At 70.4% G+C, this 56674-nt stretch carries 47 protein-coding genes and 1 pseudogene (2 of these 48 only partly in view); 20 read left to right on the forward strand and 28 right to left on the reverse strand.

All coding sequences use genetic code 11. The features are described 5' to 3' along the window. The 6 genes from G6O68_RS14630 to pckA form a co-directional block, all read left to right on the forward strand. Positions 1-101, forward strand: partial view of a Gldg family protein gene (locus tag G6O68_RS14630; RefSeq protein WP_165249245.1) — the 3' end only. 1744 nt of this gene lie to the left of the window's left edge; 101 of the gene's 1845 nt are visible here — the last part of the coding sequence; its start codon lies beyond the left edge, outside the window; its stop codon occupies positions 99-101. Between the two features lie 22 nt (positions 102-123). Then, the gene (locus G6O68_RS14635; protein WP_165249023.1) at positions 124-2448 is read left to right on the forward strand and encodes a DUF4340 domain-containing protein; all 2325 of its coding nucleotides are present in this window, start codon (positions 124-126) and stop codon (positions 2446-2448) included. Positions 2449-2534: 86 nt separating this feature from the next. After that, positions 2535-3176: a peptide deformylase gene (gene def, locus G6O68_RS14640; protein ID WP_165249025.1), complete on the forward strand. Its 642-nt coding sequence runs from the start codon at positions 2535-2537 to the stop codon at positions 3174-3176. A gap of 44 nt (positions 3177-3220) precedes the next feature. After that, the gene (gene fmt / locus G6O68_RS14645) at positions 3221-4183 is read left to right on the forward strand and encodes a methionyl-tRNA formyltransferase (RefSeq protein ID WP_165249027.1); all 963 of its coding nucleotides are present in this window, start codon (positions 3221-3223) and stop codon (positions 4181-4183) included. Further along, positions 4180-4878 (forward strand): metallophosphoesterase family protein, encoded by a 699-nt coding sequence (locus tag G6O68_RS14650; protein WP_206108096.1) that lies wholly within the window; start codon positions 4180-4182, stop codon positions 4876-4878. The genes fmt and G6O68_RS14650 overlap by 4 nt, the downstream gene beginning before the upstream one ends. A gap of 423 nt (positions 4879-5301) precedes the next feature. After that, positions 5302-6873 carry a phosphoenolpyruvate carboxykinase (ATP) gene (pckA, locus tag G6O68_RS14655; RefSeq protein ID WP_165249029.1) on the forward strand — a complete coding sequence of 524 codons (1572 nt, stop codon included), beginning with the start codon at positions 5302-5304 and terminating at the stop codon, positions 6871-6873. 17 nt (positions 6874-6890) lie between these two features. Here pckA and hpnR read toward each other — a convergent pair whose 3' ends face one another. Further along, entirely contained in the window at positions 6891-8444 is a 1554-nt protein-coding gene (gene hpnR, locus G6O68_RS14660) for a hopanoid C-3 methylase HpnR (RefSeq protein WP_165249031.1), read from the reverse strand. Between the two features lie 304 nt (positions 8445-8748). Between hpnR and miaB the strand changes: the two genes are divergently transcribed. The 4 genes from miaB to G6O68_RS14680 are packed head-to-tail and all read left to right on the forward strand — an operon-like array spanning position 8749 to position 14938. Next, complete coding sequence (gene miaB, locus G6O68_RS14665; protein ID WP_165249033.1) at positions 8749-10179, forward strand: tRNA (N6-isopentenyl adenosine(37)-C2)-methylthiotransferase MiaB; 1431 nt, start codon at positions 8749-8751, stop codon at positions 10177-10179. Positions 10180-10190: 11 nt separating this feature from the next. Further along, positions 10191-10916, forward strand: a complete 726-nt coding sequence (locus tag G6O68_RS14670; protein ID WP_165249035.1) for an SMI1/KNR4 family protein — start codon at positions 10191-10193, stop codon at positions 10914-10916. A 25-nt stretch (positions 10917-10941) separates the two neighbouring features. Beyond that, entirely contained in the window at positions 10942-14088 is a 3147-nt protein-coding gene (gene glnE, locus G6O68_RS14675) for a bifunctional [glutamate--ammonia ligase]-adenylyl-L-tyrosine phosphorylase/[glutamate--ammonia-ligase] adenylyltransferase (protein ID WP_165249037.1), read from the forward strand. A 31-nt stretch (positions 14089-14119) separates the two neighbouring features. Then, a complete protein-coding gene (locus G6O68_RS14680) occupies positions 14120-14938 on the forward strand; it encodes a hypothetical protein (protein WP_165249039.1) in 819 nt (272 codons plus the stop codon). A gap of 15 nt (positions 14939-14953) precedes the next feature. Here the strand turns inward: G6O68_RS14680 and G6O68_RS14685 are convergent, their stop codons facing one another. Together G6O68_RS14685 and G6O68_RS14690 are read right to left on the reverse strand one after the other, a co-directional pair. Next, positions 14954-15607 carry a 3-keto-disaccharide hydrolase gene (locus G6O68_RS14685; protein ID WP_165249041.1) on the reverse strand — a complete coding sequence of 218 codons (654 nt, stop codon included), beginning with the start codon at positions 15605-15607 and terminating at the stop codon, positions 14954-14956. A gap of 132 nt (positions 15608-15739) precedes the next feature. Continuing rightward, positions 15740-17314 (reverse strand): NAD(P)/FAD-dependent oxidoreductase, encoded by a 1575-nt coding sequence (locus G6O68_RS14690; protein ID WP_240911194.1) that lies wholly within the window; start codon positions 17312-17314, stop codon positions 15740-15742. Positions 17315-17642: 328 nt separating this feature from the next. On the opposite strand from G6O68_RS14690, the gene G6O68_RS14695 reads away from it, so the two are divergent. Together G6O68_RS14695 and G6O68_RS14700 are read left to right on the forward strand one after the other, a co-directional pair. Beyond that, positions 17643-17936, forward strand: coding sequence for a hypothetical protein (locus G6O68_RS14695; RefSeq protein WP_165249043.1), 294 nt, complete (start codon positions 17643-17645; stop codon positions 17934-17936). 190 nt (positions 17937-18126) lie between these two features. Continuing rightward, positions 18127-18843, forward strand: coding sequence for a PEP-CTERM sorting domain-containing protein (locus G6O68_RS14700; protein ID WP_165249045.1), 717 nt, complete (start codon positions 18127-18129; stop codon positions 18841-18843). 134 nt (positions 18844-18977) lie between these two features. Here G6O68_RS14700 and G6O68_RS14705 read toward each other — a convergent pair whose 3' ends face one another. From G6O68_RS14705 to G6O68_RS14725, 5 genes are all read right to left on the reverse strand, one after another. After that, the gene (locus G6O68_RS14705; protein WP_165249047.1) at positions 18978-21413 is read right to left on the reverse strand and encodes a DUF3536 domain-containing protein; all 2436 of its coding nucleotides are present in this window, start codon (positions 21411-21413) and stop codon (positions 18978-18980) included. A gap of 112 nt (positions 21414-21525) precedes the next feature. Further along, a complete protein-coding gene (gene ygfZ / locus G6O68_RS14710) occupies positions 21526-22545 on the reverse strand; it encodes a CAF17-like 4Fe-4S cluster assembly/insertion protein YgfZ (protein WP_261345598.1) in 1020 nt (339 codons plus the stop codon). A 95-nt stretch (positions 22546-22640) separates the two neighbouring features. Further along, entirely contained in the window at positions 22641-23852 is a 1212-nt protein-coding gene (locus tag G6O68_RS14715) for a hypothetical protein (RefSeq protein ID WP_165249051.1), read from the reverse strand. Positions 23853-23976: 124 nt separating this feature from the next. After that, positions 23977-24855 (reverse strand): SDR family oxidoreductase, encoded by an 879-nt coding sequence (locus G6O68_RS14720; protein ID WP_240911196.1) that lies wholly within the window; start codon positions 24853-24855, stop codon positions 23977-23979. A gap of 12 nt (positions 24856-24867) precedes the next feature. After that, positions 24868-25233: a cupin domain-containing protein gene (locus tag G6O68_RS14725; protein ID WP_165249053.1), complete on the reverse strand. Its 366-nt coding sequence runs from the start codon at positions 25231-25233 to the stop codon at positions 24868-24870. A 166-nt stretch (positions 25234-25399) separates the two neighbouring features. Here G6O68_RS14725 and G6O68_RS14730 point away from each other — a divergent pair, with 166 nt between their 5' ends. After that, complete coding sequence (locus tag G6O68_RS14730) at positions 25400-25897, forward strand: TspO/MBR family protein (RefSeq protein ID WP_165249055.1); 498 nt, start codon at positions 25400-25402, stop codon at positions 25895-25897. Between the two features lie 112 nt (positions 25898-26009). Next, positions 26010-27176 carry a Gfo/Idh/MocA family protein gene (locus G6O68_RS14735; protein WP_165249057.1) on the forward strand — a complete coding sequence of 389 codons (1167 nt, stop codon included), beginning with the start codon at positions 26010-26012 and terminating at the stop codon, positions 27174-27176. Between the two features lie 8 nt (positions 27177-27184). Here the strand turns inward: G6O68_RS14735 and G6O68_RS32395 are convergent, their stop codons facing one another. The 10 genes and pseudogenes from G6O68_RS32395 to nuoB form a co-directional block, all read right to left on the reverse strand. Beyond that, a complete protein-coding gene (locus G6O68_RS32395; RefSeq protein WP_206108098.1) occupies positions 27185-27589 on the reverse strand; it encodes a HEPN domain-containing protein in 405 nt (134 codons plus the stop codon). A 12-nt stretch (positions 27590-27601) separates the two neighbouring features. Next, a complete protein-coding gene (locus G6O68_RS14745; protein ID WP_240911212.1) occupies positions 27602-29302 on the reverse strand; it encodes an NADH-quinone oxidoreductase subunit N in 1701 nt (566 codons plus the stop codon). A 60-nt stretch (positions 29303-29362) separates the two neighbouring features. Next, positions 29363-29692, reverse strand: a complete 330-nt coding sequence (gene nuoK, locus G6O68_RS14750; RefSeq protein WP_165249061.1) for an NADH-quinone oxidoreductase subunit NuoK — start codon at positions 29690-29692, stop codon at positions 29363-29365. Between the two features lie 25 nt (positions 29693-29717). Continuing rightward, a complete protein-coding gene (locus tag G6O68_RS14755) occupies positions 29718-30377 on the reverse strand; it encodes an NADH-quinone oxidoreductase subunit J family protein (RefSeq protein WP_240911214.1) in 660 nt (219 codons plus the stop codon). 32 nt (positions 30378-30409) lie between these two features. Next, a complete protein-coding gene (gene nuoH, locus G6O68_RS14760; RefSeq protein ID WP_390625376.1) occupies positions 30410-31609 on the reverse strand; it encodes an NADH-quinone oxidoreductase subunit NuoH in 1200 nt (399 codons plus the stop codon). A 108-nt stretch (positions 31610-31717) separates the two neighbouring features. Then, complete coding sequence (locus tag G6O68_RS14765; protein WP_165249065.1) at positions 31718-32077, reverse strand: NADH-quinone oxidoreductase subunit A; 360 nt, start codon at positions 32075-32077, stop codon at positions 31718-31720. A gap of 31 nt (positions 32078-32108) precedes the next feature. Then, the gene (locus tag G6O68_RS14770) at positions 32109-32378 is read right to left on the reverse strand and encodes a hypothetical protein (RefSeq protein WP_165249067.1); all 270 of its coding nucleotides are present in this window, start codon (positions 32376-32378) and stop codon (positions 32109-32111) included. A 936-nt stretch (positions 32379-33314) separates the two neighbouring features. Further along, positions 33315-33980, reverse strand: a complete 666-nt coding sequence (locus G6O68_RS14775; protein ID WP_165249069.1) for a 4Fe-4S binding protein — start codon at positions 33978-33980, stop codon at positions 33315-33317. A gap of 12 nt (positions 33981-33992) precedes the next feature. Further along, entirely contained in the window at positions 33993-35075 is a 1083-nt protein-coding gene (locus G6O68_RS33585; RefSeq protein WP_390625377.1) for an NADH-quinone oxidoreductase subunit D, read from the reverse strand. Positions 35076-35318: 243 nt separating this feature from the next. Continuing rightward, positions 35319-36692 (reverse strand): annotated as a pseudogene (gene nuoB, locus G6O68_RS33590) (NADH-quinone oxidoreductase subunit NuoB); the annotation flags it as partial. Positions 36693-36922: 230 nt separating this feature from the next. Between nuoB and G6O68_RS14785 the strand changes: the two are divergent. The 3 genes from G6O68_RS14785 to G6O68_RS14795 all read left to right on the forward strand — a co-directional run bounded on the left by G6O68_RS14785 (position 36923) and on the right by G6O68_RS14795 (position 42286). After that, a complete protein-coding gene (locus tag G6O68_RS14785) occupies positions 36923-38836 on the forward strand; it encodes an ABC-F family ATP-binding cassette domain-containing protein (protein WP_165249073.1) in 1914 nt (637 codons plus the stop codon). A 33-nt stretch (positions 38837-38869) separates the two neighbouring features. After that, positions 38870-39733, forward strand: coding sequence for a metallophosphoesterase (locus G6O68_RS14790; RefSeq protein ID WP_165249075.1), 864 nt, complete (start codon positions 38870-38872; stop codon positions 39731-39733). Between the two features lie 114 nt (positions 39734-39847). Beyond that, positions 39848-42286, forward strand: a complete 2439-nt coding sequence (locus G6O68_RS14795; protein ID WP_165249077.1) for an alpha/beta hydrolase — start codon at positions 39848-39850, stop codon at positions 42284-42286. Positions 42287-42299: 13 nt separating this feature from the next. Here the strand turns inward: G6O68_RS14795 and G6O68_RS14800 are convergent, their stop codons facing one another. The 4 genes from G6O68_RS14800 to G6O68_RS14815 all read right to left on the reverse strand — a co-directional run bounded on the left by G6O68_RS14800 (position 42300) and on the right by G6O68_RS14815 (position 44814). Next, complete coding sequence (locus G6O68_RS14800; protein ID WP_165249079.1) at positions 42300-42962, reverse strand: SdpI family protein; 663 nt, start codon at positions 42960-42962, stop codon at positions 42300-42302. After that, positions 42959-43240 (reverse strand): autorepressor SdpR family transcription factor, encoded by a 282-nt coding sequence (locus G6O68_RS14805; protein ID WP_165249081.1) that lies wholly within the window; start codon positions 43238-43240, stop codon positions 42959-42961. The genes G6O68_RS14800 and G6O68_RS14805 overlap by 4 nt, the downstream gene beginning before the upstream one ends. A 102-nt stretch (positions 43241-43342) precedes the next feature. After that, positions 43343-43936, reverse strand: a complete 594-nt coding sequence (locus tag G6O68_RS14810) for an LOG family protein (protein WP_165249083.1) — start codon at positions 43934-43936, stop codon at positions 43343-43345. A gap of 29 nt (positions 43937-43965) precedes the next feature. Then, on the reverse strand, positions 43966-44814 hold the full coding sequence (locus G6O68_RS14815) for a hypothetical protein (RefSeq protein WP_165249085.1): 849 nt from the start codon (positions 44812-44814) through the stop codon (positions 43966-43968). A 203-nt stretch (positions 44815-45017) separates the two neighbouring features. Here G6O68_RS14815 and G6O68_RS14820 point away from each other — a divergent pair, with 203 nt between their 5' ends. Next, positions 45018-46013, forward strand: coding sequence for an NADPH:quinone reductase (locus G6O68_RS14820; RefSeq protein WP_165249087.1), 996 nt, complete (start codon positions 45018-45020; stop codon positions 46011-46013). An 81-nt stretch (positions 46014-46094) separates the two neighbouring features. After that, positions 46095-47045 (forward strand): glucosamine-6-phosphate isomerase, encoded by a 951-nt coding sequence (locus tag G6O68_RS14825; protein ID WP_165249089.1) that lies wholly within the window; start codon positions 46095-46097, stop codon positions 47043-47045. Between the two features lie 49 nt (positions 47046-47094). Here G6O68_RS14825 and G6O68_RS14830 read toward each other — a convergent pair whose 3' ends face one another. The 6 genes from G6O68_RS14830 to G6O68_RS14855 form a co-directional block, all read right to left on the reverse strand. Further along, positions 47095-48954, reverse strand: a complete 1860-nt coding sequence (locus G6O68_RS14830; RefSeq protein WP_240911217.1) for a redoxin domain-containing protein — start codon at positions 48952-48954, stop codon at positions 47095-47097. 104 nt (positions 48955-49058) lie between these two features. After that, the gene (locus tag G6O68_RS14835) at positions 49059-50777 is read right to left on the reverse strand and encodes an OprO/OprP family phosphate-selective porin (RefSeq protein ID WP_165249091.1); all 1719 of its coding nucleotides are present in this window, start codon (positions 50775-50777) and stop codon (positions 49059-49061) included. A gap of 627 nt (positions 50778-51404) precedes the next feature. Continuing rightward, the gene (locus G6O68_RS14840; protein WP_240911219.1) at positions 51405-52253 is read right to left on the reverse strand and encodes a ZIP family metal transporter; all 849 of its coding nucleotides are present in this window, start codon (positions 52251-52253) and stop codon (positions 51405-51407) included. Between the two features lie 150 nt (positions 52254-52403). Beyond that, positions 52404-52601: a small basic protein gene (locus G6O68_RS14845; RefSeq protein WP_165249093.1), complete on the reverse strand. Its 198-nt coding sequence runs from the start codon at positions 52599-52601 to the stop codon at positions 52404-52406. A 56-nt stretch (positions 52602-52657) separates the two neighbouring features. Beyond that, on the reverse strand, positions 52658-54604 hold the full coding sequence (locus tag G6O68_RS14850) for a chloride channel protein (RefSeq protein ID WP_165249259.1): 1947 nt from the start codon (positions 54602-54604) through the stop codon (positions 52658-52660). A 42-nt stretch (positions 54605-54646) separates the two neighbouring features. Further along, positions 54647-56053 carry an APC family permease gene (locus G6O68_RS14855; RefSeq protein ID WP_165249095.1) on the reverse strand — a complete coding sequence of 469 codons (1407 nt, stop codon included), beginning with the start codon at positions 56051-56053 and terminating at the stop codon, positions 54647-54649. Between the two features lie 142 nt (positions 56054-56195). On the opposite strand from G6O68_RS14855, the gene G6O68_RS14860 reads away from it, so the two are divergent. Continuing rightward, positions 56196-56674: the 5' portion of a cysteine hydrolase family protein gene (locus G6O68_RS14860; RefSeq protein ID WP_165249097.1), read on the forward strand. The gene runs 187 nt beyond the window's last position; 479 of the gene's 666 nt are visible here — the first part of the coding sequence; the start codon lies at positions 56196-56198; its stop codon lies off the right edge, out of view.

Here is a 56674-nt window from a genome sequence, read left to right on the forward strand (position 1 = left end):
ACCCCGGGCTGCGATGGCGGCTGACCCTCGTGCCGACGGTCGTCTCGATGGCCGGCGTCGCCGCGATCGGCCTCCTCGTCTACTACGTCCGCCAGGAATGAGCACGGCCGCGACCCGCCGACCATGAAAAACTCACGATCCACCTACGTCCTGATCGGCCTGTTCCTCGGGGGCCTGCTCACGCTCTGGGGACTGGAGCGGGCCGGCGTGCTCACCGAGTCCGAGCGCGCCCGGCGGCGCGACCGGGTGCTCCCCGATCTCGTCGACCTGAAAGAAGCCGAGGTCCGCCGGCTGGAGATCGACGGCGGCCCCGAGCGGCTCGTCTTCGAGCGCCTCGGCCCGCGATCCTGGGCGATTCGCAAGCCCTATGAGGTCGACGCCGCCCCCCAGGAGGTCGACCGCCTGATCTCCGCACTCAAGGGGCTGCGGAAATCCCCCGAAGCCGGAGCGGTGGAGGGGGCGGCCGCGGATTACGGCCTGGCCCCGCCCGCCTTCGTCGTCCGGCTCTGGACCGAGGACGGGCCCGCCGCCGCGCCCGCCGCCACGCTGGAAGTGGGCCGGTCGATCCAGGAGGAGCGGTTCGTGCGCGCGGGCCCGGACGCGGCCGTCGAGGTGGTCTCCCGTCGGGCCCTGGCCGCCCTGGACCGACCCGCGGTCGAGTGGCGCGAGACGGTGCTCGTCCCTCCCTCGCTCGCCCCGATCGCCTCGATCGCAGTCCGACGCCCCGGCCTGGACGCGACCGCCGAGCGCGCCGAGCGCGGCGCCTGGCGGCTGACCTCCCCCATCCGCTTCCCCGCCGACGCGGCCCGGATCGAGCAACTCCTCGCCGTCGCGGGGGCGATCCGGGTCGACCCCCGATCCGGCGGGTTCGTCGCCGAAGGGGTTCGGGACTTCGCCCCTTACGGCCTGGCCGAGCCCGCCGCCGCCCTGGAGCTGAGGCCGCTCGCGATCGGCGTCGAGCCGGTGACGCTGGAACTGGGGGGCTCGCCCCCCGACCATCCCGATCGCGTCTACGTCCGCAAGGCCGGCGGCGACGCCGTGGTCACGGTGGACCGCAGGATCCTGGACGAGATACCGGCCGAGTTGAACGCCCTGCGAAGCCGTCGGATCGCCGGCCTCGTCCCGTCCGCCGTTCGGAGGATCGAGGTCGAATCGCCGGTCGGGCGTTTTGACCTCCGATGGGAGGAAGCGGCCTGGATGCTGGCCGCCCCAGTCGCCGCCCGGGCCGATCAGGCGCAGGTCCTCGCGCTGCTGAGGAAGATCGAGGAGTTGCAGGCGAGCGAGTTCCTGGACCCGGCGATCGTCCCCGACCCGGGGATCGACCCGCCCCTGGCCCGCATCCGGATCTGGCAGGACGCCGGCACCGGCGGGGCCGCCGCCGGGGTCGGGCCGGTGCTCGACCTGCGCCTCGGCCGCCACGACGTCCTGCGGAAGGTCGTCTTCGCCCGGGCGGAGGGGGACACGGCCATCCTCGCGATCCCCGACGTCTTCCTGTCGGCCCTCCCCGCCACCTCCTTCGCGTTCCGCGACCTGGAACTGCCGGCCGTCCAGCCGACCAGCGTCGCCCGGCTCACCGTCGTCCGACCGGGCCGGACGACCGTGCTGGAGCCGGGCGACCCGTCCGGCGCTCCGAACCGATGGCGGATGGTGGAACCGGCGAAGGCCGACGCCGACGCTCGCGCGGTGACCGCGGCCCTGGCTCGCCTCGCCGACCTGCGCGCCGGCTCGTTCGTCGCCGACGCCCGAGGCGACCTCGCCCGGTTCGGCCTCGACTCTCCGCTGCTCGAAGTCCGCTGGGAAGTCCGCCCCTCGGGCTCGGGCGAAGCCCCCGCCCCGGGCGCCCAGAGCCTCCGCATCGGCTCGGCCGTGCCGAACGACCCCCAGAAGTATCACGGGACGCTGACCGACTTCCCCGCCGTCTTCACGATCGACGCCGCGAGCCTGGTCCCGTTCACCGCCGAGTTCCGCGACACCCGCGTCCTCTCGTTCAAGCCCGACGCCGTGCGCAGGCTGACGCTTCGCACCGAGACCCGGTCGCTCGCCTACACGCGGCGACGCCATGCCCTCGGGACCCCGGCCGACTGGTCCGCCGAGCCGGGCACGCCTTCTCAGGGGGTCGACTTCTCGCGCTTCGACGACCTCGTCGAGGCCCTTTCCGAACTCCGGGCCGAGCGATTCATCCAGTACGAGGGGCCGTTCCCGCCGGAGGTCGGCCTCGGCACTCCCCGGCTCGACGTCCGGGTGAGCCTCGACGGCGACGCCCCCCCCGCCCGGCTCCGTCTCGGCGCGGCGCTCGGCGAGGCCTACGTCTGCGGGGCGACGGGCGAGGGGGACTCGGGCCCCGTCTTCATCCTCCGGGCTCCGGCCTGGGAGGCCCTGATCCAGAGCGCCGAGGGGGGCCTCCCTCCCCTGCCGGCCGATCCGTTCGCGCCGGCCCTCGGGCCCTGATCGCGGGAGTCCTGATGCTCCCGACGGGGCCCGTCGACTATAATATTCGCGTCCCCGTTCCATCCGCCCGCGCCGGAGCCCGTGTCGTGCTGCACATCGTGAAATACCCGCATCCCGCCCTCCGATATGCGTCCCGCCCGATCGAGACGATCGACGACGGGCTCCGCGCCGTCGTCCGCGAGATGTTCAGCCTGATGTACGAGGCGCGAGGCGTCGGCCTGGCGGCGAACCAGGTGGGCCTCCCCTTTCGCTTCTTCGTCATCAACGTGACGGCGGACGCCGAGCAGAAGGGCCAGGAGCTGGTCTTCATCAACCCGGAGATCGTCAAGCGACATTCCTGGGACGACGACGAGGAAGGCTGCCTGAGCCTCCCCGGCCTCTACGCCAAGGTCCGACGGCCCAAGAAAGTGCGTGTCCGGGCCTTCAACCTGGAAGGCGAGCAGGTCGAGGTCGAGTCCGACGAGCTGTTCGGCCGGGCCCTCCAGCACGAGATCGACCACCTGGACGGCAAGCTGTTCATCGACCACCTCGGCCCGCTCGGCCGTCACGGCGTGAAGGGCAAGCTCCGCGAGTTCGAGAACGAATTCCGGCAGGCCCAGGCCGCCGGGACCTATCCGGCCGAGGACGCGATCCGCAAGGCCCTCGACGCGGCCCCGGCCCCCGCTCCGACTCCGACCACCGACGCGATCCCCTCCCCCGCCGCCGCGACCGCCCCGGCCGACGCCTGATCCCGAGAAGCGGAGCGGAACACCCCGAGCGGAGGAGGCTCGCAATGGACTCGCCGATCTCGATCGTCATGCTGGGGACCGGGGATTTCGCCCTGCCCTCGTTCGAAGGCCTGGCCGACGCCGGCTTCCGCATCCTGACGCTCGTCACCCAGCCCGACCGGCCCCAGGGGAGGCGCCAGGAACTCATCCCCAGCCTCATCAAGCAGGCCGCCGAGCGCCGGGGCGTCCTTGTCTATCAGCCGGAACGCGTCAACGACGCCGAGGCGGTGGAGCACATCCGCGGCCTGGCGCCCGACTTCCTCATCACCGCCGCCTACGGCCAGATCCTCTCGGCCGAACTGCTGGGGGTCCCCCGCGTCGGGGCGCTCAACCTGCACGGCTCGGTCCTGCCGGCCTATCGGGGGGCCGCACCGGTCGCTCGGGCGATCCAGAACGGCGAGGTCGAATCCGGCGTCACCATCATCCAGATGACCCCCCGCGTCGACGCCGGCGGCATGATCGCCGTCGCGCGGACCCCCATCGACCCCGACGAGACGGCCGGCGAGCTGGAAGCCCGGCTCGCGAACCTCGGGGTCGCCTTGCTCATCGACGCCATCCGGGCCGTGGCGTCGGGCAAGGCCGAGATCCTCCCGCAGGACGCCGCCCTCGTCACCCGGGCGCCCAAGCTCCGCAAGGAAGACGGCGTGATCGACTGGACCCTGACGGCGCGACAGGTGCACAACCTCGTCCGGGCCATGCAGCCCTGGCCGATCGCCTCGACGACCTGGACGGCGCTCCCCTGGACCCCGAAGGGCCCGGTCCGGCTCATCATCCATCAGACCGCCCTGGCCGACGGGAGCGGCGAGCCGGGCACGGTGCTCGCCGCGTCGAAGGACGGCCTCGTCGTGGCGGCCGGGGAGGGTGCGGTCCGGCTCGTGGTCCTCCAGGCGCCCGGCAAGAAACCCCTGACCGCCGCGGAATTCCTCCGAGGCCACCACGTCCAGGTCGGCGACAAGATGGGCGGATGAACCGCAGCGAAGGGAGCCCCCGAGCCAAGATGCCCGAACGCACCATCGCCGTGGGAGACGTCCACGGCTGCTCCAAGGCCCTGAAGGCCCTGGTTGACGCCATCCGGCCGACCGGGGACGACCTGATCGTCACGCTGGGAGACTACGTCAACCGCGGTCCCGACTCCCGCGGCGTCCTCGACGCGCTGGCCGACCTGAAGGATCGCTGCCGCCTCGTCCCGATCCTCGGCAATCACGACGAGATGCTCCTCCGCGCGCACTCCGGCCTCCCCGCTCCCGCGACCGTCCCGGGCGGCCCGCCTGGCGATCGGCCCGACCGGGACTGGGGCCGCGAGCTGGAAAAGCTCAGCCCGGCGAATCTAGCCTTCCTCAGGACCTGCGTCGATTCGCACGAGGCGCCAGACCACTTCTTCGTCCACGCCGCCTACGACCCCGCCCAGCCGCTCGACCGCCAGCCGGCGTCGCTCCTGCGCTGGCACTCGCTGAAGTTCGGCGTGCCGCGGCGTCATTTCTCGGGGAAGACGGCCGTCGTCGGCCATTCGTCCCAGAAGAACGGCAAGATCCTCGACCTGGGCCATATCGTCTGCATCGACACCTACTGCCACGGCGGCGGCTGGCTCACCGCCCTCGACGTCGTCACCGGCCGGACCTGGCAGGCCGATCGCGAGGGCAGGCTCCGTCGCCCCCAACGCTGATCGTCACTCGACGCGCCTGCCCGATTTGCTTTTTTCGGTCCACGCGTTCCCCAACTCTCCGGGATGTCCCACCATAATCTGGGGAAATGCGCCCGCCCCTCAGGCCGCGCCCGGCGATTCGGGCGGCGGAATGCTCGCGAGACGACGACCGCCTCGCTTCGGGCGTGGCGAAGTGCGCCGAACGAAGCCGATCCCGGGCCCCTCCACCTGTCCACAAAGCCTATTCCAGAAGCAAGATGCATCCGACGGCTTCGTTTTCGGGTCCGGTCGAACGAACCCGATTCGGCCCGGCTCGCGTCGGGGAGGCTCGCCGAAGTTCCGGGGCCCGTCGGGTTGGTCCAATCACTCAGGGGGCTTATGATGAACCCAGCCAGGATCTCCAGGGCATCCAGACAGCTTCGTCGAAGCGGACGTGGAATCATCATGAGCGGCCATGAGAAGGAAGTCGTGAAGTCGCACGGGCTCGAGACGCTGGGCATCGCGCGGAAGGCGCCGACCCACTGGAACCCGCCGGCGCCGGCCCTGTACGAGCACGCCGTGCGTCGCGGGGAGGGGCTGATCGCCCATCTCGGCCCCTTCGTCGTCGACACGGGCCGCCACACCGGCCGGTCGCCCGGCGACAAGTTCACCGTCAAGGAGCCCGGCAGCCGCGACCGGATCTGGTGGGGCGAGCACAATCACCCGATCTCCGAGGAATCCTTCGACCGCGTCTGGGACCGTCTGCGGGCCTACCTGGCCGACAAGGAGCTGTTCGTCCAGGACTGCTACGGCGGCGCCGATCCTCGCTTTCGGCTCCCGGTCCGGGTCGTCACTCAGTACGCCTGGCACAGCCTCTTCATCCGGGACTTGCTCATCCGCGAGCACGACGAGGACGTCCTGCGCGAGTTCCTCCCCGAGTTCACGATCGTCGACGCCCCCGAGTTCCAGGCCGATCCCGCAACCGATGGCACCCGGTCCGGCACCTTCATCCTCATCAACCTCGCGAGGAAGCTCGTCCTGATCGGCGGCACCCGCTACGCCGGCGAGATCAAGAAGTCGGTCTTCTCGATCCTCAACTACCTCCTCCCCCTGCGTGGGGTGCTGGGGATGCACTGCTCGGCCAATTACGGCGCGGACCGCGACGACGCGGCGCTGTTCTTCGGCCTCTCGGGGACCGGCAAGACGACCCTCTCGACCTCGCCCGACCGGACCCTCATCGGCGACGACGAGCACGGCTGGAGCGAGGACGGAGTCTTCAACTTCGAGGGGGGCTGCTACGCCAAGGCCATCCGCATCCGCGAGGAGACCGAGCCCGAGATCTACGACACCACCCGGCGGTTCGGCACCTTGCTGGAAAACGTGGTCATCGACCCGGACACCCGGCGGCTCGACCTCGACAGCGCGGAACTCACCGAGAACACCCGGGCGGCGTACCCCATCACGCACATCCCCCACGCCGACCCGGCGGGCGTGGCGGGCCATCCCCGGCACATCTTCTTCCTGACCTACGACGCCTTCGGCGTGCTGCCGCCGATCGCCCGGCTGACCGCCGACCAGGCCATGTTCCACTTCCTCGCCGGTTACACCTCGAAGGTCGCCGGGACCGAAACGGGCGTGAACGAGCCCCAGGTGGTGTTCAGCCCCTGCTTCGGCGGGCCGTTCCTGCCGCTCCACCCCAGGGTCTACGCGAAGTTGCTGGGCGAGAAGATCCACCGCCACGAGGTCCGCTGCTGGTTGGTCAACACCGGGAACACCGGCGGGCCCTACGGCGTCGGCAGGCGGATCGCCATGCCGATCACCCGGTCGCTCGTCCATGCGGCGCTGGCGGGCGAGCTGAACGAGATCGCGACCGAGCCCGACGAGGCGTTCCGCCTCGGCCGGCTGACCTCATGCCCCGGCCTGGCCCCGGACGTGCTCGACCCCCGGGCCTCGTGGCCCGACCCGGAGGCGTATGACCGGAAGGCCGCCGAGCTGGCGGCCCGCTTCGCGGAGAACCACGACAGGTTCCAGGCCTGACCCTGGACCGGCTCCGGTCAGGCCGAGGGCTTGCCGCCGATCCGGGTCTCCTCGACGAACGCCTCGGTTTGGGCGTCGATCGAGCGGCCCCGTCGGCCCGGCGACGGGTGGATGTACAGGGTATGCGGGTCCACCACGTCCTGATGTGCGGGGGGGGGCGTCATCGGGTAGCGGACCGGCTGGCGATGGTCGGCGAGCTGCAGCTCGGGGTTGAAGACGCTGTTGAACTTCCAGAGCATCTTGAGCGTGTTGGTCTGCCCCCGCCGCAGGTTGTCGGCCAGGATCCCGCCGAGCGCCACGAAGGCCTTCCAGCCCAGGTGCTTGCGGTTGAGGACCTGCTGGGTCTTGACCAGCTCGGCGTAGAAATCCTCGATCGGCAGCTTGGTCGGCAGCACCGCGTGCTGGATGTCGAACAGCCGGTAGTCGTGGGTGGTGAGCTTGCGCGACTCGGTGACCCAGCTCTCGGTGCCGGGATAGGGGGTGTTCACGCTGATGTTGACGATCTCGGGGATCTCCAGGCACCACTGCCGGATGACCTCGAACTGCTTCCGGTCCCACGACGGGTCGGCGATCAGGTTGATCGCGACCATGATCCCCAGTGACCGCGCGAACTCCAGGGCCTCGAAGCTCTTGGAGAGCGTCACCCGCTTGCGAAAGCGCTTCAGGCCCTCCTCGTCGATCGCCTCGACGCCCAGGAACATGTACTGGAGGCCCAGCGTCTTCCAGAACTTGAAGACATCCTTGTTGCGCAGGAGGACGTCGCCCCGGGTCTCCAGGTAGTACTGCTTGCGGATCCCCCGGCGGGCGATCCCCTCGCCGATCGCCATGCCGTGCTCGGCCTGGATGAAGGCCACGTCGTCGACGATGAAGACGCCCGGCTCGCGGATCGAGGCCAGCTCGTCGACCGACGCCTCGGCCGACTTCACCCGGTAGCTCCGGCCGTAGAACGTCCAGGCGCTGCAGAACGAGCAGTCCCAGGGGCAGCCCCGGCTGAACTCGATCGAGGCGCAGGGGTCCAGGACCCCGATGAAGTACTTGCGGCGGTGACGCAGCAGGTCGCGCGCGGGGGTCAGGTCGTTCAGGTCGTGGACGAACGCCGCCCGGGGGCCGTGTCCCGAAGGCGCGACGACGCCGGGGATGTCCAGGAGGCTCGTCGGGTCGCGGTCGGCGGCGGCTTCGATCAGGCGGGCGACGGCGGCCTCCCCCTCCCCCTTCAGCACGCAGTCGATGGCCCCCTCGGCGTGCCGCAGGACGTCCTCGGCGACGAACGAGGCGCTATGGCCGCCGGCGAAGAGGAAGGCGTCCGGGAGCCGCTGCCGCGTCGCCTTCGCCAGGTCGATCACCTCGGGGATGTTCGCCAGGTAGTTGAGCGAGTAGGCGACGGCGTCGGGCCGCCAGGAGTCGATCGCCCGGAGATAGGCTGCGTGGTCCTCGACCTGGAGGTCGATCAGGCGGACGTCGTGGCCGGCCCGTCGCAGCTCCGCCGCGATCGTCTCGATCCCCAGCGGCTCCAGCCGCAGGAAGACCTTCGTGTACATCAGCGAGCTGGGGTGGACGGCCAGGATCTTCATGAGCGCTCCGCGCGGCCCCCGGGAATGGTGAAATCTTGCCAAAAGGTTTATATCAAGCGGGCCGGCCCGACGCCAGGGCGGCTCCCCTCGGGCCGGCCCGGCCGCGAGCGCGCCAAACCCCGCCGCCCGCCCGACCGGCAAGGTCATCCGCACTCCGACGCCCCTCGTCGCATCGAGAGCCGTTCCCATTATCGCCCGGGAATGATAAAATCCACCCTTCGACGAGAGGCCGGCCCCGGCCCCGACGTGTCCCCGTTCCTCGCGTGACAGGCCGCGCCGCCCGCCGCCTGGGAGTGTCCGAGCGATGGCCGACCAGCCGACCTCGCAGCCGAAGAAGCTCTACATCGAGACCGTCGGCTGCCAGATGAACGTCCTCGACAGCGAGCTCGTCGTCGCCCGCCTGCGCGACGACGGCTACGAGCTGACCGACGACATCGACCAGGCCGACGCCATCCTCTACAACACCTGCTCGGTCCGCCAGCACGCCGAGGACAAGATCTACAGCGCCCTGGGCCGGATCAAGCACCTCAAGAAGAAGAAGCCCGAGCTGGCCGTCGGGGTGCTCGGCTGCATGGCCCAGAAGGACCAGGGCCAGATCCTCAAGCGCGCCCCCCACGTCGACGTGGTGATCGGCCCCGGACAGCTCGGCCGCGTCCCCGAGCTGATCGCCAAGGCGAAGGCCGAGGCGACGCCCCAGATGGCCGTCAGCCTGGCCCGCAACGCGGGCAGCCGCGAGCACGTCACGTCCAGCTTCGACAGCTACGACGCCGACCGCGAGCCCGCCGTCCGCCCCAGTACGTTCCAGGCGTATCTCCGGGTCATGATGGGGTGCGACAAGTTCTGCACCTACTGCATCGTCCCCTCGGTCCGGGGGCCGGAGCAGAGTCGCCCGCCGTCGGGGATCGTCGCCGAGGCCCGGCTGCTCGCCATGCAGGGGGTCAAGGAGATCACCCTCGTCGGCCAGACCGTCAACAGCTACAAGCACAAGGAGGCCGACGGCCGGATCACCCGGCTCTCGGACCTTCTCGCCCGGCTCCACGACGTCGACGGCGTCGAGCGGATCAAGTTCATCACGAGCTTCCCCAACGACATGACCGACGACCTGCTCCAGGCCGTCCGCGACCTGCCCAAGGTCTCGCGCTACATCCACGTCCCCGCCCAGAGCGGCTGCGACCTCGTCCTCAAGCGGATGAAGCGGATGTACACGGCCGCCTTCTACGAGGAGATGCTGGCCCGGCTCCGCGAGACCATCCCCGGCTCGTCGGTCTCCAGCGACTTCATCGTCGGCTTCTGCGGCGAGACCGACGAGTCGTTCGAGAAGACCGTCGGCCTGCTGGAGCGCTCCCGGTTCAAGAACAGCTTCATCTTCAAGTACAGCCCCCGCACCGGCACCAAGGCCGACGACCTCTACCCCGACGACGTGCCCGAGGAGGTCAAGCGGCGCCGCAACCACGTCCTCCTGGACCTCCAGACGAGGATCAGCCTGGAAGACAACCGGGCCTTCATCGGCCGCGAGGAGACGGTGCTCGTCGAGGGCCGCAGCCGCTCCACCACCCGCAAGGAGGGCTGGGAGGGCCCCGACCAGCTCACCGGCCGGACGCACTGCGACCGCATCGTCGTGTTCGACGGTCCCGACGAGCTTTCCGGCCGGCTGACGCGGGTCCGGATCGAGAACGCCAGCGCCGTGACGCTGTTCGGCCGCGTCGCCGAAGGCCAAGTCGCGGGCCCGGTTTGAAGGGGGCTCCGATGCCGAGCCAGCTCCAGGAGCTGGTGAACTGCTGGATGGCCTGGGGCGGCGTGGACGCTGCGCTCGGGCCCGACGCGACGGCGCTGGCGGCCGGGTTCGACGACGACGCGGTGCGACCGGGCGCCTCGCCGGGAGCCCTCGCGGGCTGGGAGAACCGCCACGGCTTCCGGCTCCCCGCCGGCCTCCGCGCCTGGCTGCTGCTCTCGGACGGGCTCCATCGCCGGGCCCCGCTGATCCACCCCATCTCGGCCATCGGGCCGATGATCCTGTTCGCCCCGATGGACGAGCTGCACATCCAGCCCGAGAGCTGGTTCGAGCTGGGCAACCCGAACGTGGAGACGGTCTGCATCGACCTGGCCTACCGCTGGCCCGGGGGCGGCTGTCCGATCTTCGCCTCGGGCGACGAGGCGGCCGGCACCAAGCCCCGCATCATCGCCCGGAGCTTCGAGGAGTGGTTCCTGAAGCTCCTGGCCGAGGGGGGCCGCGAGTACTGGCTCGACCCCGATTTCGCCGCGTTCGGGAACCCCTGGGAGGCCCACCGCCGGTTCACCCCGCCCCCGGAGCTGCCGGGCCCCCTCCGCCCGTTCACCGCCGCGGTCGGGCCGCTCGTCTGGGCGGGGGTCGACGAGCGCGAGATCGCCGCGAGGACCGGCTTGACCCACGACGACGTCGAGGCCATCATCCGGCACCTCCAGCACGTTCCGCCCAACCTGGCGTCCCCGTGACGCCCCGGCCCCGGGGGGCGTCGTCGTGAATCTCGAATGGTTCGTCCGGCAGCTCGAATTCCCGACCCTGACCCGCAAGTGGCTCAACGGCCTGGGCGTGCGCGACCTGGACCGCGGCGAGCGCGACGTCGAGGACCTCGCCCGTCACGCCGGGCCCGAGGGCCGGCAGCTCCTCGCCCGGATCGCCGGCCAGTTCGACTCGATCCTGCCGCGAAGCTCCGACCCGGGCATGGCCCTGACGAACTTCGAACGCTACGTCGCCGCCCTGCCCGACCCCTCGCTCGGACTGGCGCGGCTGGCGGCGCGCCCCCGGACGACCGAGATCCTGCTGCAGGTCTTCAGCACCAGCCAGCACCTCAGCGAGCTGCTGATCCGCAGCCCCGACCTGATCGACTGGCTCCAGGCGGGGGCCGAGCGCCGCGACCGCCGGACCCTGATCGCCGACCTCTGGAACATCCTGACCTCGGGCGAGCCCCAGGAGGACCCCCGGATCGCCCTCCGCCGGTTCCGGCTCCGCGAGACGCTGCGGATCGGCTACAACGACATCGTCCGCGGCTTCCCGCTGGAAGTCACCACCGCCGACCTGTCGCACCTGGCCGACGCCTGCATCGAAGCGGCGACCCGGGTGGCCCGGATCGGCATGGTGCGCCGCTACGGCGAGCCCACGGGCTCTCACGGCCGGCCCGCCCGGTTCTCGGTCCTCGGCCTGGGGAAGCTCGGCGGCGTCGAGCTGAACTACAGCTCGGACATCGACCTCATCTTCCTCTACGACGAGGACGGCGCGACCGCCGGCCTCCGCTCGGTCACGAACGCCGAGTTCTTCGCGAGGATGAGCGCGGAGGTGGTGCGGCTCCTCTCCGACCACACGGCGCTCGGGATGGCCTACCGGGTCGACATGCGGCTCCGGCCCGAGGGGGACCAGGGAGTCCTCGCCCGCTCGTTCGACGCCACGATGGGCTATTACGTCACCCGCGGCCGCACCTGGGAGCGGCAGGCCCTGATCAAGTGTCGGACGGTCGCCGGCGACGCGGAGCTGGGCGCCGCCTTCATCGAGGCCGTCACGCCGTTCGTCTACCGGCGCTACCTGAGCGCGTCGGAGATCTCGGAGATCAAGTCGCTGAAGCGTCGGATCGAGCAGCGCACGGTCTCCGCAGGCCGCGCCGAGTTCGAGGTCAAGACGGGCCACGGCGGCATCCGCGACGTGGAGTTCGTCGTCCAGTTCCTCCAGCTCCTGCACGGCGGCGAGTACCCTGTCGTCCGCAGCACGAACACCCTGGAGGCCGTCGACCGGCTGGAGCAGGTGGGCTCGCTGACGGCCGAGGAGCGGAGCGTGATGGACGACACCTACCGCTTCCTCCGCCAGGTCGAGCACCGGCTCCAGATGCTCTTCGACCGCCAGACCCACGAGATGCCCCGGCAGCTGGAAGAGGTCCGGACGCTGGCGATCCGCATGGGCTACGCCCCGCTCAGCGTCCTGGAGGATCGCGAAGGTCCGGCCCGCCGCTTCCTCGTCGACTACCGGAGCAAGACCGAGCTGAATCGGCGGATCCTCAACCACATCCTCCACGACGCCTTCCTCGTGGGCGACGGCGACGGCGACCGCGCCGAGGCCGACCCGATCGTCGACCTCGTGCTCGACCCGCACTCCACCGAGGAGCACGCGTCGGAGGTGCTCGCCCGCTACCCGTTCCGCGACCGGGCGGCCGCCTACAACAACCTCATGGCGCTGGCGAGGGAGGACTTCGCGTTCCTCTCGCACGCCCGCTGCCGCCACTTCCTGGCCTCAATCGCCCCCCGCCTGCTCCAGGCCGTGGGCCGCACCGCCGACCCGGACTTGACGCTGGCGAATCTGGAGAAGGTCTCGGCCTCGCTGGGGGCCAAGGCCATCCTGTGGGAGCTGTTCAACATCAACCCGCCGAGCCTGCGGCTCTACGTGGAACTTTGCGCCACCAGCCAGCTCGTCTCGCGGATCCTGACCAACAACCCGGGGATGATCGACGACCTGATGGACTCGCTGGTCGTCGACCGCCCCCTCCCCGGCGCGGCGATCAAGGCCGAGCTGGCCGAGCTGACCCGGGGGGCCGAGGACCTGGCCCCGATCCTCTGGAGCTTCCGCAACAAGGAGTGGGTCCGCATCGGCACCCGCGACGTCCTCTCGCGCGAGCCGATCCGCGAGGTCGCCCGCGAGTTGGCCGACGTGGCCGAGGCGATCGTCGGCCAGGTGGCGCGCGACCAGTGGTCGCGACGGGCCGAGCGGTTCGGATCCCCCACCCGGGCCGACGACGGCCGTCGCGACCGCTGGGCGATCCTCGCCCTGGGGAAGCTCGGCGGCCGGGCGCTCAATTATCACAGCGACCTCGACCTGGTCTTCCTCCACGAGAGCGACGGCTGCACGACCGGCGGGGTCGAGTCGACCTCCAACCAGCAGTTCGTCACCGACGTGGCGCAGCGGCTGCTCAAGGCGATGGGCCGCGACGCCGCCACCGGGGTCCTCTACCAGGTCGACACCCGCCTGCGGCCCCACGGCGCGGCCGGCCCCCTCGTCAACACGCTCCGGGCGTTCGCCGACTACTACGAGACGTCGGCCCAGTCGTGGGAGAAGCTCGCGCTGACGCGCGGGCGGGTCGTCTTCGCCACCGGCGGCTTCGGCCGCCACGTCAGCGACGCGATCCGGGCCGTCCTGACCAGGCCCGTCGACGCCGCGGCCCTCGGCGCCGAGGTCGTCGCCATGCGGCGGCGGCTCGAGGACTCGCGGGGCCGCAAGGACCTGAAACGCGGAGTCGGCGGCCTGGCCGACGTCGAGTTCGCCGTCCACTACCAGACGCTCATCCACGCCGCGCGCCACCCCGACGTCCTTCGGCCCAACACCTGGGAGGCCCTCGACGCCCTGGCCGTCGTCGGCGTCCTCAGCCCGGCCCTGCACGACGAGCTGCGGGACATCTACAACTTCCTGTTCAGCGTCGACGCCCGCCTCCGCCTGATCCACGACCGGGCCGGCGCGGAACTGCCCGAGGATCCCGACGACCTGACCCGCCTGGCCCGTCGCCTGAAATACGACGCGGACGACCCGACGCTCGCCGTCTCCACGTTCCTGCTCGACTCCGCCCGCTACAGCACCCGCGCCCGCGCCATCTTCCAGCAGCTCGTCCCCGACGGCGACGCCGCGACCTGACGGGCGACGACGATGTACCCGGAGACCCGCCATGCCCTTCGGCCCGCTCTTGATGGGACTCGCGATCCTCGCCTCCGCCCCCCCGGAGGGCCGCCGCGCCGACCTGCGGGACGGGGCCAAACTGTTCATCCCGGCGGGCTTCCGGGAAGTCGACGGCAAGGTGAACATCCTCTTGCACCTTCACGGGACGCCGACCGTGACCGAGCCCGCGCTCGCCGCCCTGGACTGGAACGCGGTGCTCGTCTCGTTCAACCGGAGCGGCCTCTCCTCGGCCTACCGGGAGCCTTTCTCCGACCCCGCGCTCTTCCCGCGACTGCTCGACGAGGCGGCGCGGGCCGCGGCGACCGAGTCGGGAGCCCGTCCCGAGGTCGGCAAGGTCCTCCTCAGCAGCTTCAGCGCGGGGTTCGGCGGGGTCCGCGAGATCCTCAAGACGCCGGCCTCGTTCGACCGGATCGACGCGATCGTGATGGCCGACTCGATCTACTGCGGCTACGCCGGCGACCCGGCCGAGAAGCGGGTGGACCCGGACCTCATGGAAGGCTTCGAGCGGTTCGCGCGCGAGGCCGCCGAGGGCCGAAAACGCTTGCTCGTCAGCCATTCGGCCCAGGTCCCGCCGGGCTACGCCAGCACGACCGAGACGGCCGACTATCTCCTCAAGGCCGTGGCCGCGTCGCCCGAGCCGGCCGACGTCGATTGGGGAGACGGCTGGCGTCAGACCCGGAAGGCGACGCGGGGGAAGTTCGAGGTCCTCGGTTTCGCGGGCGATGGGCCCGAGGATCACATGCGGCACCTGCGCCGGATCGTGGACCTCTGGAAGCTCGTCCCCGACCCGTTCGCCGAGAAGGGCTGACCGATCCTCGGAGGTTCACTCGGCCTTCGCGGCCTTCAGCTCCTTGACCTCGACCGCCCGGAAGGCGATGGTCCCGCCGTGGTTCTGGAGGCAGACGTAGCCCTTCAGCGGCTTCTCCTTGAGCGGCTCGACCTGGCTCTGGTCGACGTCCTGGATCAACTCGCCGTTGAGGACGATCCGGATGCGCGGGCCTTCGCAGGTGACTTCCAGGGTGTTCCATTCGCCCGCGGGCTTGATGGCGTTCACCTTCGGGGCGATGTAGCGGTAGAGCGAGCCCGTGCTGTGCACCGACGCCGGCTTGCCCGCGTCGTCGAGGAGCTGAATCTCGTACGAGTAGAAGGAGGGGCGGGTCGAGCGGGAGGAGTCCGGGACGAACGCGGTGGTGCGGAATCCGACGCCGCTGTTGCAGCCGGGGGCCATCCGGAATTCGACGTGGAACGTGAAGTCGTCGAATTCCCGCTCCTTGTAGCGGAGGAACCCGAACCCCTTGCCGCGACAGACCAGGAGCCGGTCCTCGACAGTCCAGACGGGTCGTTTGGAGCCGTCGACCTCGGCTTCGGAGACCCCCTCGGCGACCCAGCCGTCGAGGCTCCGGCCGTCGAAGAGCGGGATCGCCGCGTCGTCGGCGGCGAAGGCGAGGAGGCCCAGGACGAGGAAGGCGGTCGGCATCGTCGTTCGCTCCGAGGGGGTGCCGTCGAAGGGCGCCGCCCGAGGCCTCGGGCGGCGTTTCGGGACGATCCTAGCACGGAGGCGAGGGGCGATGCGACCCGCCGGGCCGGCCCCGGGCGATTTCCGACCGGGTCAGGCCGAGCCCACGCGGCGGGGCACCGCGCGTCCGACGCCGGGGGTCTGCACGTCGTCGGACGGGCCGTCCTCGTGGTACTCGGCGTCGGTGTTGACCTTCCAGGTGTCGTACTTCCCCTGGCCGAGGATGTTCCGCGCGGCGAGCGTGGCGGTCATCATCGAGTGGTCCTGATTATTGTACTTGTGCATCCCGTTGCGGCCGGCCAGCTCCAGGTTGTCGAAGTTCGCCAGCCAGCCCCGGATGACCTCCAGGTGCTTGCGGTACTCGTCGTCGTAGACCGGGTAGGCCTTGGGCATGCGGACGACGCAGCCGTCGATCACCTCGCTCGCCGGCACCAGCCCCATCGCGTCGATCTCGCGGCGGCCGAGTTCGAGGAGGTCCGCGTCGGACATCGTCCAGAGCTCGTCGCCCTCGAAGCAGAAGTACTCCAGGCCGAGGCTCGACTTGGTGGGGTCGGGCACGAGGTCGGGCGACCAGTTCTTGAAGTTCTGGATCCGGCCGACGCGGACGTCCGGCTCGTGCACGTAGATCCAGGTGTCGGGGAACGTCTCGGCCCGGTCGACGATCAGGACGACCGAGAGGAAGTCGCGGTAGCCGAGCGACTCGGCGGCCTTGCGGACCTCGTCGGGGGCGGCCGGGTTCATGGAACGGATCAGCTCGCGGACGGGGAGCGTGGAGAGGAACTGGCGGCCCGTGTAGCGGTAGGTCTTCCCGGCCTCGTCGCGGGCGACGACCGAGGTCACGGACGAGCCGTCGTGGTCGATCCGGACGACGCGGCGGTCCATGTGGACCGCGCCGCCCATCTCGCGGATGCGGTCGCGGGCCGTCTCCCACATCTGGCCGGGGCCGAGGCGGGGGTAGTGGAACTCCTCGATGAGGGTCTTGATGACCTCCCCCTTCTTGGAGCCGAGCCCCCCCTTGAGCGCGCCGAAGACCGCCCGGACGAGGCTCAGCCCCTTGATCCGCTGGGCGGCCCAGTCGGCCGAGATGGCCGAGGTGGGCATCCCCCAGACCTTCTCGGTGTAGGACTTGAAGAAGGTCTCGAAAAGCACCCGGCCGAACCGGTTGACGACCCAGTCCTCGAAGCTCCGCTCCGGCTTGATCGGCCGGATGCGGGCCTTGATGTAGCTGAGGAGGATCCGGGCCGAGCGCGCCAGGCCGAGCTTCCAGAGCGCGTCGACCGGCTTGAGCGGGTAGTCGAAGAACTTGCGGTCGTAGTAGATCCGGCTGAGTCGGGGCCGCTTGATGAACTGGTCGCCCAGGATCTCCCGCCAGAGGTCGTTGACCTCCTGGCTCTTGGAGAAGAAGCGGTGGCCGCCGATGTCGAAGCGGTAACCCTTGTACTCGTCGGTCCGGCTGATGCCGCCGACGAGCCTGGGGTCGGCCTCGAGGACCGCGCAGGTGCGGCCGTTCCTGGCGAGTTCGTAGGCCCCGGTGAGCCCGGCGGGGCCGCCGCCGGCGATCACCGTCTCATAGGCTTCGATCACCGCCTCGGAGCCGGGTTCCTCGACGCGCGTCCAGCGGTGGGGGACGGCCCCCGTGCGCGTCGTCGGCGACTGTGGCGACTCCATGCCCATGAGCGGCTCCTCGTGACCTTCCTGATCCGATGGACCCCTCGGGCGGGGTCCGGAAACGCGGTCCATCGCGTCCTCGATCCGACGTCTCGGCGACGGGCGGGCCGAGTTTTGGCATAAATGCCGGGGGCGGTCAACGTCGATCAAAATCGTCGCGACCTGTCGCCCTTGACCGCTTTCGTCCGATCATGAAAATGGCCGAGCCGTTCGACGCCGCCCCCCCGGCCCGGCCGGGAAGGGCGCACGGCCGGCCCCCGTCGCGAGTCTCCTCCTTACGGACGGGGGCGCCGACTCCGACGGGTATCCGTTCCCCAGGAACACCCAAATGACTGCCGAACAGTTCGAGACGGTCCTCGACGAGATCCGCCGCCGACAGGGGACGCGTCATCCGCTCGTGCAGCTCGCCACGGCGGAGAGGACGATCCGCGGCCGCGTGGGCGATTTCGTCGTCGATCGGTCCTCGCGTCGCAACCCGCAGTCCCCCTACGGGATCGTCTCGATCGAGCCCCCCGGCCTGGTGCCGGGCCCGCTGCAGCTCGTCCAGGTCGCCGAGATCCTCCCGGACGGCGTCCGCGAACTCCCCGCCCGCCAGCCCGCACTGGCCGGCTCCGGCGTCTGACGCCCCATAAAGGTCGAAACCACGGGACCGGCGCCGGGCGGGAGGAACCGCCCCGACGCCGGTCTCGTCGTTTCGAAGGCCGTCGAGATGCCCTTGCCCGATGACCGGCGCGTCAATACAGTCCGGAATCGACCAGAGCCCGTCCGGTCGGAATCGGCGGGACGACGGACTTCAACGAGGTGATGCGACCATGATGCGGTCAAGGACGGCCCTCGCGACGTGGCTGACGGCGTTCGCGGCGATGAGCGCCGCGGGCGGATCGGCGAGGGCTTCGAAGCTGCTGACGTTCGACGACGTGTACGGCGTCGCGTCCGAAATGCCGATCTACAGCGGATACGGCGGGCTGGACTGGCAGAACGTCGAGGCCATGAACGTCGATTGGTGGCGAAACACCGGCAATCCCGCCAACGGGTACGTCCACGGCCTCACGTCGGGGTCCCAGGTCGCCTGGGTGCCGACGAACGGATCCGGCACGGCTACGGCCGTCCTCAGCAGCCCGACCCCATTCGCCTTCACGGGCGCCGCGTTGACCTCGGCGTGGATGGACGACCTGACGGTCCGGGTCGACGGCTATTTGAAGGACCGGCTCGTCGGCTCGCGGACGGTCGTCCTCAACACGGACGCCCCGACGCTCGCCGCCTTCCCGTTCGACGCGGTCGACGCGGTGCGGCTCACGGCCTCGGGCGGGACGCTTAATCCGGCGTATGGATCGTCGGACGAGCCCGGCTGGCTCCCCGCCCTCAACTTCGTGCTCGACGACGTCCGGCTCGACGTCGCGTCCGGGCCCGACGGGGCCCCGCCGACCGAGCCAACCGACCCGACCCCCGTGCCCGAGCCGTCGACGCTGGCCCTCGCCGGGCTGCTCGCCGCCGGCTGGTGGCTCCGGCCGCGACGTCGCGTCGCCTGAGCGAGACGGCGGACCGCTCGAACGCGACCGCCGCGGATTCCTCCGAATATCGAGAGAAGACTCCCCGACGCGTCCCGGGCTCCGGACTCCTGGGCCTGGGACGGGCGGGCGAAGGCCCACGCAAGATCGAGCGGTCAGGGCCGCCATCCCAGGACCGTCGGCGCCACTTCGAGGCGGCCGGCGAGCCGCTGGAACGTCTGCCGCAGGGCGTCGTCCAGTTCCTCGGCGTCGGTCAGGCCCATGAAGGCGTCGAGGAACTCGTTCTGGGCCTCCCAGAGGTCGGGCTTGATCCCCATGGCCGCGGCGGCGTCCAGCAGGCGTTCCCCGCAGCTCGCCGCGGCCGCCGCGTCGCCGTTGCGCAGCTCGCGCATCTGCCGCCTCAGCCCCTCGGAGAGGGCCTTGCCCAGCGCGTCGCGCTGGGGCGTGTAACCCCACGCCTTGCCCCGGTCGCAGAGGTGCTCGATCTCGACGAGCCGGGACTCGTCCCCCTCCACCATGGCCTCGATCTGCTCGTGGAGGTTGGCGTCGAGGAAGGTGAGCGCTGCGGCCCGCAAGGGCTTGGGGATCGGGTAGTTCAGGCGGCCGAGCCGGTTCAGGACCTCCTCGTCCTGGTTGGCGAGCCTCGCGAACGTGCGCCGGTAGTCCTCGAACCGATCGGCGAGGACGATCCCGATGATCCGCCGCTGCTCGTCGCGGAACAGGTCGTCGAGACGGTGGGTCGAGCCGTGGAAGTCGCGGTTCAGGATGGTCAGCACGTCGGCGAGCGAGCCGGAGCGGTAGGTCGCCAGCAGCTCGGCCCGGAAGGCCGCGAAGGCGTCGGCGTCGAGGTCGCGGCAGAGGACCGTGTGGAAATCCAGGCCGCCGAAGTGGACGACGACGAAGTGGCCCTCGGCCCTGCTCCAGGTGCGTCGCGAGCGGCCGACGAGCCGGCCGATCGCCAGGTGCCCGGCGCCTCGGGTGCGGATGACCACGTCGTCGGCCTCCACGGCGTAGGCCTGCGCGTCCGCGTCGCCCACGCCCTCGTCGCCGTTCCGGTAGATCAGGCTGATGGCGTGGTGGGCCAGCACGCGATCCAGGTCGACCCCGGCCGGCCGGATGCACTTCTCCCAGACCCCCTTGCCGTCGCCGTATTCGGGCAAGTTGCTCGGCGCCTTCTCCAGGGCCGCGACGAACTCCTCCTCCAGCTCGCGTCCGAAATGGCGGGCGAGCGTGATCGCCCGCGCGGCGTACTGGAGGCACTGCGTCGTCTCCAGGCCGCTGATCTCGTCGAAGAACCAGCCGCACGACGTGTACATCAGCATGGAGTCGAGCTGGATCTCCAGCAGGCGGAGGGCGTCCGTGGTCTGCTGCTCGTCCAGGTCCGGATGGCCGAACTCCTCCAGGAACGCGCGGATCGACTCGGGATCGTACCGGTCCAGGATCACCCGGATGTAGCCGTTCCGGGCCGCCCAGGGGTCGGGGAAGCAGGTCCGGCCGCGGGTCCCGAACAGGTGGTCGACGTGCCGCTTGAGGCCGTCGAGCGCGTCGCGGAGCGGCCCGCGCCACCTCTGATGCCAGTCGCCCCGGGTCTTGCAGCCGCAGTCGGACCGCCAGCGCTCGACGCCGTGGGCGCAGCTCCACGAGCTGTCCTGGTGGATGTCCACCTCCCACTCGGGCGGGTGCAGCTCCAGGAACTCGCCGTAATTGGTCACCCGGACCTCGGGGTCCTTGGCGATCCGTTCGAGGACGTAGGCCAGCGCCATGTCGCCGTGGGCGTGGTGGTGCCCGTAGGATTCGCCGTCGGTGGCGATGTGCATGAGCTGGGCGTGGCCGCGATGGTCGTCGAACCCGCCGAACAGCCGCGACAGGAACTTCTCGCCCCGGTCCAGGAGCCTCTCGAACGCGACCTGCTGGGAGATGATGCCGTCGTAGAAGAACAGGGCGATCGAACGCCCCGAAGGCAGGCGCTGGAGGTAGGCCCGCGAGGGGTCGATGCCCCCCTGCTCCCCGGTCCAGGACTTCTCGCCGAGCTTCCGCCAGCGCCTGGCCTGGCGGGGGGCCAGAACGGTGAACTTGATGCCGGTGGCGGCCAGGGCCTCCAGCGAGGCCAGGTCGACGGCCGTCTCGGCCAGCCACATCCCCTCGGGGTCTCGGCCGAACCTGTGACGGAAGTCCTCGACGCCCCAGGCCACCTGGGTCTCCTGATCCCTCGCGGTCGCCAGGGGAAGGATCATGTGGTTGTAGGCCTGGGCCAGGGCGTTGCCGTGGCCCCCGCGCCGCTCCCGGCTGACGCGGTCGGCCTCGACGATCTTGTCGAGCACGTCGGGCGCGGCGCCGGCCATCCAGTGCAGGAGCGTGGGGCCGAAGTTGAAGCTCATCCAGGCGTAGTTGTTCAGGATGTTGATGATCCGCCCGCGACCGTCCAGCAGCCGGGCGCGGGCGTTGGGGGCGTAGCTCTCGTGGGTGATCCGCTCGTTCCAGTCGTGGAACGGGGAGGCCGAATCCTGGACCTCCACCACGCCCAGCCACGGATTCTCGCGGGGGGGCTGGTAGAAATGGCCGTGGATGCAGATGTAACGCGGATGCGACATGATCGGGCTCGTTCGGGATGCGGACGCGCGACGCCGAGCGTGGACGGGGCGGCCCTGATGAGGATCGGGGATCGGATCGCTTGGGCCGTCGGGAGAGGGCGGCCGGAGGGGTTCAGGATCGGGGCGGGAGCATCGGCGGATCGGCGACCGACGCCGGGAACGTCGCGCCGTCCTCGGGGCGACGCCAGACCAGGGAAGTCCCGGGCTCGGCGTGGGCGACCCGGACGATCCCCAGGCCGACGGCCGCGCCCCAGCCCGGCGAGAACGCCGCCGAGCTTACCGTTCCGACCGCCTTGCCGTCGGCCTCGAGCGCCGCGCCCAGCGACGGAGTCGGATCGCCGGGGGCGAAGCGCAGCCCCTTGAGGATCTTGTTCACATGACCCAGCGCGTCGAGCCGGGCCACCGTCTCCTGCCCGAGGTAGCAGCCCTTGACGAAGCTGATCGCGCGGTCGTCGCGCGCGATCTCCTGGGGCAGGTTCTTCTCGGTGACCTCGCGGCCGAAGACCGGCGTCCCCGCCTCGATGCGGAGCGCCTCGAAATCCTCGGCCGTCAGCTCCGCGAGGTCGGCATTCTTCATCATTTCGATCAGGGCCGGGGCGTCGGCCGCCGGCGCGATCAGCGTGAAGCCCGGCCGCCCGGTCGGCGACTCGCGGATGCAGAGGACGTCCACGTCGCCCGCCCGCGTCGCGGTTGAGGCCGGGTCCCCGGCCTCGGGCGCCGAGCCTCCCGCGCGTTCCAGCCATTCGGCGGCGCGGGGGCCGGCGACGTGGTACTCGACGGTGGTCGCCGAGACGTCCTCCATCGTCACGTCGTCGAAGACGCCGTACTTCTGGAGGTGGGCCCGGGCCAGGTCCAGGCCGCCGGCGTCGGCGCGGAGGAGGAAGCCCTCGGAGCGGGCGACGATCGCGACGTAGGCCAGGGTCTTCCCCTGGAGGCTCGTCACGAAGGCCTCGCAGCCCCGACCTGTCGCCAGCCGCTTCACGTCGTTCGTCGTGACGTTGTGCAGGAATTTCGCCGCGTCGGGCCCGGAGACGTCCCACCGGACGCGCGCGGAGCGGTCGATCCACGCCGCAGCTTCGTCGACCGCCCGATACGGCTCGAGACTCGTGCTCATGAAATCCGTGGAACCCATCCAAGGCGTTAGGGGATCGACGGTCCTGGCCCGTGCCGATCGCGCGGGCTTCGACCTCGATTATAGCCCATCTCGGCCCGGGCGTCTCTCCCGGCTCAGGCCTCGTCGCGATCGGCGAGCTCGACCCGCACGCGGTCGGCGCGATCGACGAGTAGGCACGAGTCCGACCGGGACGCGAGCTTGATCGCCTCTTCCGGCCGCTCCAGGGGGACCATCGACAGGTCCTCGACGAGCTGGGCGTCGAGCCGGCTGAGCAGGTAGACGTCGGCCCAGGCGAGGACGTGGGCGAGCATCTTCCCCAGCAGGTGGTCCGGGTCGGCCTCGCACCCCTGCAGGACCTCGCGGGCCTCGGCGTCGCCGGCCGAGGCGAGCCGCTGGAGGGACGGGCCGAGAGGCCCGCCGGCCCGGGAGAGGGCGACGATCTTGCCCCCGCGACGGACCAGCCGCCCGGCGGTCGTCAGTCCCGCGACCAGCTCGTGCAGGCTCGTCGGCCCCTCCGCGCCGCCGACCCCCGCGACCACCAGTTCGGCCCGAGACTCCGGCCGGAACGTCCAGGTCCGGTCGAGCGCGGCCATGCCGGCGTCGCGGACCGCGTCGACCCGCCCGGCGAGGAACTCGACGGGCCCGCGCGAGCCGGGGACGAGGCCGATCTGGAAGTGGGCGCCGAGGAGCGTCCCCACCTCCACCCCCTCGTCGTCCGGCAGGTAGCGGGGCGAGCGGCCCGGCGGGGCGTCGCGATGCGACCGGCGGTAGACGTCGCGCGTCGCCTCGTCGCTCAGGTCGGGATAGACGACGCTCCAGGGGCCGTGAGGGCCGGTGAGCGGGTCCTGCCGGATCAGGCCGATCGGCAGGGCCACGTCGGCGTCGGTCAGGGTGCGGTTGAGGTAGACGCGGCTCCCCTTCTCCGTGGTGGCGAGGTAGGCGAGCTTCTCGCGGGTCGCGGGGTCGTGGGCCTCTCTCGCCCCGATCCGAGGGCCTGCGTCGAACGGCTCGACCCGGCCGGCGGGCTCCACGAGGCTGATCGCGTCGGCCTCCACCCCGGCCCCTTCCAGCACATCGGTCACGACGTCGAGGAGGAACCGAGGGTTCGCGACGTCGGGCCCCAGCGCGACGACCACGCGATCGCCCGGGACGACGATCTGACGCAGGGGGGGATATCCCGTCGGTCGTTCCAGGGCGTCGCGGAGGGCGGCCTCGGCCTCGTTCGCCGACATCCCCCCGGGGGCCGCGAAGGCGTCGACGAGGGCCTCGTCCGCCATCTCCCATTCCAGTCGTTCGCCGCCGAATTCAAGGACGTGTCGCGACACGCAAGCTCGCTTTCATACCCGTCGAAGGCCGTGGGTCACCGGTCCGCCCGTCCTGGGCGGCCTCCTGGAATCATAGGTAAGGCGTCGGAAGCCGGTCAAGCGGGCCCGGAGGCCCCGCGCCGGGTCAATCCGGAGGCCGAGCGAGGCCGGTCATCTCGACGCTCACGTTCCAGAGCCGCCGGGCGGCCGTCGCGTCGTGCGAGGCGCGGGAGGAGCGGGCGGGCTTGCTCGCGTAGAAGTACTCGCCGGTGACGTCCGCCACCTCGGGCGACGAGGCCAGGTGGATCGTCGTCGCCGCCCCCTGCTCGGGCGTGATCGCGAACAGGTTCGCGAACCCGCGCATGACTCGGCCCTTCCAGGTCGCGTCGCGGAAGATCGCCGTGTTCACATAGCCGGGATGCAGGGCATTGGTCGTGACGGCCCTCCCCTGGAGCCGACGCGCCAGCTCCTTCGTGAACAGGATGTTGGCGAGCTTCGACCGCTGGTAGGCACGCCAGCCGCTGTAGCGCTTGCGGCCTTCGAGGTCGTCGAAATCCAGCGACACGCCCCGATGCGCCCCCGACGCCACGTTGACGATCCGCGCCGAGGGGCCGGATTGCAAGAGCGGCAGCAGCAGATTCGTCAGCAGGAACGGGGCCAGGTGATTCACCGCGAAGGTCTGTTCGATCCCGTCGACGGTCTCTTGCCTCTCCAGGAATAGGCCCCCGGCGTTGTTGATCAGCACGTCGAGCCGCTCGGCGCGTCCGCGCACGTCTTCGGCCAGCTTCCGGACCTCCGCCTGGGAGGCGAAGTCCGCGCCCAGTGGCTCGACCTGGGCGGAGCCGACCTCGCCTCGGAGCCGTTGGGCCGCGTCGCCGGCCGTCTCCGCCGAGCGCCCGACCAGGAGCACCCGGGCGCCGGCGCGGGCCAGCTCGCGGGCCGCGACGTAGCCGATCCCGGACGTCGCGCCGGTGACCAGGCAGGTCCTGTCCTTCATCGAGGGGATGGGCGGGCTCGTCGGCATGGGGTCGTCGTTTCACTCCGGGTCGCGGCGGGCGGCGTCGAGCGTGAACGCGGGGAGGCAGACTGCGACGTACTCCGCGCCCTCGTCCTCGGGGGTGCTGTAGCGGACCCATTCGCCGGCGGCGACCCGCACGGCCTGGCCTTGGCGGACGTCGAGGACGCCGTCGCGGTGCTCGACCCGGAGCAGGCCGCGGAGGACCAGCGTGTACTCGTCGAACGTCGGCGTCTGGCCGGGCTCGACCCAGCCGCCGGGGCTCCGCATGTGGGCGACGCTCAGTCCGGCCTCGCCGGTGTTGACCCGGCCGACGTACTCGTCGATCAGCTTCGGCTTGGTGCCCGCGGCTTCCACGCGGCTGGGTCCGGGGATCAGGGTGGGCATGTCGCGGCTCCCTCCGGCGATCGGGGCGGTTTCGGTAGTCGAATGCTACTGGCCGGCCGATCGGACCGTCAAGCGCCGGCGGGCGGGCCTACTTGACGAGGCCGCAGGCCGGGCCGATGATCCGTCGTGCGGGCGTGGATCGCGTCGGGCCTGGACGGGGAGTCGAATGGTGGCGGGCAATCGGTCGGTGGCGGCCCAGGCGGCCGGTCTGGTGGGCTTCCTGCTCGTGACGGCGGCGGCGGCGGCGCTCGGGTCGATGGCGACGATCCCGAACGTCGATTCCTGGTACGCCGGGCTCCGCAAGCCTCCCTGGACTCCCCCCAACTGGCTCTTCGGCCCGGCCTGGACGCTCCTCTACACGCTCATGGCCGTCGCCGCCTGGCTGGTCTGGCGGCGTCGCGACGTCGACCCCCAGGCCCGACGGAACGCCCTCGGGTGCTGGGCCTTCCAGCTCGCGTTGAACGCCGCCTGGTCCTGGCTCTTCTTCGGCTTCCAGAAGCCCGGCCTGGCGTTCGTGGAGCTGGTCTCGCTCTGGTTGATGATCCTGGCGACCCTGGTCAGCTTCGCCGGGATCGACAGGAAGGCCGCCGCGCTGCTGGTCCCCTACCTCATGTGGGTCACCTACGCCTGGGCCCTGAACGGGGCGATCTACCGGCTGAATTGAGGAGCGTTCCGCGCCGGGGGATCGGAAATCGTCGAACTCCGCCGGGCCCGGGGTTACAATAAGGATCGAGACGCGGCGACCGACCAGGCATCCTCGACGGAGTTCCCGGCCCATGCCTCCGATCACCCTCAACCGACGCCGATTCCTCGGCTGCTCGGCGGCGAGCCTCGCCCTGGCGCCGGGGCCGGCGGGCCAGGCCGCGCCCGTCGTCGGCGAGGCGACGGGGCCGGTGCGCGTCGGGTTGGTCGGCGTCGGCAACCGGGGCACGACGCTGCTGCGGACCCTCCTGGAGCTGCCCGGGGTCTCGGTCACGGTCGTCTGCGACCCCGAGCCGCGACACCGCGCGCGGGGCGAGGGGATCGTCGAGAAGGCGACGGGGCGCCGGCCCGAGGCCGTCCCCGACCCTCGCCGGATCCTCGATAGATCCGACCTCGACGCGGTCGTCGTGGCCGTCCCCTGCGACCTGCACGAAACGATCTCGTGCCAGGCCCTCGCCGCGGGCAAGCACCTGTACGCCGAGAAGCCGATGGCGATCACCGTCGCCGGCTGCGACCGGCTGATCGCCGAATCCGCCCGGGCCCCGGGCGTCGTCGTCCACGTCGGCTTCCAGCGCCGGTCTAATCCGAGGTATCAGGAGGCCGTCGGCCTGATCCGAGGCGGCGGGCTCGGCCCCCTGATCGAGGCCCGCGCCTCCTGGACCAGCAGCAACGGGCCGCTGACCGGCCACGACGGCTGGCTCGGCGACCGCCGACGCTCGGGCGACTTCATGGTCGAGCAGGCGGTGCACATCTGGGACGTGCTGAACTGGATCCACGGCGGGCCGCCCGAACGGGCCGTCGGCTGGGGACGGCGAGGCCTCTTCTCGCGGGAACACCCCACGCGCGACGTGACTGACCACTACGGCGTGGAGCTGGCCTGGGCCGACGGCTTCCGCGCCTCGTTCGTGCAGAGCTACGTCGCCCCGGCCGACGAGAACTTCACCGGCTCGCACCTGCGCGTCCTGGGGCTGGACGGCGGCTTCGACTTCGGCTCGGGCGTGCTGACCTATCGCGACCGCGATCGAGCCCGACGATCCATCCAGCCGGGGACGCGGAACGACACCAGGCTGGCGCTCGAGGCCTTCGTCGCGGCGGTCCGATCCGAGTCGCCCCCCGTCCCGCCGGTCACGCTCCAGGACGCCCGCTCCGCCACGCTCACCGGTCTGCTCGTGCGCAAGGCCGTCGACGAGGGTCGCACCGCGACGCTCGACGAAATCACCGACGCCGCGACGCCCGGCTGATTCAGACTTCAGCCGATCAGTTCGAGCGTCCGCTTCACGAAGGAAGAGGCGTTCGCCAGCGCATCGCCCGGCGCGAGCTTCAGCCGCTGCGCCAGTTCGAAGCGGCGGAGGTGCTCGGAGTCCAGCTCGCCGGTCTTCACATAGAGGGCCTCGCACGCCAGGATCAGGCAGCGCAGGCCCATCTCGCGATAGCCCCGGGCGTAGACCAGGGCGCGGAGGCAGCAGAACATCGCCTCATAGCAGAGGAAGACGACGTCCGCCGGGTCCCCCTGCCGGCTCGCGTGGATGTTCGAGGCCCCTTCCAGGCGGTCGGCGGCCTTCGCGAGCAGCTCGCCGATCCGCGCCGGGGCCTCCGGATCCTCGACGAGGTAGGGGCTCTCCAGGCACTTCGCGAAGGTATTGATGATCGCCATGACCGCGGGATCTCATTCGGGACGGGAGGGGGTGGTCCAGGCGACGGGGCGGGGCCGCGCGGTCGCCCCGGCGGCGGGGGTGGCGTCCGTGACGGCCGTCGCGTCGAGCGTCGTCGCGGTGAGCATCGGCCGCGCGATCGCCCGCATGAGGTCCATGAGCGGGCTTGGGACGATCCCGCAAGCGGTGACGACGACGGTCGCGACCACGATTGGGACCGCGATCGCCGACTTCGCCCGCTGCAGCCCCCCCACCGACGGAGCCTCGCGGAGATACATGGCCTTCAGCACCCGGACGTAATAGAAGGCCGAGACCACCGAATTGAACAGCCCGAGGGCGACCAGCCAGGCCAGCACGATCCGCGTCCCCGAGGGGCCCTGCCGGAGCGCCTCCATGAAGATGGCGAGCTTGCCGAAGAACCCCGCGAACGGCGGCACCCCGATCAGCGAGAGCATGAGGACGACGATGCACACCGCCAGCGCGGGCGAGGTGCGGGCCAGGCCGTCGAGGTCGGCGATCGCATCGCCGTCCCGGTCGCGGGCCAGCCAGGCGGCGACCGCGAAGGCACCTACGTTGGCGAACGCGTAGACCACCAGGTAATAGAGTACGGCCCCGGCCGCCTCGGGCCCGGCCGTCGACACGCTCGCCGCGGCGACGCCCACCAGGATGTAGCCGGCGTGCGCGATCGAGGAATACGCCAGCATCCGCTTGTAGTTCCGCTGCGCGAGCGCGGCGAGGTTGCCGTACGTCATGGTCGCCGCCGCGAGGACGACGACCACGCCCAGCCAGCCCGGGCCCATCAGCTCGTTCGACGGGTTGGACCAGGGGCCGAGCGCGTGCAGGAAGACCTTGAGCATGACCACGAAGCTGGCGACCTTCGAGCCGGTGGCGATCCAGGCCGACACCGGCGCGGGCGCGCCTTCATACACGTCGGGCGCCCACATGTGGAACGGGACCGCCGCGACCTTGAAGCCGAATCCGACGAGCATCAGCAGCAGCGCCGCGCCGCCGACGAGGTTCCCCGCCAGTCCCTCGTGCCCGCCCCGGCCGAGCACCCGGCCGATCGCGTCGAAGTAGGTCGTGCCGGTCAGGCCGTAGACGAAGCTCAGGCCGTAGAGGAAGAGCGCCGAGGAGACCGAGCCGTAGATGAAGTACTTGAGCCCCGCCTCTGCCGACCGCGGTTTCGACTTCTCGAAGGCCGAGGCCAGGTACAGGCAGATGGTCATCGTCTCCAGAGCGATGAAGAGGGTCGCCAGCTCCTCCGAGGCCGCCAGCAGCATCATGCCGACCGTCGCCCAGAGCAGCAGCGCGAAGTACTCGCCCAGGTCGTCGGTGAACGCATAGGCGGTCGACGTCCAGACCACCAGGCCGAGCAGCGTCAGGAACAGGACGTTCAGCACGTCCGTCGGCAGCCCGCTCGCCAGCGTCCCGAAGAAGATCAGGCCGTCGGGCCGCGAGAAGTACGACGCGAACGACTCGCCGAGGAGCCGATCGAGCCGGGGGGCGTCCGACTGGGCCAGGGAGTCGATCCCGAAGAGCGCCACGGCCGAGGCCAGCGCGAGGCCCACGCCGATCAGCGTCAGCCGACCGACCGCCAGCCGCCGCGACTCGGCGTCGCGACGTCGATAGCGGGCGAGGTCGGCGGCGACGACGACCAGCCCCCAGGCCGAGAGCAGCACGGCCGGGGCGACGCGGAGGAAATCTCGCAAATCCATCGGTAGGGCGTTCACGGGCATCGGTCGATGGTCCAGGGGGGCGCGTCGATCCGGTCGGCTTCAGCCCGACATCGTCTCGTAGCGGTCGACGTCCACGGCGCGCCAGCGTCGGTAGCAGAGCAGGATCAGGCCGATCCCGACGGCCACCTCGGCCGCCGCGACCGTGATTACCAGGAGGGCCAGGATCACGCCCGGCAGCGGCCCGGCCCCGGGAGCCGGCGTCCCGTACCGCCAGAAGGCGACGAGGTTGACGTTCGCCGCGTTCAGCATGATCTCGATCGCCATCAGCACGGCGATCGCGTTGCGACGCAGCAGCACGCCGACCAGGCCGGTCGCGAAGGCCGCCGCCGCGAAGTAGAGGAACCAGCTCAGGGGGATGTCGTTCGCCATGTTCTTTCTCGGGCGTGCCACGCGTTCAGGATGCGGCCGTGCCGACCGGCTCCGCGGAATCGGCGGGGAGCGCCTCGACCGTCGGGGGAAGCTCCGCCGCGCCGACCTCGTCCCGGTGGGCCAGGGCGACCGCCCCGACGAGCGCGGCGGTGAGCAGCAGGCCGGCGAGTTCGAAGGCCATCGCGTACCGCGTCAGGAACTCCTCGCCGACGACCCGGCCCATGTCCTCCACCGCCCGCCGACGCTCGGCGGCCCACGCCGGCTCCCCCTCGCGCTCGACCAGCGACGGCCGCGCAGCCTCGCCCGCCCAGGGGCTCGCGCCCGAAGGCGACACGGCGTTGTTGATCCCGAAGACCAGGGCGCCGAAGAGGCAGAGCCCGGCGACCAGGCCGGGCAGCCGCCAGGGGCCCGACAGGCTCGTCGCGTCGTCCCCGCGCGTGTTCCGCGTCAGCATGATCCCGAACATCAAGAGGATGGCCACGGCCCCGATGTAGATCAAGACCTGCACCGCGGCCAGGAACTCCGCCTCCAGCATCACGAACAGGCAGGCGACGCAGAAGAAGAAGCCCACCAGATGGAGCGCGGCGTGGACCAGGTTGCGGGACAGCACGGTCCCCAGCGCGGCCAGCAGGCCGAGCGCGGCGATCGCCAGAAAGAGGATCCGGGCCACGACGACTTCTCCCATGCGGCGAGCCCGCCGCGACGCTCACTTCCGATTCAGCGCGAAGCCTCGGCGATCGTCCCGACGGTCGGCCAGTCGGCGTCGACCGCCCTCGCGGCGGCGAGCTTCCGGTTCGCCCGGAAGACGAGTTGGACGCCCAGCACGACCGGCAAGCCGGCGGCGATCATCCCCCACGCCCAGTTCCTGGCGGTCAGGGCCCCGGGACGGACGACGACCTCGTACCAGATGGCCGCGAACACGATGTTCAGGATGCAGAGCGGGACGAGGTACTTCCACGCGAAGTTCATCAGCCGGTCGATCCGCATCCGGGGCAGGGTCGCGCGGACCCAGAACATCGCAAACACGAACAGCAACACCTTGAGCGAGAACACCGCCAGCAGGATCCCGTCCACGAGCAGGTACGAGCCGACCGAGCCGTCCAGCAGGTTGACCGGGAACGCCGAGAACGGCAAGGGGGTCCCGCCCCCCAGGAAGAGGACCGTCGCCACGCAGCTCACCGAGAAGACGCCCAGGTACTCGGCCAGGAAGAACAGCCCGAACCTCATCCCGGAATACTCGGTGTGGTAGCCGGCGACGATCTCGGACTCGGCCTCGGGCAGGTCGAACGGCGTGCGGTTGACCTCGGCCACGCTGGCGATCAGGAACGTGAGGAACGCCAGGAACCCCGGCGGGTTGAGGGCGTTCCAGCCGTAGGCGACCTGATGGTCGAAGATCGAGACCAGGCTCAGGCTCCCGGCCCAGAGGACCACGGGGATCGTCGAGAGCACCTGCGGGATCTCGTACGAGACGAGCTGCGCCACCGCCCGCATCGCCCCCAGCAGCGAATACTTGTTGTGGCTGGACCAGCCGGCCAGGAAGATCCCCAGCGGGCTGATGCTGGAGACGGCGATCAGGTAGACCAGGCCCGACGGCGGGTCGATGGGGACCAGCCCCACGGCGAACGGGACCACCGCCAGCGTCAGGAACGCCGAGACCAGCACCAGCACCGGTGCGAGCAGGTGGACGACCTGGTCGGCCGATCGCGGGACGATGTTCTCCTTCACCAGGAGCTTGAGCCCGTCGGCGACCGACTGCAGCAGTCCGAACGGCCCGACCCGGTTGGGCCCGATCCGGTCCTGGAACCGCGCGGCGACCTTGCGTTCGAGCCACACCATGTAGGCGACGATGCCGGGGAAGAGGCCCGCGAAGCCGACGATCAGCCAGAGGCCCCAGATCACGCAGGTGCTGACCGTCAGGTCGACCCGATGCGATTGTGCGAACAGAGGCGTCCCGTACAAGGCCGACCCGACGTCCACCGTCCCCCCTCTCCCCACCGTCGTCCTCGACGGCGAACCGGGCCGGGCTCAGACCCAGCGCAAGACGCCCTTCGCCCACGCATATGCCAGGCCCGCCGACAGGAGGGCCAGGAACACCACCATCTCCACCAGGGCGAACGTCCCGAGGCCGCCGTAGGCGACCGCCCAGGGGTAGAGGAACACCGTCTCCACATCGAAGACGACGAACATGATGGCGTAGATATAATACTGGATCCGGAAGCGGACCCAGGTCTCGCCGTGCGTCTTCACGCCGCATTCGTAGGTGTCGCCCTTCGCCAGCGACCGCTTGCGCGGCGCGATGAGGGCGACGAGCGCCAGCGGCGCCAGGGCGAAGCCGATCGCCGTCAGCAGCAGGAGCCCGACGAAGACGTAGTTGTAGGCGACCATGCTCGGCCCGACCTTTCGCCCGACCGGCCGCTCAGACGGCGGCCGGGGCCAGGACCTCGACCTCGGTGTTCTCGTCGAGCGCGACCTCGGTGATCTGGCCGTCGACGCAGCGGATCCGCAGGGTGGCCTGGCGGCAGGCCGACGCCTTGCCCCCCATCTCGATCCCGCCGACGGGACGCTGGCCCTCGCGTTCCACGACCCCCTCGAACATCGTCTTCCAGCGGCGGTGGCCGACGCGGACGAACTGGACCACGCGGACCCTGGCGCCCGGGACGTACTTGGGAGTGCGAATGGGAATCATGATCGGGAGGTCGCTTGCGAAGGATGCGGCGCGCCGCGGAGCGGGAGGGCGCGCGGGCGGGTGATGCGGCCGGCCCCCGCGATGCCGGCCGGACGGCCCGGGGGTCGGCCCCCGTGGCCTGATCTTAAGGCAGGACGCCCCGACGGGCAAGCCCCTGCCCCGCCGGGCGGGCACCGCTCGCGGCCGACGGGAAACGCCGGCGACCTCTCTTCCCATCTTCCCGATTCCGCGATTCGCGATCGTGGACCATGGTCATCGTGGGGGATGCTGCGCGTCTCGTCGACCTCACCCCGGCGATCCGGCCTCGCCTTCCCCAGATGACCTGACGCCTCCAAGACGGCACACGAACCCAGATGCGCGCCGAACGAAGCCAATTCACCACGCAATCCTAAATCACTGAATCCAGATGCTTTACATCAGAACCACAGCCCCAAATCCGCGCGCAAACAAACCCAACCGAAGCCAACATCGGAGGCTCCTCGTGGAACGCCGCCGGCCCAGAATCATCGAAGGGCTGCCCCCGGGTGCCACGGGTTCTCCGAACCCGTGGATCTGCGTCGGCTCGCTCCCCTGCCATTGCTGGAATCCCCGGCCGGTCCACGGGTTCGGAGAACCCGTGGCACCCAAAAGAGACACATCGCGCGTTGGTGCGGTCTCATGTGGACCCGCCGTCTCTGGGGTGCAGAGGGCCGGGCGGGGCAGTCACCGTCGATGTCGAAGCACGAAGCCCGGAGGGGGCTGCGGCGACCCTTCGAATCACGTCGAACGAAGCCAATCTTCTTTGGCGACACAAACACCGATCAAGATTGCCTTTGCGACTCGAAATCGCCTCCAGATGCACACGCGAGCGAACCCAATCGAAGCCGATCCCGGAGCATCCGGCCGCTCGGGTCCGAGGGCCGCATCGCGGTCCGGCGCGTCGCCGGAACGCCGGGTTCAGGCCTCGACGCCCAGGGCCTTCTGGAGCCTTCGATCTTTCTTCTTGGCGACCTTCGCCCGCTCGGCGACCTCCTCGGGGCCGGACCAGGCCTCGGGGTGGGTCTGGGCGTAGTAGGCGCTGGAGACGAGCAGGTCCTGCAGGCCGAAGACGTGGGTCTGGTGCCGCTCGGAGTTCGCCAGCTCGAAGTTCTGGTCCATCTTGATGGCGTCGAACGGGCAGTACTCGGCGCAGAGGCCGCAGTTCATGCAGACGTCCATGTCGATGAAGAAGTCCTCGGGGAGCGGGACCACGGTCCCCTTCGGACTCTTGGCCTGGACCATCCAGATGCACTGGGGGGGGCAGACCTTCGCGCAGATGTTGCACGAGGTGCAGCGGACGTTGCCGTCCTCGTCGTCGTAGACCAGGACCGGCAGGACCCGGAACCGTTCGTAGACCGGCAGCCGCTCGTCGGGGTACTCGACGGTGAACAGCCCCTCGGTCGTCGCGTCCTGGACGACGACGCGTTCCTCCCCCCGCGCCGGCCCTCGGAAGAGGTCGACGAGGAGGCCGCCGCCGCCCCGGCGCCGGAGCGCGAGTCCGTCGCGGAAGTCCCGCGCGAACGTGACCAGGAATCGCCTGAGCGTGACCGCGTGGCCGCGGATCACCCCTCGCCCAATCGTCATATCAGCTTCCTTTTATCGATCGACCTCGCCCAGCACGATGTCGAGGCTCCCCAGGATGCCGACGACGTCCGCGATGGTCCGGCCCAGGCACATCCGCTCGAGCGCCGTGAGGTTGATGAAGCTGGGGCTGCGGACGTGGTAGCGGTAGGCCGCGGCCGAGCCGTCGGCCACGACGTAGAAGCCCAGCTCCCCCTTGGGGTTCTCGACGCGGCCGTAGGCCTCGCCCGCCGGCACCTTGATCTGATAGCTCTTCTTGCCGGCCAGCACCGGCCCTTCGGGGATCTTGCGGACCGCTTGTTTGAGGATCCGGACGCTCTCGCGCATCTCCAAAATGCGGATGTAGTAGCGGTCGTACAGGTCGCCCGCGCGGCCGGTCGGGACGGCGAACTCGAAGCGGTCGTAGATCCCGTAGGGGGCCGCCCGGCGGACGTCGTAGGCGACTCCCGAGGCCCGCAGTACGGGGCCCCCGGTCGAGTAGCCCACCGCGTCCTCGGCCGACAGGACGCCGACCCCCTTGGTGCGGTCCAGGAGGATCTCGTTGCCGGAGAGGTAGCGGTCCAGCTCGTCGATCTTGCGGTCGAGCCGGTCCTCGACGATCGCCCGGCAGCGGTCGAGCCAGCCGGGCGGGAGGTCGGCCGCGACGCCGCCGAACCGGAAGTAGTTGCACATCATGCGGCTGCCCGACGCCCACTCGAAGAGGTCCAGGATCAGTTCCCGCTCCTCGATCGCGTAGAGGGCCGGCGTGAAGAACGCGCCCAGGTCGTTGAGCAGGAAGCCGACCGACCACATGTGGCTGGCGACCCGCGTCAGCTCGGCCATGATCACGCGGATGTACTCGGCCCGCTCGGGGGGTTTCGCCTCGTCGCCCATCAGCTGCTCGATCGCCAGGGCGTAGCCGAAGTTGTTCCCCATGCTGGTCAGGTAGTCGAGCCGGTCGGTGAACGGGAAGTTCATGAGGAACGTGTTGCGCTCGCCGATCTTCTCGTGGTTCCGGTGCATGTAGCCCATGACGGGCTTGAGGCCGACGATCGTCTCGCCGTCGAGCCGGACGTTCATCCGGAAGACGCCGTGGGTGCTGGGATGCTGCGGCCCCATGCTGACCTGGAACTGGTCCGACTCCAGCTCCTCGACCTGCACGCCTCCGGGGAGCGGGGCCTCCCCTTTGGGGTCGTTGGAGCCGGAGAGGCTGGCCCAGTCCTTGAAGCCCTGGGGGATCTTGAGGTTCGTGCCGTGCGGGTTCAGCTCCTCGGCGCGGACGTGGCGGCCGAACCCCTCGTCCACCCGGCTGGCGAAGACCTTCGTCGGGGCCTCGTAGTACGGCTCCAGGTAGTCCTTGCGGAGCGGGTGGTAGGCGAAGCCCTCCCACATCAGGATCCGCTTCAGCTCGGGATGCCCGACGAAGCGGACCCCCATCATGTCGTAGACCTCGCGCTCCTGGAGGTCGGCGCCGCGATAGACGTGGTAGAGCGAGGGGAGTTCCCCCTCCCCTTCGGCCTCGGCGACCCGCACGCGAAGCAGGATGAGCGACCCGGGGCGGCTCGTGCTGTCGAGGTGGTAGTTCACCTCGATGCAGTCCTGGTAATGGACGCTCTGGAGGCTCGCCAGGTAGTCGTAGCGGATCGGGTTGCGATCGCGGAGGAACCGGGCCGCGTCGACGAGCTTCTCGGCCGGGATCAGGAGGCCCGCCTGGACGATCGCGGCCGTCCCGGCGCCCAGCTCGGCGTTCAGGCGGTCGGCCAGCTCCGCCAGGCCGGCGTCGCCGAGCCAGACGGCGCTGGGGCGGGCGACGGCCTGCTTCGGCTTCTTCACGGGCTTGCCGGAGGGGGCTTCGGCCGGCGGGGGGTCGACCGGGTCGGCCGTCGGGGCGGGGATCAGCCGGGGCTTCTCCAGGCCGGCCTCGCGCTTCTCGATCAGCCCCTGGGCGGTGCGCTCGGCGGCCAGCTCGACGGTCCGCAGGTCGACGAGGTCGGGGCCGAGGGCCGGGATCGGCACGTCGCGCTCGACGCCGCCGCGATACCAGGGGGCCTGGACGATCGTCTCGCCGTCGATCTTGCGCTGGAGGGCGATGAGGCCGTTGAGGAGCGCCTGGGGGGTCGGCGGGCATCCCGGGACGTAGACGTCGACCGGCAGGTGCTTGTCAACGCCCGAGACGACGTTGTACCCCTCCTTGAACGGCCCGCCGCCCGACGCGCAGGCGCCCATCGCCATGACGTACTTGGGCTCAGGCATCTGGTCGTAGAGCCGGGCGATCAGGGGCATCATCGTCTTGGTGACGGTGCCGGAGACGATCATCAGGTCGGCCTGGCGGGGGGAGCCCCGGAAGACCTCGGCCCCGAACCGGGCGATGTCGAAGCGGCTCGACGCGGTGCAGATCATCTCGATCGCGCAGCAGGCCAGGCCGAAGCCCAGCGGCCAGAGGCTGGACCGCCGCCCCCAGTTGTAGACCACGTCGACCATTCCCAGGAGCTTCTCCCAGTTCGTCACGAGGACGTACCGCTCCAGCTCCTTCTGGAGGATGGGGTCGATGGTCGTCGTCCACTCGGGGCGGACCGGGGGCTGGTTGGTCATGGCGAGGCGTCGAATCGATGGGGGCGTCCGCACGATCGGGGCGGCTATCCGGACGGGTCGGCCGATCGCGTCGCGGCCGCGGCGGAGAGGCGCCGCCGGGGATTCGACGCGGAACACGGGACCGGCCGCGTCCATCACGCTCATGCTAAACCGCGCCGGCCGCTTCCGCCAGGGGTGACCCGCGCGGCCCCCCGCCGCCGGGGCGTCCGGGGCCGCATTCCGGCTGGTCACCGGCGGCCCCGCCGCGTTATGATCGGGCGTGTCGCGGCGCCGGAACGTTTCGGCGGGCGACCGGCCCGACGCCGCCCCGGGCGACGGCCCGCCGGCGACCTTCCCCCGAGGCCGCTCGGCCCTCCCCCCACGCGATCGAAGCCATGATCTTGATCTCCGCCCAGGGCCTGGGACGACAGTACGCCGGCGACCCGATCTTCACCGACCTCGCCTTCGAGGTCCGGGCGGGCGAGCGCATCGGCCTGGTCGGGCCCAACGGCGCGGGCAAGACCACGCTGATGAAGCTGCTCGACGGCACGGAGCAGCCCGAATACGGCCAGATCTACGTCCGCTCCGGCGTCCGCGTCAGCCTGCTGCGCCAGCAGCCCGACTTCGCCCCGGGGCAGACCCTGATGGACGTCGCCCGCTCCGGACTGGGCTCGCTCCTGGACCTCCAGCGCGAGCTGGAGGAGGCCGCGCAGGAGATGGCCGAGGCCGAGGACGACGCCGATCGCGAGCGGGCCGGCCGCCGCTACGACCAGCTCCACGAGCGGATCGTCCACCAGGACGCCTACGACGTCGACTACCGCGTGGAGGAGATCCTCTCGGGGCTGGGATTCCCCACGTCCGACTTCCACCGCGAGGCGTCCACGTTCTCCGGCGGCCAGCAGTCGCGGCTCATGCTCGCCAAGCTGCTCCTGGAGAGCCCCGACCTGATGCTCCTGGACGAGCCGTCGAACCACCTGGACATCGAGACGACCGAGTGGCTGGAGAACTACCTCTCCCGCCAGCCCGTCGCCATGATCGTCGTCAGCCACGACCGCTACTTCCTCGACAAGGTCGTCACCAAGATCTGGGAGCTGCACGAGGGGAGCCTCGCGGCCTACCCCGGCAACTACACGCAGTACTGGCGGCTCCGGGGCGAGCGGGCCAAGGTCCTCGAACGCCAGGCCGAGCGGTTCGAGGAGAAGACCGAGAAGCTCGAGGCCTACATCCGCAAGTACGGGGCGGGCCAGCGCGCCAAGCAGGCCCACGACCGCGAGCGGAAGCTCGACAAGCTCCAGGCCGAGAAGGTCGAGACCTTCCGCGAGATCGTCGGCCCCCCCATGGGCTTCGAGGAGGTCGATCGCTCGGGCGACATCGTCATCGAGGCCCGCAAGCTCGCCAAGGCGTTCGACAAGCCCCTCTTCAAGGACCTGGACTTCAGCGTCCTGCGCGGCCAGTGCGTGGGCGTCCTCGGCCCCAACGGCGCGGGCAAGACCACGCTCCTCAAGACCCTGATCGGCCGCGAGCAGCCCGATTCGGGCCAGGTGAAGCTGGGCCACCGCGTCCAGATCGGCTACCACGACCAGGGGCTCCAGTCGCTCGACTACGACACGACCGTCGTCCGCGCCGTCTGGCCCGAGGACGACGCGGAGTGGGTCGAGGGCGACGTCCGCTCGCTCCTCGCCCGGTTCGGCCTGACCGGCGATCAGGCGTTCCGCAAGGTCGGGAAGCTGTCCGGCGGCGAGAAGGCCAAGGCCGCCCTCGCCCGGCTCTGCGCCACCGGCGCCAACCTGCTGGTCATGGACGAGCCCACGAACCACCTGGACATCTGGTCGTGCGAGTCGCTCGAACGCTCAATCCGCGAGTTCGAGGGGACGGTCCTCGTGGTCAGCCACGACCGCTACTTCCTCAACAGCGTGGCCGACCGCATCCTGGTGGTCGCCGACGGCAAGGTCCGCGTGATCGAGGGCGATTATGAGACCTACCAGCTCCTGATGCACAAGGACAAGGAGGAGGCCGAGAAGGCGAAGGCCCGCGCGGCCGCCGCCGCCCCGAAGGCCGCCCCCCGCGCCCCCGAGAAGACCAACAAGTCGAGCAAGAAGAAGTTCGCGCACCGCCCCGCGGTCGACCTGGAGCAGGAGATCGCCCGGGTCGAGGCCGAGGTCGCCGAGGTCGAGGATCAGCTCGGCCAGCCGGCCACCTGGCGCGACCCCGCCACGGCGGTCCGCGTCCAGGACCGCCACCTCGAGCTGAAGCAGAAGCTGGAAGACCTCTTCCTGCACTGGGAGTTCGCGGTGGAGTCGGAATGGTGAGCCCCCCACGACGACCCGACGGCGCCTGAACCCATGCCCGACCCCCGCAAGATCCTCGCCCTCGTCCACAAGGCCGCCGACCTGATGCGGCGCACGCCCGGCCGCGTCGGCTCGGTGGTGCGCGCCTTCGCCGACGAGGTCATGGTCGTGGGGGACCTCCACGGCAACATGCGGGCGTTCAAGTGGGTGCTGGCCGAGGCCGCGCTCGACCAGAACCCGCAGCGGCACCTGGTGCTCCAGGAGCTCGTCCACGAGATCAACCGGCACAACGACGACCGTCCCGACCTGTCGCACCGGCTCGTGGATCTGGTCTGCGCCCTGAAGTGCCAGTACCCGGACCGCGTGCACGTCGTCCTGGGCAACCACGAGCTTTCCGAGCTGACCGGCCGCGTCATCGGCAAGGACGGCCGCACCCTGAACGAGCGGTTCCGCGAGGGCGTCCTGCGCAGCTACGGCGAGGCGTCCGACGCGATCTACGACGCTTACCTGAAGCTCTTCGCCGATCTGCCGCTCGCCGTCCGGACGCCCAACCGCGTGTTCATCTGCCACACCCTGCCCGACGGCGACTGGCTCGACGGCCTGGACCTGAGCGTCCTCGACGCCGACTCCTGGCCCCCCGAGGCGATGAAGCGCCGGGGGGCCGTCTACGCCATGACCTGGGGCCGCGACACCTCCGACGAGACCGCCGACCGCTTCGCCGCGATGGTCGACGCCGACCTGTTCGTCACCGGCCACCAGCCCTGCGACGAGGGCTTCCGCCAGGCCAACCGCCGAACGCTCATCATCGACGGCACCGACCCCTACCCGACCTACTGCCGCTTCCCCGCGCGGACGCCGATCGGCATCGACGACCTCGTGAAGTCGGTCAAGGTCCTCGGCCTGGAGCCCTCCGCCTGAAGCGGCCGGTCCGCGCCGCAGTCTCTTGAGTCGGACGTCGGGCCCGCTACCATGGGGGCTTGCCCGGGCGTCGGTCGACGGCCCGGCGGCCCCACCCGCGCGGAGTCGTCACCCATGAAGCGTCTCGCTCTCGTGCTCGCGTCGCGAGCCCTGGCCGTCCTGGCAATCGCCGCCGGCTCTCCCTTGGTCGCCGCCGAACCGCCCCCCGGAGCGTCCGCGATGATCTACACGCCCGCCGACCTCCCCGCCCTGGCGGACGGCGTCCCGCTCGGCCCGGACGAGACGCGCACGCTTCGCCTGTGGGGGCCCGCGAACCGCGACTGGAGCGCGACCCGCGAGGGCGACGTCCTCACCTTGCGATCCGCCGCCGCCCCCGGGCAGCCGACCCCGCGCTGGCTCGACCTCGGCCCGGTCAAGGGCTCGGAGGCCGGCTCGATCAAGCTCGTCGTGAGGACGGCCGACGAACCGCCCAAGGTCAAGGAGGGCGAGACGCCCCCGCCCCCACCCGCCCCGGCGCTCCTGGTCCTCGATCCCGAAGCGACCGGCGACCCGGCGAGGCTGCTGGACGTCGCGCGCGGGGTCGTCGACTCGGCCGCTCCCAGTCCCGACCGGCGCCGGGGACAGGTCCGCACCAACCGCGAAGGGGCCGACTTCCACGCCCCCGCGACGGCCGCCGCCTGGCGCGACCGCGCGGCGCACCTCCGCGACCAGATGTGGGTCGCGCTCGGGCTCCGCCCCCTGCCCACGAAGACGCCCCTGAACCCCAGGGTCTACGGGCGGATCGAGCGCGACGGCTACACGATCGAGAAGGTCGTCCTCGAAACCCTCCCCGGCTTCACGCTGAGCGGCAACCTGTACCGACCGATGCGCGAGTCGACGGCCAAGCTCCCGGCGATCCTCTGCCCCCACGGGCACTGGGACGTCGGCCGGATGAGCGAGGACGTCCAGCACCGCTGCATCCGCTGGGCCAAGCTCGGCGCGGTCGTCTTCATGTACGACATGGTCGGCTACAACGACTCCAAGCCGTTCGGCCACGCCTTCCTCAACGACCGCCTGAAGCGATGGGGCCTGAGCCTGTTCACCCTCCAGACCTGGAACAGCATCCGGGCTCTCGACTGGATCTCCACGCTCCCGGACGTCGACCCGGCGCGGATCGGCTGCACCGGGGAGTCGGGCGGCGGGACCCAGACGTTCATCCTCGCGGCGCTCGACGAACGCATCAAGGTCTCGGCACCCGTCGTCATGGTCTCCGAGGGATTCCAGGGGGGCTGCGTCTGCGAGAACGCCGCGGGCCTCCGCCTTGGGACCGACAACGTCGAGTTCGCCGCCCTGGCCGCCCCCCGGCCGATGATCCTGGTTGGAGCGACGGGCGACTGGACCGCGAACACCCTGACGCGATCCTTCCCGGCGATCCGCGGCGCCTACTCGCTGATCGGCTCGCCCGACCGGCTTGAGGCGGTCGTCCACGACTTCCCTCACAACTACAACCAGACCAGCCGGAACTCGGTCTACGCCTTCATGGGCCGCTGGTTGCTGGGGTTGGAGGATTCCGCCGCCACCCGCGAGGGCGAGCAGGCCCCCGAGACCGCCGACACGCTCCTGGCCTTCGACGCCGAGCATCCGGCGCCCGCCGACCTCAGGTCCCCCGCTCAGCTCGAAGACGACCTGATCCGCTCGATGGAGCATGGCCTGGCGAGCCTCTCCCCGACGAACGAGGCTGCCGACTGGGACGCCTCGCGACGGTATCTGGAGTCGATCCATGAGGTCCGCGTCGGGCTCACGGTCCCGACCTCCGAGGCGATCACCGCGAGCGTGGTCCGCCAGGTCGCCCGCGAGGGCCTCTCCATCGTCCACCATCGAATCGGCCGGCGTGGCGAGGGGGACGCGGTCCCGGTCGTCCGGATCGTCCCCGCGCGGGCGAACGGCCGCACGACCGTGATCGCCGACGACCGGGGCAAGGCGGGGCTCGTCTCCCCTTCGGGCGAGCTGTCGGAACTGGCCCGGGCGCTCCTCGAACGCGGGCAGACCGTCGTCGGCTTCGACCCGCTCTTCGTGGGCGAGTCGATCGACGCGGATCGCCCGATCGCGCATCGCCCCGAGGTCGTCCACGGCCCGACCTACAACCCGACGGTCGCCGCCGATCAGATGCAGGACCTGGCGACGGTCGTCGCCTGGGCCCGATCGCAACCCGACGTCCGCGAGGTTTCGCTCTTCGCCTCGGGCCTCGCCGGCCGCCAGGCGTTGCTGGCCCGGCCGCGACTCGGCCCGCTCGCGAGGACGGTCGTCGACCTCGACGGCGGGGACGACGAGGATGGGGCCGGTCCGCTGCCGGCCCAGGTCGACCTGCCGGGCGTCCAGCAGTTCGGCGGGCTCCGCGCCGCCGCTTCGCTGGCCGCCCCGGCGCCCCTGCGGATCGTCCGGCCCGGGCCGAAGTTCGCCCGCGACTGGCCGGAGGCCGCCTACGGCAAAGTTGACGCTGCGGGGATGCTCCGCTTCGACGACGGCCCCGTCGCGGAGGCGGACCTCGCCCGCTGGATCGATGCGGGCGAATGAGTTCGCTCGTCCCTCAGAGGGCGCCGCGCCGCTCCAGGGCCTTGTAGTGGAAGAACGAGTAGACGACCGGCACGAACACCGTGGCCATGAGCACCCCGAAGGCGATCGCCAGCGGGGCCCCGCTCGCGACCACGGCCAGGCCCACCACCGACCCGGCGACCATCAGCCAGGCCGCCAGGCGGTGGGTGTCGTTCCAGACCCGGTCGCTGGAGAGCGTCCAGGGGACGCGGATTCCGATGTAGAAGTTCTTGCGCACCTTCCCCATCACGTTCCCCATCAGCCCGAAGAAGACGAACATCCCGGCCAGCAAGGCCCGGCCCATGTCCACCCGACGCGGGCCGCCGCCGATCTCCTGGTACGTCGTCAGCAGGATCACGACCTGGATGTAGGCGAGCAGGCCGACGATCGCGGCCAGGATGAACAGGTAGGTCGAGCGGAAGGAATCGACCTCGAACTTCGCCGGGGAGAGCGTGGGCAGCATCGCGAAGAGGACGAGCAGCCCCGTCGTGACGGCCGGCATCAGGAAGATCGTCGCCTTGCCGCCGTGGCCGTCGACCTGGCCGTGGATGTTCCAGTGCGTCGGGATCGAGTCGGGCAGGCCCGGGTAGCACCAGGCCGACAGGCCCCAGAGGCCGGCCGTGAGCCCGATCGCGACGAACCAGTAAGCCCGCGTCATCGCCCCCCTCCCTTCTCGCCCGGCCCGCCGAACAGGTCCCAGATCCGCGCCATCACGTCCTGGAGGACCGTCGTATTGAGGGCGTAGTAGATCAGCTGACCCTCGCGGCGGCTGGTGACCAGGTCGGCGTCCCTCAGCACCGCGAAATGGTGCGACATCGAGGGCTTCGACATGTCGAAGTGCGTCGCCAACTCCCCCGCGGTCAGCTCCCCGCGTCCGAGGAGCTGGAGGATCTTCCGCCGCGTCGGGTCGGACAGCGCCTTGAAGACCTCGTTCATCGCCCACCCGACCGTCTTTTCGTCGAACCCCGGAGAGATATTTAGGACGCCGTCTAAATTTTCGAGCCTGCGGCGGTCGAGGTCAAGGGGCGGGCGATCGGCTCAGGATTCGTCGAGCGAGACCTCGGGAGTCGGGGCGGCGAGGGGCGTGTAGGAGAGCAGGTCGCCTACCAGGTTCTCGGGGTCTTCCGACACCAAGAGCGGGTCGAGGAAGCGGCGGCGGATGAAGCCGGCGTCGGCCCCGAATTCAAGGAGGGCGAGCAGCGGGTCGAAGTAGCCCTCGACGTTCAGCAGGCCGATCGGTTTGCGGTGGATGCCCAGGCCGGCCCAGCTCAAAATCTCGAAGAATTCCTCGTAGGTCCCGATGCCTCCGGGCAGGGTGAGGAACGCCGAGGACCTCTCGGCCATGAGCGCCTTGCGCTCGTGCATGCCGGCGACGACGTGGAGTTCGGTGAGCCCGTGGTGCGCGATCTCGGCGGACGAGAGGACCTCGGGGATGACGCCGACGACCTCGCCGCCGTTCGCGAGCGTCGCGTCCGCGACGACGCCCATCAGGCCGACTCGGCCGCCCCCGTAGACTAGCCCGACCTTGCGGCGCGCCAGGGCCTCGCCGATCCGGACCGCGTTCTCGCGAAACGCAGGAGACTTGCCGAACGAGGAGCCGCAGAAGACGCAGATGCGTGGACGTTCTTGCATAGGTCGGGCGTGTTCCCTGGACGCCCCGGTCAGGACCGCGCGGAGGTCATCTTCGCGTCGGTCGTGTTCCGGAGCACGGTCGCGTAATAGAGGCCGAGCAGGCCGACGATGTAGAAGAGGGCGACGCCGATCCCGACGCCCAGGGGCACGGCGACCTCGGGGCCCCCCTCCCCCGGATTGAGCCTCTCGGGCGCGCCCGGGGGAAGGGCCGGGGCCGGTCCCCCCGCGAAGAGTCCGTACGCCAGCATCCCCGCCGCGAGGCCGGCCGAGCCTCCCCCCAGCACGACGACCAGCAGGTGCATGATGTAGAAGATCGAGAGCGGATTCACCCGCTCGACGCGCTTGGTGTGAAGCCCCAGGAGCGCGTTGAGCTTGGTCACCTCGTAGATCAGGCCGATGCGGGCGCGGATCAGCAGGAAGCTGATGAAGACGGCCAGGACCGCGAGCGTCAGGAACGTCGTCGGGAGGCACCAGTACTGGATCGCCCGCAGGGGGATGATCGGCGCGACCTCGGCCTTGACGTTCAAGAGCCCGGTCGCCGCCGCCACCAGGATCGAGGCCACCGCCAGGAAGATCCCCACCGATCGGTTGCGGTCGGTGACGAGCTGGTGGATCGTCCGCGAGACGTGCAGGAAGCGGACCTCGGGCGCGATCGGGGGGTGGGCGTCGGGCTTCCATCCGGCGGCGGCCTCCTCGCCGAGCATCTCGATCTCGGCGAGCCGGCGGTCGATCGACTCGTCCCCCCCGACCTCGCTCGCCAGCCCCCCGACGTGCTCCCGGACCCTCGGGTCCAGCACCGGCGACGGGGGGACGGTCGTCGCGGGCGGGGTGCCGGGGAGGGCGATCGATGCCTCGGACTTCTCGGTGGGGACGCTCATGGCGACGGTTCCGGCGAAGGAGGGACGGGCCCGTTGGGGAAAGCCTCCCCGACATCATGCGACACGCGGGCCGGCCGCCGCAAGACGGGCCGCCCGCCGCGTCGCCCCGGGGCGGGCAAGGGATTCAACCGGGCTCGCCACGCCGTTATCATGAGGGCCTCGCTCGGGGCAAGGTTCGCGAGGGCGACGGGGGACGACGGGTCATGCGCGCGGCTTTCATCGAACAGAACGGGCCCCCCGAGGCGATCCGGGTCGGCGAGTTGCCGACGCCCGAGCCCGGGCCCGGCCAGGCCCTCGTGCGGATCCGCGCCGTGGCGATCAACCCGATCGACCTGTACCTCCGGTCGGGCCAGGTGGCGATGCCGATGGCCTTCCCCTACGTCATCGCCAGCGACTTCGCGGGGGTCGTCGAGAAGCTCGGCCCCGGGGCGACCGGCGTCCAGGTCGGCGATCGCGTCTGGGGGTCGAATCAGGGGCTCCTGGGTCGGCAAGGGGTCGCGGCCGAGTTCGCCGCGATCGACCAGGAATGGCTTTACCCCACGCCGGCTTTGCTCCCCGACGTCGACGCCGCCGCCATGGCGCTGGTGGGGATCACGGCCCACCTGGGCCTCTTCCATCGCGGCGGCTTGCGCGCGGGCGAGTCCGTCTACGTCCCCGGCGGCGCGGGGGGCGTGGGGTCGATGGTCGTGCAGATGGCCAAGGCCGTCGGCGCCCGCGTCGCCACTTCCGCCGGCAGCCCGGAGCGGGTCGAACTGTGCCGCCGGCTCGGCGCCGACCTGGCGCTGGATTACAAGGCCGACGACGTCCCGGCCCGGCTCCGCGAGTTCGCTCCCGAGGGGATCGACGTCTGGTACGAGACCCAGCGCGAGCCCGACCTGGAGACGAACATCCCCCTGCTGCGCAAGCGCGGGCGGATGATCCTCATCGCCGGCCGATCCGCCAGGCCGATACTCCCCCTGGGCTCGTTCTACCCCCGTGACGGCTCGCTCCTGGGCTTCGCCATGTTCAACGCCACGGCCGAGGAGCAGCGCCCGGCCGGGGCCGAAATGGTGCGTTGGATCGAGGAGGGCCGGCTCAAGGCCCTGGTCGGCCACGAGTTCGCGCTCGAGGACGCGGCCGAGGCCCACCGCTTCCTCGAATCCAACACCCTGGGGGGCGCCGGCTCCCTGGCGGGCAAGGTCGTCCTCCTCGTCGACTGAACTCGGCCCGCACCGTCCATCCCCTCGGTCGGACGAACGACGCCGTCCGACCCGCATCCCCCCATCCGAGGCGACAGCCCCATGAACCTGCTGACGACGTACTCCGGCTCGATGATGGAGGGATTCCTCCCGGCCGGATGGGACCTCGCGAAGATCGACGCCTGCTGCTCCCAGCCCGCCGCGACGATCGCCGACCGCCAGCCCTGGTGGAACCCCCGCTTCGAAGCCCTCCCGTGCGCCGACGTGGCCGACTTCGACGTCATGATGGGCCACGAGATCGCCTCCACGATCAAGGACGCGCGCGACCGGGGGAAGCCCGCCGCGTTCATCCTGCCGGTCGGGCCGATGGGCATGTATCGCTGGGCCGTGTACTTCCTCAAGGAGTGGAAGGTCTCGTGCGAACACGTCCACGGCTTCAACATGGACGAATGGAGCGATAAGGACGGGACGACCCTGCCGTCGGACCACCCGGGGGCCTTCCAGTACGCCATGGAGCACGCCTTCTACGGGCCGCTCGGCGCGTCGACCGTGCCCGCCTCGCAGCGCTTCTTCGCGACGCCCGATCGGCTGCCGCAGTACGCCGATCGCATCGCCGATCTGAAGGCCAAGGGGGCGGAGTTGACGGTGGTGTTCGGCATCGGCCGAGTCTGCCACATCGCCTTCTGGGAGCCCCATTTCGCAGCCGAGTACGCCTTGGTCGAGGACTGGAAGGCCGCGACCCACCGCCTCGGCGCGCGGCTGCATCCGCTGACGATCGAGCAGAACGCCATCACCAGCTTCAAGAGCCGGACGACGCTCGTCCCGGCCTTCGCCAACACGATCGGCCCCGGCCTGTTCCTCCAGGCCGAGCGGATCATCGGCGGGGCCGAGGGGGTCTTCGGCCGGGGCATGCAGTGGCAGGGCGCCAGCCTCTGGATGACGCTCCGCTACGGCCCCGACCCCTGGGTCCCCAGCTCCTTCATGCCCACCCTGCCCGGCCGCCTCTTCTACCACGAAGAACTCGCCGGCCCGCTCGAACCCGACCTGAATTGACGCGTAGGAGAAGCCCGCCCCGACGACCGCCGTCGTCGGGGCGCGGCGTTCATTTCTTCCGGCGATCCCGCTGATCGGCGAAGATCTCGCGGAGGTCGTCCTTCTCGCCCGGGAGGGTCAGGTCCTGGCCCTTCTTCGTGACGGCGATGAAGCCGATGCACATCTCGTCGGTGGTCGCCTCGCCCCATCGCACGCGCCGCGGGGCGTCGCGGTTGGGATTGCGGGGGTTGGACGCCGAGTTGTCGAAATGCGCCACGGCCCGCACGATCGAACCCTTAGGGAGGTCGATCGGCTCCTTGAAGTAGTACTGGGACTGCCAGTTGAAGTCCCAGTCGTCGATGCGGATCAGGTCGCGGCTCCGACCGTCGGGGAAGGTCACGGACATGGCCATGTCCTTGCCGAGCCGGTGCATGTGCGGGGCGACCGCCCAGGCCTCGACGTCCACGGGCACGGTCCACTCGGCGCGGACCTCGATGTTCGACTCGCCGGGGGACAGGTCCAGGTCGAAGTTGAACGCGCCGTTCCAGTGGAGGGTTTGCTTCACCGGCTTGCGCGCCAACTTCAGGCCGATGCGGGTGCGATCGACCTCCGGCTTGCCGGAAGGGTGGTAATGGACCTGAACGACCACGTCGGCCTTCCTCGGCAGCGAGCGGCCGACGCCGTCGGCAAGGATGCTCGGCGCGGCCCCGGGGGCCCAGCCTCCCAGGTCGCCCCGGACCTCGACCGACGGCCCGGAGAAGCAGGTGTAGCCGGGCCCCGCCTCGGCCGCGTCTTTCTTCCGGGCCTCCCCCGAGTCGTCGACGTAGCCCAAGACGTGGTGGACCACCCGAGGGTTCCCCGGCCTGTACTCCACCCCGGCGATGTAGACGTCTTCCGGCAGGGCGGTGGCGAGGACGAAACAGCGATAGAGGTCGTCGCCCGACTCGGGGATGGCGAAGTCCGTGCCGATGTCGAGCACCAGGTCCGGCCCCCCTTCCATCGACCATTCCTCGGGGAAGTCCCGGGGGGCGGGGAGATCCTTCGGGTCCCCCTCGGGGGCCCCGGCCTCGGCCCAGGCGACGAGGGTCTCTACGTCCGTCGACGACAGGGAGCGATCGTGGCGGAACTTCGGCCCGACGCCCGGCGCGGCCTTCCAGGGGGGCATGGTCCGTTCCTCGGCGACCGCGGCGAGGTCGCCGGCCCGCTTGCGAGCCTGTTCATAGGTGTCGAGCGCGAACGGGCCGAGCTGACCCTTGCGATGGCATTCGCGGCAATTGTTCTGGAGCACCGGCGCGACGTCCTTCGCATACGTCGGAGGGGCCGAAGGCTCGGGCAGCGGGCAACCCACCGCCTTCTGGAAAGGCGCCTTCACTTCCTCGCCCGCGAGGACTGCGGCCAGCGCCGGCTTGAGATCGCCCTGGCCGGGGTTGGCGTTGCGGACGCCCCGGCCCGCGAACTGGTCGTCGATCCGACCTTGGTAGCGGACCCGCCCCCGGTCGTCGACCACGAACGCCTCGGGCGTGACCGTCGCGCCGATCGCCCTGGCGAGCCGACCGCGCCGGTCGGCGCTGATCGCGAGCTTGAGGTCGTATTCCTTTGCGTGGGCCGCGAGGTCGGCGTCGCTCAGGTCGGGGTCGACGCAGACGCCGATCCAACGGACCTTCGGGGGCGGGAACTCGTTGTAGAGGGCGTTGAGGGTCGGGTTGACGGCGTTGGCGATCGGGCATTCCGTCGAGTAGAAGATCAGGACCGTCGCCCCGCCGGGCTGCGGGGCGGCATCGAGGACCGCCCCGTCCGGCGCCCGCAGGCGGCCGAGCCGCTCCAGCAGATCCGCCGCCCGGTCGTCGCCGCGGGCGGTCGCGGCCGTCGCCGCTAGGAGCATGGCGAGGGTCGAGAACCATCCAGTTCGCCACGTCGATCGAACGTCCACGGTCGTCCTCCCCGGGGTGATGCGACGGCATGTCGCTACCCCCAGAGTAGAGGCCCGCGCCCGCTCCTGGCAAGCGTCGGCTCGCCGGCGAGGGATCGCTCGGGTCAGAAGAAGAGCTGCATCCGGGCCAGGAACAGGTCGTTGGTCTTGCTCCACTGGCCGACGTTGGAGAAGACCGGCTGGCCGAACTCGGAATGCTCCCAGGTGAACATGAACTTCAGGTACTGGTTGATGTGCCAGTTGAAGCCGAGGTCGGTGATGAACAGGCTGCGAGTCCAGAGGTTCGGGTCCGACAGTCCGTTGGTGAAGACTTCCCGGCCGATCTCCATCTGCTGATAGCGGGCCGTCAGCTCCCAGGCGCCGAGCCCGAACTCGCCCGCCTTCAGGTTGAGCGGCCGGAGCGGCTTGACGATCCCCAGGCCGCTACGGGTCTCTCCCGTCAGCATGTAGCCGGCCTGGAGGTAGAACGAATCGACCGGGAGGTGCGTCCGGTAGGCCGGGCGATTGGCGAGGGCGTAGTCCTGAAAGCCCCCCGCCCACTCGCCGATCACCGCCAGTTGGCGGTAGAACCAGGCCGCGTGCAGGTCCCAAAAGGTCATCGGGCCGACCTCGCGGACGTTCGGGCTGAAGGCCAGGAACGGCACGCCGGCCACCGAGTTGCCGGCGATGGGGACGATCGTCCTCAGGATCAGCGGGGCGGGCAGGTTGTCGTTCGTCCCGCCGAACACCGAGCCGCCGATGTTGAAGTTCTCGAGGACCGACCCCTCGTCGTTGACGAACGGCTTCCAGTTGATGAACGCGCTCACGAATTTGGAATCGAGGTTGGCGACGTAGCCGTTGCGGGCCCCGTTGTAGATGCCGGCGGCGTAGTCGAACGTCTTGTTGAAGAGCCGCCCGAACCCCATCACGCCGAGGTCGCGGTTCTGGCCGAAGTTGTTGAAGAACACCGAACGCTCGGGCTGGATCAGGCCCTGGATCGGGTCGACCATGAACTCGTAGGTGAACGGCGTCTTCATCCGACCGGCGCGCACTCGCATCCGCGGATCGAAGTCGAAGTCCAGGAACACGTCCAGCGTGTTGATCGCGTCGAACCCGTGGGCGAACGAGAGGAAGTAGCCGACCGGCTTGGTGATCCGCCCGCTGAACATGAACCACTGTCGGGGGAGCAGGAAGCTGTCGCGCTGGGTCAGGTGGCCGCCTTGCTCGTAACCCCGGTACTCGAACTGCGTCAGGTTGTGGAACTGGAAGATGTACTCGTCGTCGTCGCTCCTCAGTTCGAATCCCGGCCCGAACTTGGCGGTGACCTTCTTGCTCTCGAGCGTCGCCGGGATGTTGAACCGCGAGTTCGGTGGCGGGTTGGGAGGGAGCGATTGGCCTGGGGCCGAGGCGCCGCCGGGGGCCGACGGGGCTTCCACCGTTGCGGGCACGCCCGAGTCGGGGGCCGCGGTGCCCGGCTCGCTGCTGACGCCCGGGGGTGGGGTCGCTCCCGGGGAAGAGCGGTCGGTCGACGCACCTCCCGAGGTCCCGACGTTTGAACCGACCGGCGAGCCCACACCGCCCTGCATCTGGTTAGACAGCCGCTCGACCATCGCTTCCAGCTGACGGACCCGAACCTCCAGCGCCGCCTCGCGAGCCGTCGGCCCAGCCTCGACCGATGGAGTGGAAGCCTCGGGCAGGGATGGCGACGGGATCGAGGGGGCTTCCCCCACCGCCTCGGCCAGGGGGACTTCCTGGGCTTGCGAGTTGGAGACAGTCGAGAAGACGCAAATCCAGAGGCCGGCCGCGAACCGGATCGGCGTCTTCACGGCTCGACGATGGATCATCGTTCCCCGGCCCCCTCCGCACCCAGCCAACTCAAGGTCCACCCGCAGACAAGCTAGCGGGTGAAGTCCAAGCTTAGGAATCGGCTCCCGACTCGACCGGCTGCAACGATTATCCGGAGAGGATCCCGCGCGATCGTCGCAAACCTGCTGCATCGGAAGACTTCCAAATCCCCCCCGCCTGGAGGAAAGATGAGCCTTCGTTAATTTTCCGATTCCTGTTTGGATCCATCCAGCGAAAGGCTGACGGGTGCAATCTCCAGGTCGCGGGGCGCGTGAGGCTCCGATCGGGAGATCGACGGCGGCGACCCGTCGACCAGGTCGACGCCGAGCGAGGTCGCCGGCAGGACCGACCCGGCCGGGGTGGCACGGAGATCACGCCCGATGGTGGTACCCTCCGCGATGGGAGGGCGAGGTGTTCGGGTCCGACGGCCTCCGCAGCCCGGCGAGGCCGCCAGCAGGCCGAGGAGCGGGAGCACGAGGATCCGCAAGGCCCCCGCCCGCCCGGCGTCGTGATGGATCATGGGAGGCCGCTCCGAGCAGGATGGGGGATTGGTTCGAGTACCCACATCTGATGGGATCGGCGGGGGGCCGGGCCGGCTTGAGCGATCGTGACGGCCGGGATGCTCGTCAGGGGGCCGTGTCGAGGAACTCGATGGTGGAAGTGCCGGCCATGAGCAGGAAGCCGGCCAAAAGGGCGAGCGAGAGCTTCATGCGATCATGGGAGTGGAATTGCAGCTCGGGGAGGAGGTCGCTCAACGAGATGCAGAGGAACGTGCCCGCGGAGAAAGCCAGGGCGATCGCCGTCAAGGATTCGGCCTGATGAGGCGCGAGCCGATCGACCCCGATGAAGAAGCAGGCCGCTCCGAGGGGGATCATCAGCGCGAAGCCCAGGTTCACGAGATGGGCCGGGCGGACCGACACGCCGGCGCGGATCATCAGCGAGACGATCGTCATCGCGTCGGCCGGCTTGTGCAGGACGGTCGCGAGGAAGACCCCCCAGGCCATACCGCCGACCCTCCCCTGCTCGGCATAGTCGGCCGCGACCGCGCTGGCGAGTGCGACGCCGCCGACCAGCGAATGCACCGCCAGGCCGAACGCGGCCGTACCCCAGGATAGGGGATGGCCGCCGGCCTCCTTCCGACCGCCGCGATGGTGGCCGGGGGCGTGATCGTGGTCGTGATGCTGGTGGGCCTCGGCCTCGGTGGATTCATGCTGGTGGAACGAGAAGAACCGTTCCAGGAAGAAGAGCGCCAGCAGGCCCATGGCGGTCCACTGGACCGTGCCGGGGCCTCCCATCTCGACCGATTCGGGGAGCATGTGGAAGAACGCCGCGCCGAGCATGGTTCCGGCGGAGAAGCTCAGGTAGACCTGGAGCCGCGTGTGGGTCAGCACCAGGGCCAGCGGCGTCAATCCCCCCAGCAAGCTGACGCCGACGATGAGCGCGCAATACACCGTTAGGACGACGGGCATGGCCATCGGGGACGCGGACCTCGGGGGGAGGAGGCGGAGGTGGATACAAAGCGAAATCCCCGACCTGGAGGCCGGGGATCGCTCGAACGAACGGCTCGGAGAGGTCCGGCGAGGCGCAGGGCCGGGGATCGGCCGGGCGCGACGGGTCGGTCCGGCTTACTTGACGCCGGGCCGCTTCGGACCGGTCTGGCCGGGGGCCAGCTTGCGCGACTTCGTCTTGGGGAGGTTGTACACCCCGGCGGCCGGCGTCCACTTCTCATCTTCCTGGAGGAGGGCCAGACGTTCCGGGCGCGTGAGGACGCCCCGCTGACGGGTCAGCCCGCTCGCCTTCTTGAGACTCTTGTCCAACGACATTCGATCGACTCCAACTGCGTGGCCGTCCCGTTACTCGCTTCCCGGGATTTTGAATCTCAGATCTTACCCCCCGTCGGTCCCCGACGCAAGTCGGCCTCGGCGGGGCGGGCGGCCCACGCGGCCGTCCCGCGGGGCCCGCCTTCGCGGAGCGACTCGATCGTCTCGGTGTAGGCGCCGGTCAGCCTGCGACGGCTCAGGAGCCCGACGAGCCGGTCGGGGGCCTCGGCCGCGACGACGGGGATCTCGTCGATGTTCAGCTCGGTCATGCGCCGGAGGGCCGTGTGCAGGTCGTCGTCGGCCGTGACGGTCGACACCGGGCGGGTGGCCAGGTCGTCGGCCACGACCAGCGGGCCCCACGCGTCCGAACCCAACAGGGCGAGCCGCAGGTCCCGGAGCGTGAAGACGCCCGTCAGCCGGCCGTCGGCGTCGATCACGGGGAAGAGGCTCTCGGACGACCTCGCGACCTCCTGCAGGAGCCGGTCGAACGGCAGCCCGGCGGGCATCGGCCGGATCCCCTCGGTCCGCACCCCCGCCTCACCGACCTTGATCCCGGACAGCACGTCCACCACGAAGTCGCCCTGATGGGCGGGGCTGTCGATCGGCGTGGCCACCTGCTCCTCGTACATCGTCCAGCGCCGGGAGATCGCCATGTTCAGCCCGCAGGCCAGCATCAGGGGGACGAGCAGGCTGTAGGACCCGGTCATCTCGCTGACCATTACGATGGAGGTCAGGGGCGTCTTCGAGACCCCGGCGAAGAAGCCCCCCATGCCGACCAGGACGAACGCCGAGGTCTCGGTCGCCTCGCCGATCCCCAGGGAGTGCAGGAACTGGCCGTACGCCCCCCCGAGCATCCCGCCGATCAGCATCGAAGGTCCGAAGACGCCGCCGCTCCCGCCCGAGCTGATCGTGAAACCCGTCGCCACGATCTTCAAGAGTGCGACGGCCAGCAGCAGGCCCATCGACATGTTGGGGACGAACGCCGTCTCGCCCTCGCCCAGCAACGCGGCGGGCTCGCCGATCGCCCCCCACTGGACCCAGCCGTATCCCCCCGCCATGACCTGCGGGAAAGCCAGCGCCAGGAGCCCCACCAGCGCCCCGCCCACGGCCGGCTTGAGGGCTCTCGGGATCGGCATCGGATGGAACAGGCGGTCGCGGAGGCCGTAGAAGGTCCTGGTGTACAGCCAGCCGACGCCCGTGCAGAGGAACGTCAGGCCGACGTAGAGGGGCAGGTCGCCCAGCCCCTGGAACGTCAACGGCGGCATGGCGAAGACGGGATGGGGCGTCACGAACAGGGCGAACGTCGAATACGCGACGATCGCGCTGGCCAGGCAAGGGAGGAGCGCGGCCGACTCGAAGGCCGTGGAGGCGTACAGGACTTCGCCCGCGAACAGGGCCCCCCCGAGCGGAGCCCGGAAGATCGCGCCGACGCCCCCGGCCGCCCCGGCCAGCATCAACACCCGGCGCTCGTCGGTCGAGAGCCGCAGCACACGAGCCAGATACGAGCCGAACCCGGAGCCGATCTGGGCGATCGGCCCCTCCTGCCCCGCCGAGCCCCCGGTCCCGATCGTGACGATCGAGGCGATCGTCTTCACGAACGGCACCCGGGTCCGGATCATCCCGGCGCCGCGATGGAAGGCCCGGATCATCGCGTCGGTCCCGTGCCCCTCCGCCTCGGGGGCGAGTGTGAAGACGAGCAGCCCGGAGATCAGGCCGCCGACCGTGGGGATCAAGACGACCGTCCACCAGGGCCAAGGATACGAGACGCCGACGGCCCCCCCCTCGGGCGTCGGCGGCATCGAGAAATGCATGAGATCGCCCAGGACGTGGACGTACATAAGGTGAAGCAGCTTCAGGAAGGCCACCGCCCCCAGGCCCGCGACCACCCCGACCACGGGGCTGCACAGCCCCGCCCGCCCCACGCCGGGCGTCGCCCACAAGGTCGCGAGCCGTCGCAGGGCGGCGGCGAGGGGGGCGGGGCGGCCGGTCGGGCTCGGTCCGTTCATGGGCTCGGTCGGGGGCGGGGCGCTCGGCATCTCGGGTCCTTGTCAGGTCGCTTCGTTCGAGTCCTCGATCGGCGGCGTCGGCCCGCCCGGGACCGCTCGCAGCGCGTCCCAGGCGACGAAGACGACGATACCCAAGGCCAGAGACCCCAGGCCATAGGCGATGATGTGCCACTCCGAGGTCCCGAAGACGAACAGCCAGCCCAAAAGCGCCGCGACGGCCGGCAGCGGGTACAGCGGCATCCGGAACCTCAGGCGGGCCACGACCTCGGGCCGGCGGCGGATCCAGAAGACCGTCAGGATCTGGCCGACGAACTGGATCAGGATCCGCGAGGTCAAGAGCGCCATGATGACCGTCGCCAGGTCGGCCAGGCAGGCCAGCATCCCCAGCCCGCCGATCAGCATGAGCGAACGGTGAGGGAAGTCTCCCTTGGGGTGCGTCGCTGCGAAGAAGCGCGGGAAGTGCCCGGCCTTCGCCGAGGCGTACGGCACCCGGCTATAGCCGAGCAGGGCTGAGAACGTGGAGGCCAGCGCCGTCCAGATGATCATAAGCGTGAGGAAGCCCGCCGCGCGGGGGCCGACCACGCGTTGCATCATGTCGCTGGCGACGTGCGTGGACTTCATCGCCTCTTGCCAGGGGAGCACCCCCAGGATGCTCAGGTTCATCGTCAGGTAGATCGCCGCGACGGCCAGCACCGAGATCAAGATGGCGCGGGGGATCGTCCGCGAGGGGTTCTCGACCTCGTCGCCCAGGTAGGAGATCTGGTAGTAGCCCAGGAAGTCGTACATCGCGATGGCGAGCGCCGCGCCGAGGCCGGTCGCGTTGGCGGCGCTCAGGTCGAAGGCGTGCTCGGGGAACGTGAAGGCCAGCCCGGCGTCGAAGTTCGCGATCCCGGTCGCGATCACCCATCCGACCGTGCAGAGCATGCCGATCCAGAGGACGACCATCAGCCGGCCGGCCATCTCGATCCGACGGTAGGCGAGGAGCGTCACCAGCCCCATCACGCCGACGCCGAGGAGGTTGAACCACGGCACGGGCGAGTCCAGCCCGGGGACGATCGCCCCCCAGTTCCAGGCCGTCTCCTTCAGGACGGGAAAGAAAAACGCGGCGTACTGCGACAGGCCGATCGCCCCGGTCGCGATCTCCAGGGGCCCGCTGAAGAGGAACTGCCAGACGAACAGGAACTTGAGCGCCCGGCCGGTCCGGGAGTCGCCGTAGGCGGCGTCGAAGAAGTGGTACGTCCCCCCCGAGCCCGGGAAGGCCGAGGCCAGCTCGCACCAGACGAAGCCGTCGGCGAGCGCCACCAGCGCGCCGAGGATCCAGCCCAGCATCGCCTGGGGGCCGCCCATCGTGGCGATGATGGCCGGTATGGTGATGAAGGGCCCCACTCCCACCATCATCGACATATTCAGGCTGACCGCCTGCAGCAGGCGCAATCGACGTTGCAGCATCGGAAACGTCCCGGTCGGCTTCGGTTGCCCCCTGGCGGGGAAGGAGGTCCCATGATGGGGCGGCACGGCCTTTGCCGCAATGCCTCCCCGCCGCCACGGCCCCGCCCGGGCGGGTCTCCTCTCCAGGTCCAGGAACCAGACCATGGCCGACAAGAATTCCGACCTCCACGGCTTCGCCCCCGACAAGGCCGACGGCGCGCTGCTGCTCATCGACGTCGTCAACGGCTTCGACTTCCCCGACGCCGACAAGCTCCTCGCCCAGGCGCTCCCGATCGCCGGGCCGCTGGCGAAGCTGGCCGCCCGGGCCCGCGCGGCCGGCGTCCCGGTGATCTACGTGAACGACAACTTCGGCCGATGGCGGTCGGACTTCTCGACCCTCGTCCAGCACTGCCTGGAACCGGACGCGCCCGGTCGGGAGTTCGTCGCCCGCCTCACGCCCGAGGAGTCGGACTACATCGTCATCAAGCCCAAGCATTCCGGGTTCTTCTCGACGACCCTGGGGACGCTGCTCGAATACCTGGGGACGAAGACCTTGATCCTCGCCGGCGTGACCACCGACATCTGCGTCCTCTTCACGGCCAACGACGCCTACATGCGCGACTACGGCCTGATCATCCCCGA

Origin of the sequence: Paludisphaera soli, from assembly GCF_011064595.1 — a bacterium.
GTDB classification, from domain to species: Bacteria; Planctomycetota; Planctomycetia; order Isosphaerales; family Isosphaeraceae; genus Paludisphaera; species Paludisphaera soli.

What these genes read in the sequence shown, in the direction of transcription:
- G6O68_RS14735 (WP_165249057.1), top strand. Translation starts at nt 26,010, where the DNA reads ATGCCTCCGATCACCCTCAACCGACGCCGATTCCTCGGCTGCTCGGCG.
- G6O68_RS14690 (WP_240911194.1), bottom strand. Translation starts at nt 17,314, where the DNA reads ATGGAGTCGCCACAGTCGCCGACGACGCGCACGGGGGCCGTCCCCCAC.
- G6O68_RS14700 (WP_165249045.1), top strand. Translation starts at nt 18,127, where the DNA reads ATGATGCGGTCAAGGACGGCCCTCGCGACGTGGCTGACGGCGTTCGCG.
- G6O68_RS14765 (WP_165249065.1), bottom strand. Translation starts at nt 32,077, where the DNA reads ATGGTCGCCTACAACTACGTCTTCGTCGGGCTCCTGCTGCTGACGGCG.
- pckA (WP_165249029.1), top strand. Translation starts at nt 5,302, where the DNA reads ATGAGCGGCCATGAGAAGGAAGTCGTGAAGTCGCACGGGCTCGAGACG.
- G6O68_RS14835 (WP_165249091.1), bottom strand. Translation starts at nt 50,777, where the DNA reads ATGATCCATCGTCGAGCCGTGAAGACGCCGATCCGGTTCGCGGCCGGC.
- G6O68_RS14810 (WP_165249083.1), bottom strand. Translation starts at nt 43,936, where the DNA reads ATGCAAGAACGTCCACGCATCTGCGTCTTCTGCGGCTCCTCGTTCGGC.
- miaB (WP_165249033.1), top strand. Translation starts at nt 8,749, where the DNA reads ATGGCCGACCAGCCGACCTCGCAGCCGAAGAAGCTCTACATCGAGACC.
- G6O68_RS14745 (WP_240911212.1), bottom strand. Translation starts at nt 29,302, where the DNA reads ATGGATTTGCGAGATTTCCTCCGCGTCGCCCCGGCCGTGCTGCTCTCG.
- fmt (WP_165249027.1), top strand. Translation starts at nt 3,221, where the DNA reads ATGGACTCGCCGATCTCGATCGTCATGCTGGGGACCGGGGATTTCGCC.
- G6O68_RS14720 (WP_240911196.1), bottom strand. Translation starts at nt 24,855, where the DNA reads ATGCCGACGAGCCCGCCCATCCCCTCGATGAAGGACAGGACCTGCCTG.
- G6O68_RS14800 (WP_165249079.1), bottom strand. Translation starts at nt 42,962, where the DNA reads ATGACGCGGGCTTACTGGTTCGTCGCGATCGGGCTCACGGCCGGCCTC.
- G6O68_RS14845 (WP_165249093.1), bottom strand. Translation starts at nt 52,601, where the DNA reads ATGTCGTTGGACAAGAGTCTCAAGAAGGCGAGCGGGCTGACCCGTCAG.
- G6O68_RS14825 (WP_165249089.1), top strand. Translation starts at nt 46,095, where the DNA reads ATGAACCTGCTGACGACGTACTCCGGCTCGATGATGGAGGGATTCCTC.
- G6O68_RS14820 (WP_165249087.1), top strand. Translation starts at nt 45,018, where the DNA reads ATGCGCGCGGCTTTCATCGAACAGAACGGGCCCCCCGAGGCGATCCGG.
- G6O68_RS14795 (WP_165249077.1), top strand. Translation starts at nt 39,848, where the DNA reads ATGAAGCGTCTCGCTCTCGTGCTCGCGTCGCGAGCCCTGGCCGTCCTG.
- G6O68_RS14815 (WP_165249085.1), bottom strand. Translation starts at nt 44,814, where the DNA reads ATGAGCGTCCCCACCGAGAAGTCCGAGGCATCGATCGCCCTCCCCGGC.
- G6O68_RS14855 (WP_165249095.1), bottom strand. Translation starts at nt 56,053, where the DNA reads ATGCTGCAACGTCGATTGCGCCTGCTGCAGGCGGTCAGCCTGAATATG.
- G6O68_RS14695 (WP_165249043.1), top strand. Translation starts at nt 17,643, where the DNA reads ATGACTGCCGAACAGTTCGAGACGGTCCTCGACGAGATCCGCCGCCGA.
- G6O68_RS14680 (WP_165249039.1), top strand. Translation starts at nt 14,120, where the DNA reads ATGCCCTTCGGCCCGCTCTTGATGGGACTCGCGATCCTCGCCTCCGCC.
- hpnR (WP_165249031.1), bottom strand. Translation starts at nt 8,444, where the DNA reads ATGAAGATCCTGGCCGTCCACCCCAGCTCGCTGATGTACACGAAGGTC.
- G6O68_RS33585 (WP_390625377.1), bottom strand. Translation starts at nt 35,075, where the DNA reads ATGGGGCCGCAGCATCCCAGCACCCACGGCGTCTTCCGGATGAACGTC.
- G6O68_RS14775 (WP_165249069.1), bottom strand. Translation starts at nt 33,980, where the DNA reads ATGACGATTGGGCGAGGGGTGATCCGCGGCCACGCGGTCACGCTCAGG.
- G6O68_RS14685 (WP_165249041.1), bottom strand. Translation starts at nt 15,607, where the DNA reads ATGCCGACCGCCTTCCTCGTCCTGGGCCTCCTCGCCTTCGCCGCCGAC.
- G6O68_RS14670 (WP_165249035.1), top strand. Translation starts at nt 10,191, where the DNA reads ATGCCGAGCCAGCTCCAGGAGCTGGTGAACTGCTGGATGGCCTGGGGC.
- G6O68_RS14840 (WP_240911219.1), bottom strand. Translation starts at nt 52,253, where the DNA reads ATGGCCATGCCCGTCGTCCTAACGGTGTATTGCGCGCTCATCGTCGGC.
- G6O68_RS14805 (WP_165249081.1), bottom strand. Translation starts at nt 43,240, where the DNA reads ATGAACGAGGTCTTCAAGGCGCTGTCCGACCCGACGCGGCGGAAGATC.
- G6O68_RS14850 (WP_165249259.1), bottom strand. Translation starts at nt 54,604, where the DNA reads ATGAACGGACCGAGCCCGACCGGCCGCCCCGCCCCCCTCGCCGCCGCC.
- G6O68_RS14785 (WP_165249073.1), top strand. Translation starts at nt 36,923, where the DNA reads ATGATCTTGATCTCCGCCCAGGGCCTGGGACGACAGTACGCCGGCGAC.
- G6O68_RS14650 (WP_206108096.1), top strand. Translation starts at nt 4,180, where the DNA reads ATGAACCGCAGCGAAGGGAGCCCCCGAGCCAAGATGCCCGAACGCACC.
- G6O68_RS14705 (WP_165249047.1), bottom strand. Translation starts at nt 21,413, where the DNA reads ATGTCGCATCCGCGTTACATCTGCATCCACGGCCATTTCTACCAGCCC.
- G6O68_RS14755 (WP_240911214.1), bottom strand. Translation starts at nt 30,377, where the DNA reads ATGGGAGAAGTCGTCGTGGCCCGGATCCTCTTTCTGGCGATCGCCGCG.
- G6O68_RS32395 (WP_206108098.1), bottom strand. Translation starts at nt 27,589, where the DNA reads ATGGCGATCATCAATACCTTCGCGAAGTGCCTGGAGAGCCCCTACCTC.
- nuoK (WP_165249061.1), bottom strand. Translation starts at nt 29,692, where the DNA reads ATGGCGAACGACATCCCCCTGAGCTGGTTCCTCTACTTCGCGGCGGCG.
- ygfZ (WP_261345598.1), bottom strand. Translation starts at nt 22,545, where the DNA reads ATGGGTTCCACGGATTTCATGAGCACGAGTCTCGAGCCGTATCGGGCG.
- G6O68_RS14725 (WP_165249053.1), bottom strand. Translation starts at nt 25,233, where the DNA reads ATGCCCACCCTGATCCCCGGACCCAGCCGCGTGGAAGCCGCGGGCACC.
- G6O68_RS14790 (WP_165249075.1), top strand. Translation starts at nt 38,870, where the DNA reads ATGCCCGACCCCCGCAAGATCCTCGCCCTCGTCCACAAGGCCGCCGAC.
- G6O68_RS14770 (WP_165249067.1), bottom strand. Translation starts at nt 32,378, where the DNA reads ATGATTCCCATTCGCACTCCCAAGTACGTCCCGGGCGCCAGGGTCCGC.
- G6O68_RS14635 (WP_165249023.1), top strand. Translation starts at nt 124, where the DNA reads ATGAAAAACTCACGATCCACCTACGTCCTGATCGGCCTGTTCCTCGGG.
- G6O68_RS14730 (WP_165249055.1), top strand. Translation starts at nt 25,400, where the DNA reads ATGGTGGCGGGCAATCGGTCGGTGGCGGCCCAGGCGGCCGGTCTGGTG.